The 47170-nt window shown below is 64.0% G+C and carries 44 protein-coding genes and 3 pseudogenes; 27 read left to right on the top strand and 20 right to left on the bottom strand.

Annotated features, from left to right (window positions below; genetic code table 11):
* Positions 1–268 precede the first annotated feature (268 nt).
* On the bottom strand, positions 269–1180 hold the full coding sequence (locus QJT78_RS27175; RefSeq protein ID WP_157790148.1) for a 3-hydroxybutyryl-CoA dehydrogenase: 912 nt from the start codon (positions 1178–1180) through the stop codon (positions 269–271).
* Between the two features lie 233 nt (positions 1181–1413).
* Here QJT78_RS27175 and pstS point away from each other — a divergent pair, with 233 nt between their 5' ends.
* From pstS to QJT78_RS27195, 4 genes are all read left to right on the top strand, one after another.
* Positions 1414–2466, top strand: a complete 1053-nt coding sequence (gene pstS / locus QJT78_RS27180) for a phosphate ABC transporter substrate-binding protein PstS (RefSeq protein ID WP_028152199.1) — start codon at positions 1414–1416, stop codon at positions 2464–2466.
* A gap of 269 nt (positions 2467–2735) precedes the next feature.
* Positions 2736–3815, top strand: a complete 1080-nt coding sequence (locus QJT78_RS27185; RefSeq protein ID WP_028152198.1) for an FAD-dependent oxidoreductase — start codon at positions 2736–2738, stop codon at positions 3813–3815.
* Between the two features lie 120 nt (positions 3816–3935).
* Positions 3936–4079: a hypothetical protein gene (locus tag QJT78_RS27190; protein ID WP_155257983.1), complete on the top strand. Its 144-nt coding sequence runs from the start codon at positions 3936–3938 to the stop codon at positions 4077–4079.
* Complete coding sequence (locus tag QJT78_RS27195; RefSeq protein ID WP_028152197.1) at positions 4076–4774, top strand: ABC transporter permease; 699 nt, start codon at positions 4076–4078, stop codon at positions 4772–4774. Before QJT78_RS27190 ends, QJT78_RS27195 begins: the two co-directional genes overlap by 4 nt.
* On the opposite strand, the gene QJT78_RS27200 is transcribed toward QJT78_RS27195, so the two are convergent.
* Together QJT78_RS27200 and QJT78_RS27205 are read right to left on the bottom strand one after the other, a co-directional pair.
* Complete coding sequence (locus QJT78_RS27200) at positions 4748–5557, bottom strand: substrate-binding domain-containing protein (protein ID WP_038944224.1); 810 nt, start codon at positions 5555–5557, stop codon at positions 4748–4750. The genes QJT78_RS27195 and QJT78_RS27200 overlap by 27 nt on opposite strands.
* 200 nt (positions 5558–5757) lie before the next feature.
* Positions 5758–6165, bottom strand: coding sequence for a hypothetical protein (locus QJT78_RS27205; protein ID WP_155257982.1), 408 nt, complete (start codon positions 6163–6165; stop codon positions 5758–5760).
* A 104-nt stretch (positions 6166–6269) separates the two neighbouring features.
* Here QJT78_RS27205 and QJT78_RS27210 point away from each other — a divergent pair, with 104 nt between their 5' ends.
* Positions 6270–7661: a hypothetical protein gene (locus QJT78_RS27210; protein ID WP_038944222.1), complete on the top strand. Its 1392-nt coding sequence runs from the start codon at positions 6270–6272 to the stop codon at positions 7659–7661.
* Positions 7662–7724: 63 nt separating this feature from the next.
* Complete coding sequence (locus QJT78_RS27215; protein WP_193375968.1) at positions 7725–8003, top strand: Plug domain-containing protein; 279 nt, start codon at positions 7725–7727, stop codon at positions 8001–8003.
* A 19-nt stretch (positions 8004–8022) separates the two neighbouring features.
* Here the strand turns inward: QJT78_RS27215 and QJT78_RS27220 are convergent, their stop codons facing one another.
* Positions 8023–9339, bottom strand: coding sequence for an alpha/beta hydrolase-fold protein (locus QJT78_RS27220; RefSeq protein WP_028152192.1), 1317 nt, complete (start codon positions 9337–9339; stop codon positions 8023–8025).
* On the opposite strand from QJT78_RS27220, the gene QJT78_RS27225 reads away from it, so the two are divergent.
* From QJT78_RS27225 to QJT78_RS27245, 5 genes and pseudogenes are all read left to right on the top strand, one after another.
* The gene (locus QJT78_RS27225) at positions 9332–9535 is read left to right on the top strand and encodes a hypothetical protein (RefSeq protein ID WP_155257981.1); all 204 of its coding nucleotides are present in this window, start codon (positions 9332–9334) and stop codon (positions 9533–9535) included. The two genes, QJT78_RS27220 and QJT78_RS27225, sit on opposite strands and share 8 nt — an antisense overlap.
* Positions 9536–9607: 72 nt before the next feature.
* The gene (gene blaBJP / locus QJT78_RS27230; RefSeq protein ID WP_038944221.1) at positions 9608–10492 is read left to right on the top strand and encodes a BJP family subclass B3 metallo-beta-lactamase; all 885 of its coding nucleotides are present in this window, start codon (positions 9608–9610) and stop codon (positions 10490–10492) included.
* A 335-nt stretch (positions 10493–10827) separates the two neighbouring features.
* Positions 10828–12836, top strand: a pseudogene (locus QJT78_RS27235) (EAL domain-containing protein).
* A gap of 24 nt (positions 12837–12860) precedes the next feature.
* A complete protein-coding gene (locus QJT78_RS27240; protein ID WP_028152190.1) occupies positions 12861–13478 on the top strand; it encodes a hypothetical protein in 618 nt (205 codons plus the stop codon).
* 15 nt (positions 13479–13493) lie between these two features.
* Positions 13494–14015, top strand: coding sequence for a hypothetical protein (locus QJT78_RS27245; protein ID WP_028152189.1), 522 nt, complete (start codon positions 13494–13496; stop codon positions 14013–14015).
* A gap of 27 nt (positions 14016–14042) precedes the next feature.
* Here QJT78_RS27245 and QJT78_RS27250 read toward each other — a convergent pair whose 3' ends face one another.
* Genes QJT78_RS27250 through QJT78_RS27285 form a run of 8 tightly spaced genes read right to left on the bottom strand, consistent with a single transcriptional unit; the run spans position 14043 to position 22402 of the window.
* Positions 14043–14762 (bottom strand): ABC transporter ATP-binding protein, encoded by a 720-nt coding sequence (locus QJT78_RS27250; protein WP_049807820.1) that lies wholly within the window; start codon positions 14760–14762, stop codon positions 14043–14045.
* Complete coding sequence (locus QJT78_RS27255) at positions 14755–15510, bottom strand: ABC transporter ATP-binding protein (protein WP_038944220.1); 756 nt, start codon at positions 15508–15510, stop codon at positions 14755–14757. Before QJT78_RS27255 ends, QJT78_RS27250 begins: the two co-directional genes overlap by 8 nt.
* Positions 15507–16505, bottom strand: a complete 999-nt coding sequence (locus QJT78_RS27260; RefSeq protein WP_028152186.1) for a branched-chain amino acid ABC transporter permease — start codon at positions 16503–16505, stop codon at positions 15507–15509. Before QJT78_RS27260 ends, QJT78_RS27255 begins: the two co-directional genes overlap by 4 nt.
* Positions 16502–17377 carry a branched-chain amino acid ABC transporter permease gene (locus QJT78_RS27265; protein ID WP_028152185.1) on the bottom strand — a complete coding sequence of 292 codons (876 nt, stop codon included), beginning with the start codon at positions 17375–17377 and terminating at the stop codon, positions 16502–16504. Before QJT78_RS27265 ends, QJT78_RS27260 begins: the two co-directional genes overlap by 4 nt.
* A 10-nt stretch (positions 17378–17387) precedes the next feature.
* Positions 17388–18629: an ABC transporter substrate-binding protein gene (locus QJT78_RS27270; protein ID WP_028152184.1), complete on the bottom strand. Its 1242-nt coding sequence runs from the start codon at positions 18627–18629 to the stop codon at positions 17388–17390.
* Between the two features lie 22 nt (positions 18630–18651).
* Positions 18652–21027, bottom strand: coding sequence for a xanthine dehydrogenase family protein molybdopterin-binding subunit (locus QJT78_RS27275; protein ID WP_038944219.1), 2376 nt, complete (start codon positions 21025–21027; stop codon positions 18652–18654).
* The gene (locus QJT78_RS27280; RefSeq protein ID WP_028152182.1) at positions 21024–21548 is read right to left on the bottom strand and encodes a (2Fe-2S)-binding protein; all 525 of its coding nucleotides are present in this window, start codon (positions 21546–21548) and stop codon (positions 21024–21026) included. Before QJT78_RS27280 ends, QJT78_RS27275 begins: the two co-directional genes overlap by 4 nt.
* Positions 21545–22402, bottom strand: coding sequence for a xanthine dehydrogenase family protein subunit M (locus QJT78_RS27285; protein WP_028152181.1), 858 nt, complete (start codon positions 22400–22402; stop codon positions 21545–21547). Before QJT78_RS27285 ends, QJT78_RS27280 begins: the two co-directional genes overlap by 4 nt.
* Before the next feature lie 257 nt (positions 22403–22659).
* Here QJT78_RS27285 and QJT78_RS27290 point away from each other — a divergent pair, with 257 nt between their 5' ends.
* Positions 22660–23280 (top strand): TetR/AcrR family transcriptional regulator, encoded by a 621-nt coding sequence (locus QJT78_RS27290; protein WP_028152180.1) that lies wholly within the window; start codon positions 22660–22662, stop codon positions 23278–23280.
* On the opposite strand, the gene hutU is transcribed toward QJT78_RS27290, so the two are convergent.
* The 3 genes from hutU to hutI are packed head-to-tail and all read right to left on the bottom strand — an operon-like array spanning position 23281 to position 27735.
* Positions 23281–24951, bottom strand: a complete 1671-nt coding sequence (gene hutU / locus QJT78_RS27295; RefSeq protein WP_038944218.1) for a urocanate hydratase — start codon at positions 24949–24951, stop codon at positions 23281–23283.
* 13 nt (positions 24952–24964) lie between these two features.
* Positions 24965–26524 carry a histidine ammonia-lyase gene (hutH, locus tag QJT78_RS27300; RefSeq protein WP_038944217.1) on the bottom strand — a complete coding sequence of 520 codons (1560 nt, stop codon included), beginning with the start codon at positions 26522–26524 and terminating at the stop codon, positions 24965–24967.
* Positions 26521–27735, bottom strand: coding sequence for an imidazolonepropionase (hutI, locus tag QJT78_RS27305; protein WP_038952739.1), 1215 nt, complete (start codon positions 27733–27735; stop codon positions 26521–26523). The genes hutH and hutI overlap by 4 nt, the downstream gene beginning before the upstream one ends.
* Positions 27736–27817: 82 nt before the next feature.
* Between hutI and QJT78_RS27310 the strand changes: the two genes are divergently transcribed.
* The 8 genes from QJT78_RS27310 to QJT78_RS27345 all read left to right on the top strand — a co-directional run bounded on the left by QJT78_RS27310 (position 27818) and on the right by QJT78_RS27345 (position 36408).
* Positions 27818–29176 carry a formimidoylglutamate deiminase gene (locus QJT78_RS27310; protein WP_038944215.1) on the top strand — a complete coding sequence of 453 codons (1359 nt, stop codon included), beginning with the start codon at positions 27818–27820 and terminating at the stop codon, positions 29174–29176.
* Positions 29173–29901 (top strand): histidine utilization repressor, encoded by a 729-nt coding sequence (hutC, locus tag QJT78_RS27315; RefSeq protein ID WP_028152175.1) that lies wholly within the window; start codon positions 29173–29175, stop codon positions 29899–29901. Before QJT78_RS27310 ends, hutC begins: the two co-directional genes overlap by 4 nt.
* A 106-nt stretch (positions 29902–30007) precedes the next feature.
* On the top strand, positions 30008–30952 hold the full coding sequence (locus tag QJT78_RS27320; protein WP_028152174.1) for an ABC transporter substrate-binding protein: 945 nt from the start codon (positions 30008–30010) through the stop codon (positions 30950–30952).
* 72 nt (positions 30953–31024) lie between these two features.
* On the top strand, positions 31025–31798 hold the full coding sequence (locus tag QJT78_RS27325; protein WP_028152173.1) for an ABC transporter permease: 774 nt from the start codon (positions 31025–31027) through the stop codon (positions 31796–31798).
* Positions 31795–32580 (top strand): ABC transporter ATP-binding protein, encoded by a 786-nt coding sequence (locus QJT78_RS27330; protein WP_028152172.1) that lies wholly within the window; start codon positions 31795–31797, stop codon positions 32578–32580. Before QJT78_RS27325 ends, QJT78_RS27330 begins: the two co-directional genes overlap by 4 nt.
* Positions 32573–33805 (top strand): Zn-dependent hydrolase, encoded by a 1233-nt coding sequence (locus tag QJT78_RS27335; RefSeq protein WP_028152171.1) that lies wholly within the window; start codon positions 32573–32575, stop codon positions 33803–33805. The genes QJT78_RS27330 and QJT78_RS27335 overlap by 8 nt, the downstream gene beginning before the upstream one ends.
* A 690-nt stretch (positions 33806–34495) precedes the next feature.
* Positions 34496–35902, top strand: coding sequence for a site-specific integrase (locus QJT78_RS27340; protein ID WP_049810262.1), 1407 nt, complete (start codon positions 34496–34498; stop codon positions 35900–35902).
* Positions 35903–36033: 131 nt separating this feature from the next.
* Positions 36034–36408 carry a nuclear transport factor 2 family protein gene (locus QJT78_RS27345; protein ID WP_038944053.1) on the top strand — a complete coding sequence of 125 codons (375 nt, stop codon included), beginning with the start codon at positions 36034–36036 and terminating at the stop codon, positions 36406–36408.
* Between the two features lie 114 nt (positions 36409–36522).
* Here QJT78_RS27345 and QJT78_RS27350 read toward each other — a convergent pair whose 3' ends face one another.
* Entirely contained in the window at positions 36523–36744 is a 222-nt protein-coding gene (locus QJT78_RS27350; RefSeq protein WP_028154207.1) for a hypothetical protein, read from the bottom strand.
* A 629-nt stretch (positions 36745–37373) separates the two neighbouring features.
* Here QJT78_RS27350 and QJT78_RS27355 point away from each other — a divergent pair.
* The 3 genes and pseudogenes from QJT78_RS27355 (at position 37374) to QJT78_RS27365 (ending at position 39751) form a co-directional block, all read left to right on the top strand.
* On the top strand, positions 37374–39062 hold the full coding sequence (locus QJT78_RS27355) for a transporter (RefSeq protein WP_028154208.1): 1689 nt from the start codon (positions 37374–37376) through the stop codon (positions 39060–39062).
* Between the two features lie 115 nt (positions 39063–39177).
* Positions 39178–39502: pseudogene (locus tag QJT78_RS27360) on the top strand (dienelactone hydrolase); the annotation flags it as partial.
* A 30-nt stretch (positions 39503–39532) separates the two neighbouring features.
* Positions 39533–39751, top strand: a complete 219-nt coding sequence (locus QJT78_RS27365) for a hypothetical protein (RefSeq protein ID WP_193375960.1) — start codon at positions 39533–39535, stop codon at positions 39749–39751.
* An 82-nt stretch (positions 39752–39833) separates the two neighbouring features.
* Here the strand turns inward: QJT78_RS27365 and QJT78_RS27370 are convergent, their stop codons facing one another.
* Positions 39834–40985 carry an AI-2E family transporter gene (locus QJT78_RS27370; protein ID WP_080586688.1) on the bottom strand — a complete coding sequence of 384 codons (1152 nt, stop codon included), beginning with the start codon at positions 40983–40985 and terminating at the stop codon, positions 39834–39836.
* A gap of 340 nt (positions 40986–41325) precedes the next feature.
* Here QJT78_RS27370 and QJT78_RS53200 point away from each other — a divergent pair, with 340 nt between their 5' ends.
* Positions 41326–41742 carry a GNAT family N-acetyltransferase gene (locus QJT78_RS53200; RefSeq protein ID WP_063711499.1) on the top strand — a complete coding sequence of 139 codons (417 nt, stop codon included), beginning with the start codon at positions 41326–41328 and terminating at the stop codon, positions 41740–41742.
* Positions 41743–42142: 400 nt separating this feature from the next.
* On the opposite strand, the gene QJT78_RS27380 is transcribed toward QJT78_RS53200, so the two are convergent.
* Positions 42143–42832: a hypothetical protein gene (locus QJT78_RS27380; RefSeq protein WP_240537660.1), complete on the bottom strand. Its 690-nt coding sequence runs from the start codon at positions 42830–42832 to the stop codon at positions 42143–42145.
* Between the two features lie 97 nt (positions 42833–42929).
* Entirely contained in the window at positions 42930–43121 is a 192-nt protein-coding gene (locus QJT78_RS27385; protein ID WP_080586686.1) for a hypothetical protein, read from the bottom strand.
* A gap of 155 nt (positions 43122–43276) precedes the next feature.
* On the opposite strand from QJT78_RS27385, the pseudogene QJT78_RS27390 reads away from it, so the two are divergent.
* The 3 genes and pseudogenes from QJT78_RS27390 to QJT78_RS27400 form a co-directional block, all read left to right on the top strand.
* Positions 43277–43562: pseudogene (locus tag QJT78_RS27390) on the top strand (outer membrane beta-barrel protein); the annotation flags it as partial.
* Between the two features lie 1387 nt (positions 43563–44949).
* On the top strand, positions 44950–45429 hold the full coding sequence (locus QJT78_RS27395) for a PH domain-containing protein (protein ID WP_038944057.1): 480 nt from the start codon (positions 44950–44952) through the stop codon (positions 45427–45429).
* A gap of 367 nt (positions 45430–45796) precedes the next feature.
* On the top strand, positions 45797–46066 hold the full coding sequence (locus QJT78_RS27400; protein WP_080586689.1) for a DUF3551 domain-containing protein: 270 nt from the start codon (positions 45797–45799) through the stop codon (positions 46064–46066).
* A 274-nt stretch (positions 46067–46340) separates the two neighbouring features.
* Here the strand turns inward: QJT78_RS27400 and QJT78_RS27405 are convergent.
* On the bottom strand, positions 46341–47170 hold an 830-nt coding region (locus QJT78_RS27405), incomplete at its 5' end, for an IS256 family transposase (RefSeq protein WP_281460366.1).

Here is a 47170-nt window from a genome sequence, read left to right on the forward strand (position 1 = left end):
GGGGCACCTCTCTCACCCACGGCCTGCAACGACCTGGGGGTTTGCGGGCTCCCGTCCGTCACCGCAACGTCTACAATAGCTGACCTGCGGCGCTTCGACTTACAAGGGGTTCTCTCCACGCACTCATCAATCATTTGAGTTTGCGGAACCAACCCCTCATCCGGCGCTTCGCGCCACCTTCTCCCACAAGGGGAGAAGGAAGAACGCGTCCGCATTCATCTTTGCGCAAATCGCTGCGCCCGTCTTTGTCGCAGCGCAAATAGCGGGGTCAGGCGCCGTAAGTATAAAAACCCTGCCCGGTCTTGCGGCCGAGATGGCCGGCATCGACCATTTCCCTGAGCAAGGGGGCCGGACGGTATTTGGGGTCGTTGAAGCCCTTATAGAAGACCTCCATCACCGAGAGCATGGTGTCGAGCCCGACGAGATCGGCGAGCGCCAGCGGCCCGATCGGATGGTTGCAGCCGAGCTTCATGCCGGCATCGATCTCCTCGGCGGTTGCGATCCCTTCCTGGAGCGCAAAGATCGCCTCGTTGATCATCGGGCATAGGATGCGATTGACGGCGAAGCCGGGGCTGTTCTTGGCCGTGATCGCCACCTTGCCGACCCGCTTGGCGAAATCCAGCGCCTTGGCGTGGGTGTCGTCGGAGGTCTGTAGGCCGCGGATGAGTTCCAACAGCGCCATCACCGGCACCGGGTTGAAGAAGTGCATGCCGATGAAGCGATCGGGACGATCGGTTGCGGCGGCAAGCTTCGTGATCGAGATCGAGGAGGTGTTGGTCGCGAGCAGCGTGCGCGGCGACAGCGTGGCGCAGAGGTCCTTCAGGATCTTGACCTTGAGCTCCTCGTTCTCGGTCGCGGCCTCGATGACGAGGTCGCAATCGGCGAGCTTCGCGCGGTCGGTGGTGCCGGTGATGCGCTTGAGAGCCGCCTCGCGATCGGCCGCCGACATCTTCTCCTTCTTGACTAGGCGCTCGAGGCTGCCGCCGACGGTCGACAGCCCGCGGTTCACCGCCGCATCGGAGATGTCGACCATCACGACCGAGAGCCCGGCCGCGGCACAGATCTGCGCGATGCCGTTCCCCATGGTCCCTGCCCCGATGATGCCAACCGTGTTGATCATTGCCTCGTATCCTTCATCCTTGCGGGCGTGCCAGACGGCTCGGCCCCATTGTTCCTGCATCAGGGTCTAGCACCGCCGCCGGGCGGGTGCGACCTGATCCTGCCCCCTCCTTAAAGCATCCCGGGCGGGAATAAAGCCGCTCTTCCGCCGCGGAGAGGTGCGATTTGATGCTCCGGCGGGCTGATTTCTGCGCATTTTGCCCGGCCGCTGCAGGGGGTGCCGAGCACCGGGCCAGGACGTCTTTGTGACACAGGCCACATCTGCTGCGTGCCCGGCCTGCTAGCCTCGGCCGCATGATGAAGCACCTCACTCTCCCCGTCCTCTTCACCGCTCTGCTCGTCGCCACGCAAAGCCTGGCGGCCGAGACCAAGGGAGCCGGCTCAACCTTCGTTTCGCCCGTGATGGCGAAATGGATCGACGCATACAAGGCGAAGACCGGCAACACCGTCAGCTATCAAGCGGTCGGCTCCAGCATCGGCGTCGGCCTGATCAAGAAAGAGGCCGTCGACTTCGGCGCAAGCGACATGCCGCTCGATCCCAAGGAGCTGGACAGGCTCGGCATGATGCAATTCCCGATCGTGATCGGAGGCGTCGTGCCGGTCGTCAATATCGATGGAGTCAAACCCGGCCAGATCCGCTTCACCGGCCAGATGCTCGCCGACATCTATCTCGGCAAGCTGAAATCATGGAACGATCCGGCCATTCGCGCGATCAACCCCGACATCAGGCTGCCGAGCACTGCGATCACGGTGGTTCATCGCACCGACGGATCCGGCACGACGTTCAACTGGTCGAACTACCTCTCGAAGGTCAGCCCGCAGTGGAAGACGAGCGTGGGCGAAGGCACCTCGGTCGAGTGGCCACTTGGTCTCGGCGGCAAGGGCAATGACGGCGTCGCCTCGCTCGTCGGCCTCGTGCCCGGTTCGATCGGCTATCTCGAATACACTTACGCGCTGCAACGGCTAGATAGAATCTCATTTGGCGTCGTGCAGAACAGCGCCGGCAATTTCGTCGTCCCCGACGCCGCATCGTTCCAGGCCGCGGCCTCGAGCGCGGACTGGAAGGCGGAGAAGGATTTCCACCTCGTGCTCACCAACGCGCCTGGCGAAGACGCCTACCCGATCACGGCGACGACCTTCGTGCTGATGCCGAAGGCGCCGAAATCTCCGGAACGATCGACGGCCGCCATCGACTTCGTTCGCTGGTCGCTGGAGAACGGTAAGTCGCAGGCGGAAACGCTTAACTACGTTCCGTTGCCGGCCGCCCTGGTCGACCAAATCGAACGCTACTGGCAGCTGAGCCTTGGCGACCCCACCATTTCGGCATCGGCTGCGGTCAAGCGCTGAGGCTCGAAGCAAGTCTGGTCAGCGATCAATCGCCGGCAGGCCATTACCCGCTGGAACTTTGCGCGCGTCGAGCACGTTGAGCTGGCACCGGGCCTGAACTCGGGCCGGTTGGAGGCCTTGCGATCTTTTCCGACGATGAAGACATCGATCACGGTGACCTCAGGAGCTCGGTAACCCCCTGGGTCACGGGCGGCGGACCAGATGTTCGACCCGTCATCGGAAGCTTCGCATGCGACGTCCTAGTTATCGGTGCGGGGATCACCGGCGCCATGGTCGCCGAAAGCTTCACCCGTCGCGGGCACGAGGTCGTCGTCATCGACCGGGAAACTCCCGGACACGGCAGTACCGGCGCCAGCACCGCGATGTTGCTCTGGGAAATCGATCGACCGTTGTCCGAACTTACCCAGGCCTACGGATTCGAACGTGCGGCGCGTTGCTACACGGCGAGCCTCCGCGCCGTCCAGGGCTTGTTGTCGTTGACGCGCCACTATCGCATCCCATGCCACATCAGAGATCGGCTTTCACTCTACCTTGCAGTTGAGGACAGCGGAAAATCCCTGAGAGAGGAGTCTGATCTGAGAGCGCGCGCTGACTTGCCCGGCGTATTTCTCGATCACGCGGCCCTGCTCCGCCGGTTTGAGCTTGCCCGCGCGGGTGCGATTCTGTCGCCGGTTGCCGCAGATGCCGATCCCGTCGAGCTCACTCACGGACTTCTGAAGATTTCCATCGGACGCGGGGCCCTTGTCCGGCAAGCCAACGCGACGGCTTTCGAAAGCGCCGGCGCCAAGGTCGTCGTTGGCCTCGACGGCGGCCACGAGATCGAGGCGAACCGCGTGGTGTTGTGTACGGGTTACGTGATGCCCAGCATCGTGCGTCCGACCATCCAGCGCCCGGCCTCGAGCTGGGCCATTGCCACAGAGCCTCAGCCCCAGAATCTGTGGCCCGAAGACGCGCTGATCTGGGAAGCGAGCCATGACTACCACTATGCCCGCAGCACGTCGGACGGCCGGATCATCTTCGGCGGTGAGGATGATGATTCCGCGATAGAACCGCAGGCGCGTCAGGCACTCACCCCTGCCAAGCGGGAACGCCTAAGGCAGAAGCTTGGGGCGCTTTGGCCTCGATCATCCCACAGGATCGACTATTGCTGGTCGGGGGCGTTCGACACGACGCAGGACGGATTGCCGCTCATCGGCGCGGTGCCCGGCCAGAAGAACATGCTCGCCGCCTACGGTTACGGCGGCAACGGCATTACGTTCAGTTATCTTGCGGCTGAACTGCTCGCGACGTTTTGCTCCGGAGGCAATTCTCCGCTACTCGACGACTTCGCGATCGATCGCACCGCCTGAGCAGACCGACCATCAAAGCGTTCCATTGACATCTCGGGGGCACGCCGCCACCGATCGATCCGGAAAAGCCGCTTGACAGGCCGCTAGCCTGCATAACGCCGCACCGACGTTCTTTTTTCGATGAATCGCGTTTTCAAATCGCTCCTGCCCGGTATTCTGTCGTTGAACAAGACTCGCAGGGACCAGTACGTGAAGCAATTGCGCGGCCTCGACATCGACGAACTCAAGGCATTCTGCCCGACGCCGAAGCGTCCGGCCGGATGAACGACTTCGCGCGATCCATCGGCGCCGCGTTCACACTGATCGGCGAGGCCGACGCCGAGCTGCTCGGCATCGTCGCGCTGTCGGTGCGTGTCAGCCTGACCGCCAGCGTCGTCGCGCTGCTGATCGGCGCGCCCTTCGGGGCGCTGCTCGCGATCACCCGATTCCGCGGGCGACAGGTCGTCATCGTATTGACCAATGCACTGCTCGGCCTGCCGCCGGTCGTGGTCGGGCTTGCGCTCTATCTTCTGCTGTCGCGGTCCGGCCCGCTTGGGGCAGCCGGACTGTTGTTCACGCCGACCGCCATGGTGATCGCGCAGACCCTGCTCGCGACCCCGATCGTGGTTGCGCTGGTGCACCGGCCGGCGAGCCTGCTTTGGGCCGAGTATGGCGACCTCGCGCGGATCGACGGACTATCGACGCTGCGCAGTATCGGCTTGCTGTTCGCGCTCGGCCGGACGTCGCTGCTGACGGCCTTTCTCGCGGCTTTCGGACGCGCGATCGCCGAGGTCGGCGCCATCATCATCGTCGGTGGCAACATCCGCGGCTTCACGCGCACGATGACGACGGCGATCGCACTGGAGACGAGCAAGGGCGACCTGCCGCTGGCGCTCGGGCTCGGACTGATCCTGCTCGCACTCAGCGTGGCGGTGTCGACCGTCGCCTTCCTGCTAGTGGGACGCGTTGGGGAAAAATAGCTGCTCGCCGCCGACCTTGTAGCCGGCGATCGCGTCCTGCCCCTTCGGCGAGACCAGCCAGTCGATGAAGGCCTGTCCCGCCTTCGCCTTCACGTTCGCATGCGTCGCCGGATTCACCAGCATGACGCCATACTGGTTGAACAGCCGCTTGTCGCCCTCGGTCAGGACGGCAAGCTCGCCGCGGTTCTTGAACGACAGCCAGGTGCCGCGGTCCGACAGGAGATAGGCGTTCGACGACGACGCCATGTTCAGCGCCGGACCCATACCCTGCCCGATCTCGCGATACCAGCTGTCCTTGCCTGCGCCGATATCGACGCCCGCCTCCTTCCACAATCTCAGCTCGGCCGCATGCGTGCCGGACTTATCGCCGCGCGAGATGAATGGCGCCTTCGCCGCCGCGATCTTGCGCAGCGCATCCGTGACGTCCTTGCCGCCGGCGATCTTTGCGGGATCGCTCTTCGGACCGACAATGATGAAGTCATTGTACATGACATCGAAGCGCTTCACGCCCTGCCCCTCGGACATGAACTTGTCCTCGGCCGGCCTGTCATGCACGAACACCACCTCTGCATCGCCGCGCCGCCCGATGTCGAGCGCCTGGCCGGTGCCGACGGCAACGACCTTCACCTCGATGCCCTCCGCCTTCGAGAACAACGGCAGCAGGTAACCGAACAGGCCCGACTGTTCCGTCGACGTCGTCGAGGCCACGGTGATGGTGCGATCCTGCGCGAATGCGCATGTCGACCAGACCAGAACCGCTGCGATGGCGGCAAGCTTTCTCATTGCGTTGTCCTCACTCCCCAGACGTTGGAACTTAGGCGGGAAGGGTGACGCAGGGAAGTCCGACGTTCGGCGCAGGATCAGCGGCCGGGTATGTCTTGCGGATCACGTCTTTTCTCCTTCGCTGTCGAAGGAAGCGTATCGGGGATCGGCGCGGCAACTCCGTGGGCGCGGTCACATTGGCCACCTGCCGCGCCGCAGCTTCAGGACGACCGCAGCTTGTCGATGATGGCCGTCACCTCCTTCAGCTGGGCTTTGGCCGTGGCCAGCAGATCGAGCAGATCGCGCGCCGACTGGGCTGATCCACCAGCGGCGGCCTGATCGATCACACTCAAGCCGTCGGTGAGACGCGAGATGATTTGCACGAGTTCATCGCGGCGCGCCTCGAGGTCCGCAAGCGTTGCGTCAAAGCGCTCGTCGAGCCGGGCGCCTTGCAACGAGCGGATCGGAACGATCCTGTCGTCGGGAGGATCGGACATGCGCGTGCTTTGCGTTGCTGTCCCGCCCATCCTAGGCGCGACCGCTCGCAACCCGGCGGTGGTGCATTGTCGCATCCGACACGGCAGTCGCGTTGCCCTTTCCCGCGCGGCGGACGCACGGATGTTCTGCAATTGGTCCCACCTACATTGACATCGATGTGACGGCCGGGGCAGTTTTTTACATTGCTGGCGAATCAGCGATTGCCTCACGCCGAGTACCTCTTGGACAACTCCCTGTGCTTTCGAGACTGATATCGTTGCTGCGCCGCATTCCCGCGGTGAAATGGGCGTTCACCCGGCTTAGGCCCTTGCCTCACGGCGGCAGCATCGATGTCGCGCCGATCGCGGCAAGCGATTCGCCGGCAATCGTTGTTGACATCGCGGAAGCTGTTCCGGCTCCCGACAGCATCAGCACCAACTCGCTGCCCGGTGACACCGAGATCGCCGTTGCTGGTCCGGTCGCCGAAGATGGCGCCGCTATCTCCGTCATCCCGGAGAACCCGTCCGCAGCGCCAACTGATATCAGCGTCGCCGATGATTCATCCTTGCAAGCGCCGACAGAGGTCGAGGCGGTCGTCGTCGAAGAGGTTTCGGTCTCGTCAGTCGAGGTGGAGAGCGAGGCCGTCGATGCTCATGAGCTCGTCACCAACGATCCGCCCGCGGAGCCTGAGACCAGCGTCGCACCCGTCGTCGTAGAAGAGACACCGGTCCCGGTTGTCGAGATCGAGAGCGACCCGGTCGGTGCACCCGAGCTCGTCGGCAGCGACCCGTCTGCGGAACTCCCGGTGAACGCTGAACCCGTCATCGTTGAAGAGGTCCGGCTGTCGCCTGTGGAGGCCGAGAGCCAGCAGGCCGACGTTTCCGAGCCCGTCATCGGCAGCGATCCATCTCCCGAACTCTCGACCGAGGTGGAGCTTGTCGTCGTCGAGGAGGCGCTGGTCTCCTCTATCGACATCGAGATCGCTCCGGTTGATGCCCCCGTTCTCGCCGTTAGCGACAATACCTCCCCTGACGTCGCTGATGTGGAGTCGGCTGTCGTGGAGGACCCGTGCGTCCCGCTTGCGGACAGCGACGTCTCGGCGAGGGAGGTTTCCGAGAGCAGCATCGACAGCGTTGCCATCCCTGTCGTCGCAATGGAGATCGAGCCGGTCCCGGCCAACGATCCCGCCCCGATCGCAGCGATCGCCGCGGAGGTTCCCTCCGCCGACACAGCGAGCGTCGTCACGCATGTCGCGCCGGAGCCGATCCTCGAGTCTCCCGCTCCGGTGATCCCCAGCGCGCCGAAGACGCGCGCAAAGGTCGTGGAACCCGTCGACCGCGCCACGTTGATCCGGCAGCGCTGGACGGAGACCGGGATCAGGATGTGGAATCCGCGGCTTCACGGCGCCGGCGAGGCCACGCTGAACATCCAGGGCCGCGTCGAGCTGCTACCGCCCGCGCCCGGCGAGACCATGCCACGTTACGACAAGCTCGAATTCAGGATGCTGGGCGGGCAGATCGTCTGCGAGGGCGTCGTCGTCGAGGCGCCCGCGTCGGCGGGGCAGCGCAGCTTTACCCGGCTCGCCGAGCCGCGTAACCCCGACCGGCCCCGCGAACCGCTACGGGAACGCCAGGCCGCTCTCGCCTGACCCTTGTCCTCTGCGACCATGCCCGCCATATGCTAGGCTGACGCCCTGGACATGGGAGGCCGCATGCCAGCAAGATCATTGCGCCTGGTCGTGATCGCCGCCCTCTGCATCTCGCAAGGGGCCTTTGCGGCGTCCGGCAAACGCCCGCACCGTGCGCCCGCCACCGATCCGGCCGCGCCCTACAAGGCCGACCGGCTCTCCACCTCGCGCGGCCAGACGATCCTCAACACGCCCGGCCAGACCACCGTGCTGACACGTCAGATCCTTGACGACATGAACGCGACGACCCTCCGGGATGCCATGCGCTCGACCGCCGGCGTGACGATTGGGATTGGCCGCTAGATTTCGCGCGGCTTCGCGTTCAGGGGATCGGATAGCCCTTCCAGACCCACTCCAGCGCCGACGGCAGCGTTTGCGCGATCGTCGGCCGGTCGACATGCTTGGCGTTGCGCACGAACAGGAACTGGTAGTGGTAGCCCTTCTCCGCCAGCACCTTCGCCATCAGCGCGTTCGACAGGGTCCAGTCGTGCATGCCGTCGGGAATGGTGGGGTTCGGATAGAACAGATCCTGATCGCCGCCGAAGAACCAGAAGCGGATCGGCTTCGCCGGCGCGGCGACGATCAGCGGCACGCCGGGCGGCTCGGCCGGCGTGAGCACGCCGGCCTTGGAGATGAGGTTGGGACCGGCCGGCCCCGTCCATGCGCTGTGATATTCCCAGGCGCCGCCACGCAGCGACGGATCGTGCGGCCATTGCTGGTTGACCATTGTCGGTGAGAAGGCCAGCACGCGGTGATAGAGATCGGGATAGAACCACGCCATGGTGAAGGCCGCAGCCCCGCTCGAGCTCAGCCCCATGGTCGCGCGCCCGTCCGGATTTCCGGTCAGCTTGACGTCGGCATTCTTTTCGACCAGCGGCAGCACCTCGCGCTCGACGAATTGCGCATACGCGCCTGACACCGCGTCATATTCGCGGCCGCGCTGGCTGCCCTGCGCGTCCTGGCCGCCATTGCCGATCTGGATCGCGATCATCGGCGGCACGCGGCGCTGCGCGATCAGATTATCGAGCGTCGTGGCGAGATCCTTGTAGGCGTTGGAGCCGCCGTCGCCGACCACGATGAACGGCGCCTCGGTGCCGCGGACATATTGCGCCGGCACGTAGACGTCGATCGTGCGCGACCAGATTCCAGGATGGCTGGTGGTGACGATCATGTGCGACTTGTCATCCGGTGCGGTGACGGTCGTCATGATCGAGGAATTGGTGCAGCCGGCGACGTCGTCGCGGATCAGGCCGGGATTGTAGATCGTGCTCTCCTTCGACGTCAGCGTGAAGGATTTTGTCGTGCCGCGTGGTACGCCTTCCTTCGCAATCGTCTCCGGCGCGGGATTGTGGGTGGGCCCGATGATGAAATTGCCCTCGGCGCCGAGCGGCGGCAGCGTTCCGTCGGGTAGCTCGGTCGCGCGCGGATAGTTGGGGTTCGAGGGATCGCGCGTCGGCGGCGCCGTCTTGAAATCGAGGCCCGCCGTGTCGATGAAGAACGGTGCCGCCTTGTCGGTGGTGTTGGCCCCGGGCGGCACCGCCATGTTCTGGGTGACGCAGGCCGGCTGCGACAGTGCAATTGAAGTGAAGGAGACGAGGGAAATCAGCGTCCCCGCGAGGACGGAGAATAAATTGGTCATTTCAGCTCCCAGTGCCGACAAGTCTTTGGCTCGCCTTGACGCAAAGTATGGCGGGCCGACTGCGCGCGGTCAAACAGCAAGCGGCCGCATTCCAGCGATAGCCGCCATGCTCAAACCGAACGGCGACCGCTATTCCGTGCATGCCATGAGTTTTTCCGAATACGAGGCCGTTGCTGCCGCAGCTCACACGACGTAGCTTGCGCGCCGGCCATGCCGCGCAAAAGGCGCGCACGGTCAAAACGAACAAGAACACTTCGGGAGGCAACCTATGAAGAAGCTCGCGGCCACGCTATGTGCGCTGGCGTTCCTCGCAACCGGCGCACAGGCGCAAACCATCAAGGATTTCCTGGCAGCGGTCATGCAGAAATGGACGGCGCCATTCGATCCGTTCCAGCTCATCCGCAACATCTATTATGTCGGAACCGACGGCATTGCCGTTTATGTTATCAAGACATCGCAGGGCCTGATCCTGATGGACACCGCGATGCCCCAGTCGACCGGCATGATCGAGGACAACATCGCGAAGCTCGGCCTCAAGGTCGCCGACATCAAGATCATCCTCAACACGCATGCGCATCTCGACCACACCGGCGGCTTCGCCGAGATCAAGAAGGAGACCGGCGCACAGCTCGTTGCCGGTGAGCGCGACAAGGCGCTGCTCGAAGGCGGCTACTATCCAGGCGACGAGAAGAACGAGGACCTCGCCTTCCCCGCGGTGAAGGTCGACCGCACGGTGAAGGAAGGCGACAAGGTCACGCTCGGCGACACCACGCTGACGGCACATGCAACGCCCGGCCACTCGCCGGGCTGCACGAGCTGGGAGATGACCGTCAAGGACGGTGGCCAGGACCGCGAGGTGCTGTTCTTCTGCAGCGGCACGGTGGCGCTGAACCGGCTGGTCGGGCAGCCGACCTATGCCGGTATCGTTGATGATTACCGCGCGACCTTCGCCAAGGCCAAGGCGATGAAGATCGACGTGCTGCTCGGACCGCATCCGGAAGTCTATGGCATGCAGGCCAAGCGTGCGGAGATGAAGGACGGCGCACCGAACCCGTTCATCAAGCCGGGCGAGCTCGCAACCTACGCAACCAGCCTGTCGGAGGATTTCGACAAGCAACTCGCCAAGCAGACGGCGGCATTGGAGAAGAAATAACGGCCGTTTGCCCTCGCTTCACCTCTCCTCCCGCGGGGAGAGGTGAAGCGCGCGCGTCGGTTGACCGCGCGGCCATGCGCCGTCGCCGACGTGAAAAGCCAAGATCTCGCATGGTTAGCTGATCGTAGCTGCGGCTGGCTGCGGGCGAGGCGTGCCTGAAACACGCGCCTCGGCCGCCGGTATCCTTAACACGGTCTCACCAATACACGCGGCCGGAAAATCCCGTGGCCGCGCGCAACCTGCGCTGGTTTTTCGTGCAGTTCCACCTAACGCGACCTTTACCCCCGCCGTGCAAGATCGCCGCCGTTTTGAAGGGATCCGGGGCGCGTATTGCAATGCCTGTCGCCAATTTGAAGTCTCAGCTCGCCGCCGCGATGCGGCTGTTTCGCGTGCCGGCCGACAACCCGGACCTGACGCGCGCGCAGTTCGACGCCTTCTCCAAGCAGATCCCGCTGCTCTATTTCATCCTGATGAGCAACACGATCGCGGTCGCCTATACCTATGTCAACGTGGCGCCGGACTGGCTGACGATGATCGTGCCGAGCGTGCTCACCGTGTTCGCGGCGCTGCGGACCTTCTGGTGGCTGCGCCAGCGGCACCTTGTGCGCAGCGATGCCGATATCCTGCGCAATCTGCGCGCCACCAACTGGATGACATTGCCGATCGGCGCCGGCTTCACGGCCTGGTCCTTCGCGCTATACCCCTATGGCGACGCCTTCGCCAAGAGCCAGGTCGCCTTCTACATGGCGGTGACCGTAATCGGCTGCATCTTCTCGCTGATGCATCTGCGTTCCGCGGCGCTGATCGTGACGCTCGTCGTCGACGCTCCCATGTGCTGTTCTTCTGGGCGACCGGCGAACCGACGCTGAAGGCGATCGCGGTCAACAACCTTCTCGTCTCCGGCGCGATGGTGACGGTGCTGTTCATCTACTACCGCGACTTCGCCGATCTCGTCTCGAGCCGCAAATCGCTGCTGGCGCAGCAGGCGGCAACGCAAGCGCTCTCGGACGAGAACTTCCGCCTCGCCAATCTCGATTCTCTCACCGAGCTGCCGAACCGCCGCCGCTTCTTCGCCGAGCTGTCGAGCGCCTTCACCGACGCCGAGCGCAGGCGCGTTCGCGTCGCGGTGGGGATCATCGACCTCGACGGCTTCAAGCCGATCAACGACAATTACGGCCACTCGGTCGGCGATCGCGTCCTGATCGAAGCCGGGCGCCGCATCCGCGAAGTTTGCGAGGGCTTCGGCCCGCAGCGGGTGGAATTTGCCCGGCTCGGCGGCGACGAGTTCGGCCTCGTGGTGTGCGGCGATCCCGAAGATGACGATTTGATGCGGCTCGGCCAGCGCATCGGCGAACAGGTCAAGCTGCCCTATCAGCTCGACACCGCCCATACCGGGCTGTCCTGCTCGATCGGCTTCGCGCTGTTCCCAAGCTCGGCGACCAGCGCCGAAGCGCTCTATGAATGCGCCGATTACTCGCTCTATCACGCCAAGCGCCATCTGCGCGGCCGCACCGTGATCTTCTCGAGCGAGCTCGAGGCCGAGATCCGCAGCCGCGGCGTCATCGAGAACCTGCTCCGTACCGCCGATTTCAGCACCGAGATGGACCTGGTGTTCCAGCCGATCGTGGACGCGATGAGCGAGCACACCGCCGGCTTCGAAGTCCTGGCGCGCTGGCGCAGCTCCCGCCTCGGCCTGGTCTCACCGGCCGACTTCATTCCGGCCGCAGAGCGCATCGGCCTGATCCGGCCGCTGACGCAAGCGCTGCTGGTCCGCGCGCTCGCGACGGCAAGGACCTGGCCCGACCACATCCGCCTGTCGTTCAACCTCTCAGCTCACGACGTCTGCGCAGCCGAGGGCATTTTGCCGCTGATCTCGATCATCGAGAAAAGCGGGTTGCCGCCGCACCGGATCGATTTCGAGATCACCGAGACCGCCGTCACCTTCGACTTCGTGCGCGCGCAGCAATCGATCGCGACGCTGAAGGCCATGGGCTGCGGCATTTCACTGGATGATTTCGGTACCGGTTATTCCTCGCTGAGCCACGTGCATCGGCTGCCGCTCGACAAGATCAAGGTCGACCGCAGCTTCGTCGCCGACATCAACGAGAATCCGGTGAGTCACAAGATCATCAAGTCTCTCGCCGGCCTGTGCGACGACATGGAGATCGCCTGCGTCGCCGAGGGCGTCGAAACCCGCGCCCAGCTCGACAGCCTGCGCCGCCTGGAATGCGACTTCATCCAGGGCTACTACTTCGCAAAGCCGATGTCGGGCGATGCGATCGGCGATCATCTCGCAAAGGAACGCCAGCGTCTCGGCGAAGCCGGCGCCAAGATCGTGGCCTGAGAGGCCAGATTTCTCCGCCCGCGCGTGAGCGGCAACGAGATCGTCGAGATCGCCCCCGCCAAGGGGTTTGTCGGCACCAGCGCCGGCATCATGCTGCGCGCGCCGCAGACCCAGATCGAGGTCAATCACAACAGCGTGCAGCGCGACCTCACGCCGGGCGCCGACAATTCGGACGGCAACTGGTTCGCGCTCACCACCGCAGAGGTCAATCCGAAGGTGCCGTTCGGACAGGCCGGCGACAAGGTCGCGATCCGGCTCGGCGACGGGCGGATCCTCGCGCTTGGCGCCGACTATGCGTTCGTCAGGGCAAGCCTTGCCGCCAACGACACCGAGGGCGCGCGCGCCGGCATCATCGGCAATATGCTGGCAGCGCGCGGGCCAGCACCCGCCGTTCTGATCGTGGCCGGCCAGGAATGCCTGTTCAACGACAACCGGGTGGAATCCGGCAGCAGAAGCGTCGCCGTTTCGCTGGAGAGCGCGGTCGCCATCATCAGCACGAACCGGGTGCGTGGCGGCGAAAGCTCGATCCGCCTCACCGGCGCGCGGGCAGTGACCGTGATTGGCAACATCACCACCAGCAACATCATCATCCCCGGCGGCATTGCCAACACGCCGTGGGCACCACTCAACGTGATCGGCTAGTCCGCGGAGATTTCGATGCGCACCTTCATCGTTGGAGACGAGACAAAACTCAAGGCTGTCAGCGAGAAGCTGCTGCATGCCAATCTGAGCCAGGTTCGCAGCGAGGCCGCGCTGAAAGCCTTGCAGGAGGCCAATCCGCATGCCGATCTGAACAGGCTCGCGCGCGGCACCGTGCTGTTCGTGCCGGATACGCCGGGCTTCAAGGTCAGCACCACAAGCTCCGCCACCGAGGGTCCGCTCACAGCCTTGCACGAACTCCTGGATGAGGCGCTCGGCCTCGCGCTCGAGGAGACCGCGGCCGGCAGCAACGCGCGGCTCGCCGATCAGGAGCAGACCGTCAAGGCCTTCGACGACGGCGCGGTGAAGAAAGCGATCGGCGACCCCAATGTGGGCGGCCAGATCCGCGAAAGCGTCAATGCCGTCAGGAAAGGCTTCGAGGCCGATCGCGAGCTTGCCGCGCGCGCGGAAAAGAACATCACGGAGGTCGGCAAGGCCGCGATCGCAAAGCTCAACGAGCTCGGCAAGCTGCTTGGATGACCTGCTGGCGTACGGCCTCCGGAGCCGTCACACCGCGCAGTAACGCTCCTGGATGTCCTTGTCCGCCAGCAATGCCGCGGCGCTGCTTTGATGCACGACCTCGCCCTGGTCGATGATCACCGCGCGGTCAGCCAGCCGCAGGGCCCATTCGACGTTCTGCTCGACCAGCAGCAGTGTCTTGCCCTCGTCGCGCAGCCGGCGGAACAGCACGCCCATCTCCTCGACCAGGACGGGCATGATGCCTTCCGAGGGCTCGTCGAGCAGGATCATCTTGGGCTTTGCGATCAGCGCGCGGGCGATCGCGAGCATCTGTTGCTCGCCCCCCGAAAGCGTGACGCCCTCCTGATCGAGGCGTTCCTTCAGGCGCGGAAAGGTTTCGGCGATCTCGTCGATCGCGCCGCGCTCCTCGATCTTGCTTCCGGCCGCGACCAGACCGAGCCGCAAGTTCTCGCGCACGGAGAGACCGGGAACGATGCGGCGCTCCTCCGGCACATAGGCCAAACCGAGATGGAAGCGCTGATGAGCGCGGAGCGGCAGAAGGTCCCTACCCGCAAAGCGCACGCGGCCGGTCGCCTTCGGCATCAGACCCATCATCGCCCGCAGCGTCGTGGTCTTGCCGGCGCCGTTGCGGCCGACGAGAGCAACCACCTCGCCCTCCTTCACGTGCAGCGAGATACCGTGCAGGATATGGCTTGCGCTATACCAGGCGTGGAGATCATCGATTTCGAGCAGCGCGGTCTCAGCCATAGCCTTCACTCTGTCCGAGGTAAACCCGCCGGACTTCCGGGTTGCTCCTGATCTCGTCGGGCGCGCCGTCCGCCAGCAGACGGCCGTGATGCAGCACCACGACACGCTTGGACAGGCCGAGCACCATCTTCATCTTGTGCTCGACCAGCAGCACCGTGCGCCTCTCCGCGAGCCGTTCGAGCAGCGCGACCATGTCCTTGGTCTCTTCCGGCCCCATGCCGGCGGTGGGCTCGTCGAGCAGGAGCAGCTCGGGCTCGGAGACCAGCGCGATCGCGATCTCCAGCGCGCGCTGCTGGCCGTGCGCGAGGAATTTTGCCAACTCAGCGCGCTTGCCAAGCAGTCCGACCGCCTCGAGCGCCGCATCGGCGCGCGCGTTCAGCTCCGTCAGCCGGGCGCGATTGCGCCAGATGTCGTAGCTCACGGTCAGCGCCTGCGCCGCCACGCGCACATTCTCGTGCACGGACAAGTCCGGAAAGATGTTCGTGATCTGGTAGGAGCGCGAGATGCCCTGATGCACGAAGCGGTGCTGCGGCAGGCCGTTCAGCTCGCGTCCCCTGAAGTGCAGCGTGCCCGACGTCGGGGGCAGCGCGCCGGAGAGGATGTTGAAGAAGGTGCTCTTGCCGGCACCGTTCGGTCCGATGATCGAGGTGAGCTGTCCCGCCGCAAAGGACACGGTAATATCTTCGAGCGCGACGAAGCCGCCGAAACGCTTGCCGATCCCCTCGACGCGAAGCAGTTCGCCGCTCATGGCCGCGCCTTTCCGACGCCGAGCGTGTCGAGCAGCGTTCCCCAGATCCCCTTGGGCAGGAACAGCACGAACAGCACGAAGATCGCGCCGACAAAAATCTGCCAATGCGGCGTCCAAAGCGAGATGACATCCTCCAGGATCAGGAAGCTCGCAGCCCCGACGAAGGGCCCGAAGAAGCTGCGCGCGCCGCCGAGCAGCACCATCATCACGATCATGCCCGATGTCTGGTAGTGCAAAAGGTCGAGCGGTACGATCGACAGGTGCAGTGCCAGCATGCAGCCGCCAAGCGAGGAGATCGCACCCGACAGCATGAACACGATCAGCTTGCTGCGCTCGACGTCATAGCCGCACGCCCGCGCCCGCTGCTCGTTTTCGCGGATGGCCTCGATGACGGCGCCGAACGGCGAGTTCAGGATCCGCGACTGGAACCACATAGCGAGCGCCGCGAAGGCCATCAGCACGTAATATTTGTTGACGGGGTCGAGGAAATTGACGGGCAAGCCGAACAGGCTAATGCGGTCGACGGTGAAGCCGCGCAGGCCGTTCTCGCCGCCGGTGAAGGACGAGGCCTGCAGCGCGACATAATAGACGAGCTGGGCTAGCGCCAGCGTCACCATGGAAAAATAGATGCCGCGGGTGCGCGTCGAGACGATGCCGATTGCGGCGGCAAGGCCGGTGCTTAGGAGGACGGCGATCGGCACCGCGGCGAACCAGGGCACGCCGTAGCGGCCGATCGCAATACCGGTGAAGTAGGCGCCCGCGCCGAAGAACGCCGCCTGCCCGAACGACAGCAGACCGGTGTAACCGAACAGCAGATTGTAGCCCATCACCACGACGCCGTAGATCAGGACGTTGACGGCCAGCGCCTGCGACGGCAGCAGCCATGGCAGCACGGCCAGCACCGCGATGGAGAGCAGGACGCGCTGCTCGAGAAGCCAACTAAGCCCGCTGGACGAGGGCTTGGCGACCGCTTCGCCGCTCGATGGTGACGTCACGCGGTCCTCCCTCTCACGCCGAACAGGCCTTGCGGGCGGATCAGCAGCACAATCGCCATCAGCGCAAACATGACGATGGTCGCCATTTCAGGTGCGAACAGCGCCACCAGGCTGATGGAGATGCCGACCATGAGGCCGGCGACGACCGCGCCGACGATCGAGCCGAGCCCGCCGATCACGGTCACGACGAAGGCCTCCGCCAGCACCAGCGAACCCATCTCCGGGTTGACGCTGCGCATGGGACCCGCGAGCACACCGCCCAGCGCGGCAAGTCCGACGCCGAGGCCGAAGATCGCAAGCCAGACCCGGCCGATATCGACGCCGAGCACCTGCATGATGGTGGGATCGCGGGCGCCCGCGCGCACAATGAGGCCGATGCGGGTCTTCTCCAGCGTCAGCCAGAGCACCAGCAGCACCACCGCCACCAGCGCTATGACGAACAGGCGGTAGCGCGGGAAGAAGCCGATGCCGAGATCGAGCACGCCGACGAGTTGCGGCGGGGTCGGAAACGGAATGCCGTCGCTGCCAAACACGATGCGCACGCCCTCGACCAGGATGTAGCTGAGGCCGAAGGTGAGCAGCAGCGGATCGTCGATCGAGCGTCCATAGAGCCTGCGGATCAGGACGAGCTCGATCAGCATGCCGAAGGCGCCGATCAAGATGGGAGCGAGCAGCAATCCCCACCAGAAGCTGCCGGTGAGCGATGCCAGATACAGCCCCGCATAGGCCCCGATCATGAACAGCGCGCCATGGGCGAAATTGACCACCCCGAGCATGCCGAACACGATGGTCAGTCCAAGCGCAGTGATCACCAGGACCGCCCCAAGGGCGATCCCGGAAAGAAGCTGCATGATGATCAGCGACAGGTCCATCTGCTATGGCTTAGGTCGCGTGGCCGAGCTCGCTGCAGCTGCGCAGCATATCGTCGGAGCCGGTGTCGTTGGCGAGAATGGCGAACAAATCGTTGTCGTTCGCCATCGCGGACTTCTTCTTGGACTCCAGCACCAGCACCGACTGCACCGACTGGTGGTCGCATTTGCGGTAGTGCTGCGGGCCCTTGGTCAGATCATATTGCAGCTTCTCGAGGGCATCGATGACCTTGTCGGTGTCGGTGCCTCCGGCGGCCTGCATGGCCGCCAGCAGCGAACCGACGCCGGAATAGCCGTAGGCGCCGTAGTCGGTCGGGATCGCACCACCATTGGCAGCCTTGAACGCCGCGTTGAAAGCGGCCGCCGATTTGCTCTGCGGCTCCAGGCCCCAATAGTAATTGGCGCCGCCGACCACGCCCTCGAACACGTCAGGGCCGACCGCGAGCCGCTGGTTGTGCAGGATGACGGGGACCACGATCTTCATCTGCTGCTTCACGCCGAAATCGACCGCCTGCTTGATCGCATTGGCCTGGTCGCGGCCGAAATTGGAGATGCAGAGCACGTCCGGCCGCATCGACATAAGGCGCGGCATGAAGGTGGAATAGTCGGCCGCTCCGAATGGATGCAGGATCTCGCCGACATTGTCCGCGCCGATCGCTGCCTGCGCGCGCTTGAAGCCACGCAGCATCTCATGGCCATACGCATAGTCGGCCACGAGATGGGCGACCTTCATGCCCTTCTTCAGGGTCTGCCGCGCGACGGCAGCGGTCGTCATGTGCGGGTTCAGCGCCTCATGGAAGGTGTATTTGCTGAAATCCTTGGCCTCGTTGATCGTGTCGGACTGACTGATCGAGACGTAGATCACGCCGCGGGCGCGGGTGACCTCGTTGACGGCGAGCTGCACCGCGCTGGAAAGCGCGCCCACCACGGCGTGGACCTTGTCCTTCTCGATCAGCTCCAGCGTCCGGGTCGCGGCCTCGCCGGCATTGAGCTTGTCGTCACGCACCAAGAGCTCGACCTTGCGGCCGCCGATGCCGCCCTTGTCGTTGACGAGCTTGACGGCAAGCTCGGCGCATTTGACCTGGTCGCGCGCCTCAGCGGCGAACGGGCCGGTGAGCGGCGTCGGGAAGCCAATGCGAATCGTCTCGTCCGCGGCGCGGCCGAGCCGCGGCATGGCGAACAGCGCGGCGCCGGCGGAGAGGCCAGCGAGCGCAGTGCGGCGGGATATTGTCGAGGTCGAACCGGATTTGGGCATGATTTCCTCCAACTGACTTTTTTTAGAAGCGTTTCAGGGCTTTCAGGACTTTTATGGGCGTGATCGGGATCGAATTGATCGTCGCGCCGAACCGCGTGAGCGCGTCGTTGACGGCGTTGAGCACACAGGCGGAGGCCGCCGCCGTGCCGGCCTCGCCAACCCCCTTGGCGCCGAGCACGGTGTCGGCGGTCGGCGTCTCGACATGGCCGATGACGATGTCGGGCATCTCCATCGGCATCGGAACGAGGTAGTCGGCGAGCGAGCCGTTCATGAGCTGACCTGTCTCGCTGTAGCGACATTCCTCGAACAGCGCCGCGCCGAGGCCCTGGACGATGCCGCCGCGAAGCTGCTCGTCCACCAGCATCGGATTGATGACGCGGCCGCAATCCTCGACGATGAAGTGTTTCAGCACCTTGACGAAGCCGGTCTCGACATCGACCTCCAGCGAACAGCCCTGGATGCCGTTGGTGAAGGCGAACGGATAGCCCTGTGGCGCGAAATGATGGCTGACGGTAAGCTGCGCCTGCGTGCCCGGTGGCAGCGTATCGGAGCGGAAATAGGCGATCCGCGCGATCTCGGAGATTGGCAACCGCTGGTTCCGGGTCACGGCGTCGACGACCTCGCCATCGATGATGTCGAGTGCCGACGGCTGCTCCTGGAGGATCAGCGCGGCAATCTCCAGAATATTGCGCTTGAGCACACGCGTGGCCTGCAGCGCGGTCTCGCCGCCGATGCCGGCGCCACGGCAGGCCCACGTCGCGCCGCCATGCGGCGTCACCTCGGTATCTCCGGTGATGACCTTGACGTGCTCCTGCGCAAGGCCGAGCTGATCGGCCACGATCTGGCTGATGATCGCCTCGGTGCCCTGCCCCTGCTCGGTGACCGAGATCAGGCAGCGGACCTCGCCCGACGGCGTCAGGCTCAAAATCGCGCCGTCCTGCGAGGAAATTCGCGCACCGCCGACACCATAAAAAGCCGGGCTGGGATTCGTGATCTCGACGAAGGCCGCAATGCCGATGCCGCGATAGATGCCGCGCTTGCGCAAGTCGGCCTGCTCGGCGCGCAACGCCTCATAACCCATCATCTCGTGCAGGCGCTTCAGGCAGGCCTGGTGTGACAGCGCCTCGAAGCGATAGCCGGTCGGCGAGGTCTGCGGATAGGCATCGTCAGCAATAACGTTCTGCGCGCGGATGGCGAAGGGATCGAGGCCGACCTTGGCCGCGGCCATGTCGACCAGCCGCTCGGTGACGGCGCAGGCAATGGGATGGCCGACGGCGCGATACTGGCTGGTCTGCACCTTGTTCTGGAAGATCACCTCCAGTATGGCGCGATAGTTCTTGAAACGATAGGGCGCGCCGATCAGACGGATCACCTGATTGCCCTCGACCACGCTGGTGCGCGGATAAGTCGAGAACGCTCCGATCGCGGTCAGATCGAGGACATCGATCGCCAGGATCTCGCCGTTGGCATCGAGCGCCATGCGGGCGCGGACCCGATGATCGCGGGCGTGGATGTCGGAGACGAAGGACTCGATCCGGTCGGCGACGTATTTGACGGGACGGCCGAGCAGAATCGAGAGGCCGACCACCGCCATGTCCTCGTGATAGACATGCAGCTTCATCCCGAAAGAGCCGCCGATGTCGGTCGCGATCACGCGAACGCGGGCCTCGGGGATGCCGTAGTGGCGCGAATAGAGATCCTGGAACTGGTAGGGCGTCTGCGTCGCGTGATGCACGGTGAGTGCGCCGGCGGCGGGATCGTAGTCCGCAACGATGGCGCGCGGCTCCAGCGTCACCGCGGTGTGGCGGCCGAAGGAGAACTCTTCTTCCACCACGTGCGCGGCATGCGCAAAGGCGTCGTCAACGGCGCCATTGTCGAGCTGGGCCCGGAAACAGGTGTTATTGACACTGCCGGGATTGATCAGCGGGCCACCAACCTCTCGTGCACTGTCGATATCGACGACGACGGGGAGGTCCTCGTAATCGATCTCGATCAGCTCCAGCGCATCTTCCGCAATCGCCCGGCTCTCGGCGACGACGGCCACCACAGCCTGCCCGGCCCAGACCACGCGGTCGAGCGGCAATGGCAATTGCGGAGTCGACGTCATGCCCTTGAAGTGATCGAGCGTGCCGGTCCAGGGCGTGCAGATCTTTGCGAGATCCTCGCCGGTGGCAACGAGATGCACGCCTTCGAGCGCGCGCGCTTGCTCGGTATTGATGGCGACGATCTTCGCGTGCGCATGCGGACTGCGCAGGAACGCAGCGTGGAGCATGCGCGGCAGGCGGAGGTCGCTGACATAGCGTCCGCGGCCGGCGAGCAGCCGCTTGGCGTTCGGGCGCGGCACGGAGCGGCCGATATAGGAATTCGGGCGGTCGAGCGAGGTCAGCGGCGCGCTCATGTCGCGCCTCCGCTTTCTTTGCGCGCTTTGGCCACCGCGTCGATGGCGTCTACGATCGCCTCATAGCCGGTGCAGCGGCAGTAGTTGCCCGACAGCGCGTCGCGGATTTCGTCGCGGCTGGGCAGCGCGATCTGCGAGAGCAACTCGTGCGCATTGACCAACATGCCCGGCGTGCAGAAGCCACATTGCAGCGCGTTGCGGCGATGGAATTCGGCCTGGAGATCGGCGATCACGCCGCTCTCGGTAAGACCTTCGATGGTATTGATCTTGGCGCCATCGGCCTGCACTGCAAAGATCAGGCATGAGTGCACAGCGCGGCCGTCGAGCTGCACCAGGCAGGCGCCGCAGGCCCCCATCTCGCAGCCCGCATGCGTGCCGGTCAGTTCGAGCGCGTTGCGCAGGCAATCGACCAGCGTCTCGCGCGGCGCCACCTCGCAGGCGACCTTGCGGCCATTGACGACGAAGCGGACCCGCACGGTCTCGTCCGCGTCGTCCAAAAGGGTTTCGTCAAAACCGCTCATGCACCCTCACCCAGACGTCCGAGCAGGCGGCCGAGCAGCACGCGGGCGAGATGCAGCCGCATCGCCGGCGGCACCTCGCCGTCGGGCGGCGCGAGATCGCCTTCGAGCGCGGCTTGGGCGGCCTTGATGCGTTCTGCATCGAGGCTTGAGCCGATGAGGGTCGCCTCAGCCCCCTTCACGCGCGTCGGCGTATTGCCGACGGAGAAGAAGGAGATGCGGATATCGTCGATGCGATCGCCGGTGCAGGTCGACATGATGCCACAGCCGACCAGCGCGTAATCCCCGCGCCGGCGCGCCAGCTCGTCGAATGCAAAGCGCTGATCGGCCTTGAACAGCGGAACGTAGATCGCGGTGATCAGCTCGCCGGGCTGCAATGCGGTCTCGAACAGCTCGACGAAGAAGTCGTCGGCTTTCACACGCCGGCTGCCCGAAGGGCCGGCGATCTCGATCTCGGCATCGAGCGCCAGGGTCATCGCCGGAAATTCGGAGGCAGGATCGGCGAGCGCGACGCTGCCGCCGAACGTGCCGCGGTTGCGGATCGCGGGATGGGCGACGAAGGGGGCGGCCGCGTGCAGCAACGGCGCGAACTCGGCGATCAGCGGCTCGCTAAGCATCTCGCAATGGCGCGTCAGCGCGCCGATGCGCAAGTGACCGCCTTCGCGCCTGACGCCGCGCAGCTCTTCGATGTGGGTGATGTCGATCAGCAACCGCGGCGCTTGTAGCCGCAGCGATAACGCCGGCACGAGGCTCTGGCCACCGGCAATGAAGCGCGCGTCATCGCCGGCGCGGGCATGAGCATCCAGCGCCTGGTCGATCGTCGCAGCACGAAAATAGCTGAAAGCCCTCGCCTTCACCGCCGTTTCCTCGAGATCCGTCGGCTCATCAGCCGGGATGCCAGATTTGTAACCATCTGGTCTCAAAATCCTGACACGCCGCCAAAGACCGGTCAACAGGAAATGACCATTTGGTCACAAATGCACCTTTAGGCTAAGAAGGCAGCCTGAGATTGCTAAACAGCGACGAAATGGCCCGAAAAGCGCAGAAACCAGCGAAGCGACCGGTCCGGAAGCGGACGGACACAGGCAGCAAGTCCGCGCCAAAGCGCCGCAACATGCGTGCGGCCGACCGCGAGCGTGCGATCGTGGACGAGGCGATCCGCTTCTTCGCCGAGCATGGCTTCGAGGGCCAGACCCGCGAACTCGCCAAACGCATGGGCATCACGCATTCGGCGATCTATCGCCACTTCCCGAGCAAGGAGGCGCTGATCGAGCGGGTCTACCAGGAGGTCTATCTCAGCCGCTGGTCGCCCGACTGGGGGCCGATGATCCGCGACCGAACCTTGCCGCTCGAGGCGCGGCTGACGCGCTTCTATCTCGATTATGTCGAGCGCGTGTTCGAGTACAATTGGGTGCGAATCTTCGTCTTCTCCGGCATGAAGTCGTTCGGCATCACCGGCCGTTATCTCGACATTGTCCGCCGCGAGATCATCGAGCCCGCCGCGGCCGAGCTGCGCCACGATCTGAAGCTGCCCGATGCAAAAGCCCGTCCGCTCAGCGAACGCGAGACCGAGCTGTTCTGGGGCCTGCACGGCCGCATCTTCTATCTCGCCATCCGCAAGTTCATCTACGAGACGCCGATCCCGCCCGATCTCGACGCGATCGTCCACGACGCCGTCCAGACCTTCATGGACGGCGCGAAGATGACGATGCCGAAGCTGCTGGTGAGCGGCTAGTTACTTCGCAAGGCTCGGCAGATCGAGCCCCTTGTCGCGGGCGCAGTCAATCGCGGTCTCATAGCCCGCGTCTGCATGGCGCATCACCCCGCTGGCGGGATCATTCCAGAGCACGCGCTCGATCCGCTTGGCCGCTTCCGGCGTGCCGTCGGCCACGATCACCATGCCGGCGTGCTGGGAATAGCCGATGCCGACGCCGCCGCCGTGATGCAGCGAGACCCAGGTCGCGCCGCTGGCGCAGTTGAGCAGCGCGTTGAGCAGCGGCCAGTCGGACACCGCATCCGATCCGTCCTTCATCGCCTCGGTCTCGCGGTTGGGGCTTGCCACCGAGCCGCTGTCGAGATGATCGCGGCCGATCACGATCGGCGCCTTCAATTCGCCACGTGCCACCATCTCGTTGAAGGCAAGACCCAGGCGATCTCGGTCGCCGAGGCCGACCCAGCAGATCCGCGCCGGCAGGCCCTGGAACTTGATGCGTTCCCTGGCCATGTCGAGCCAGTTGTGCAGATGCTTGTCGTCGGGCATCAGCTCCTTGACCTTGGCGTCGGTCTTGAAGATGTCCTCGGGATCGCCTGAGAGCGCAGCCCAGCGGAACGGCCCGACGCCTCGGCAGAACAAGGGACGGATATAGGCGGGAACGAAGCCCGGGAAATCGAAGGCGTTCTTCAGGCCCATGTCCTGCGCCATCTGGCGAATGTTGTTGCCGTAGTCGAGCGTCGGAATGCCTTGCGCATGGAAATCCAGCATGGCCTGCACGTGCTCGACCATCGACGTCTTTGAGGCGCGCTCCACCGCCTTCGGATCGGAGGCGCGCTTGGTTTCCCAATCGGCGAGCGTCCAGCCCTTTGGCAAGTAGCCGTTGATCGGATCATGCGCGCTGGTCTGGTCGGTGACGATATCGGGCTTGACGCCGCGGCGCACCAGCTCGGGGAAAATCTCCGCGGCATTGCCGAGCAGGCCCACCGATACCGCCTTCTTAGTCTTTGCGGCTTCTTCCATGATCGCCAGCGCCTCGTCGAGCGTCGCGGCCTGCCGATCGAGATAGCCGGTGCGCAGTCGCATCTCGATGCGGCTCGGCTGGCATTCGACCGCGAGCATCGAGGCGCCCGCCATGGTCGCGGCCAGCGGTTGCGCACCGCCCATGCCGCCGAGACCGGCGGTGAGAATCCAGCTTCCCGCGAGGCTGCCGCCATAGTGACGCCGGCCGACCTCGACGAAGGTCTCGTAGGTGCCCTGCACGATGCCCTGGCTGCCGATATAGATCCAGGAGCCCGCCGTCATCTGGCCGTACATCATCAGGCCCTTGCGATCGAGCTCGTTGAAATGGTCGAGCGTCGCCCAATGCGGCACGATGTTGGAGTTCGCGATCAGGACACGCGGAGCGTCGGCATGGGTGCGGAACACGCCGACCGGCTTGCCGGACTGGACCAGCAGCGTCTCGTCATTCTCGAGCTTGCGCAAGGCCGCCGTGATGCGATCAAAGCTCTCCCAGTCGCGCGCGGCGCGGCCGATGCCGCCATAGACGACGAGCTCGCTCGGACGCTCCGCGACATCGCGGTCGAGATTGTTCATCAGCATGCGCAGGGGCGCTTCCGTCAGCCAGCTCTTGGCGCTGATGTCGTTGCCGCGGGGGGCGCGGATGGTGCGTTCATTGTCCAGTCGGCGGTTCATGCGGAGCACCTCTTTAGTCAGGTCTCGGGAACGGATTGGTTGGAAGCGCCGCGATCGCCACGGCCGGTAGCGCATCGGCTCCGATCAGCGCAGCCGCCTTGGCGAGATCGCCGGCCATGTAGCGATCGGCGGCGAGCGCGGGCACATGCTCGCGAAGCGCAGCGATGACGGCTGCGAGTGGCGCGCTGGTCGCGTGCGGCGCGCGCAGCGTGATGCCTTGTGCGGCGACCAGGAGCTCGATGCCGAGGATGGCGGCGAGATTGTCGGCCATATCCGAGAGGCGACGCGCGGCGTGCGCGGCCATCGAGACATGATCTTCCTGGTTGGCGCTGGTCGGTGTCGAGTCGATCGAGCAGGCCGCCGCGCGCTGCTTGTTCTCGGCGTAGAGCGCGGCGGCCGTGACCTCGGCGATCATGAAGCCGGAATTGATGCCGGGATCGGGCGTCAGGAACGGCGGCAGACCGAAATTGAGTGCGGGGTCAACCAGCGTCGCAATGCGCCGCTCGCTGATCGCGCCGATTTCCGACAGCGCCAGCGCGATCGTATCGGCGGCAAAGGCGACCGGCTCGGCGTGGAAATTGCCGCCCGAGACGATCTCGCCGGTCTCGACCAGGACGAGCGGATTGTCGGTGACGGCATTGGCTTCGACGATCAGCGTGCGCGCGGCCTGCGTGATCAGGTCGAGCGCAGCGCCCGCGACTTGCGGCTGGCACCGCAGGCAATAGGGATCCTGCACGCGCTCGTCACCTTCGAGATGCGACAACCTGATATCGCTGCCGTCGAGCAATGCGGTCAACGTCGCGGCGGCAGCCATCTGTCCGGCGTGACCGCGCAACACCTGAATCTCGGGGCGGAACGGCGCCGTCGAGGCCATTGCCGCATCGACCGACAGCGCGCCGGTGACGAGCGCGGCGCGAGCCAGGCGAAACGCGCGCAGCACGCCGGAGATAGCGTAGGCCGTCGAGAATTGCGTCCCGTTGATCAGGGCAAGCCCCTCCTTGGGACCGAGCGTCAGCGGCGCGAGACCGGCGACGGCGAGTGCCTCACGGCCGGAGACAGTCTTGCCATCGACGATCGCCTGTCCCTCGCCGATCATCACCGCCGTCATGTGCGCGAGCGGCGCAAGATCGCCGGAGGCGCCGACCGAGCCCTGCTGCGGCACCAGCGGATAGACGTCCTGCGCCAGCATGGCCAGCAACTGCTCGATCACCTCGCGGCGCACGCCGGAGGCACCACGCCCAAGCGAAACGATCTTCAGCGCCATCATCAGCCGTACGATCGGCTCCGGCGTGGTCGGGCCGACGCCGCAGCAATGCGAGACGATGAGATTGCGCTGGAGCAGCGCGGTCTGGTCGGGCGGAATGCGCTTCGAGGCCAGTTTTCCAAACCCGGTATTGATGCCATAGACCGGCGCGGCGGCGTGCGCTGCCTTTGCAACGATCTCCGCGGCTGCCTCGACGCGCGGCCAGAATGACGGATCGAGTACAACAGGAGCGCCCGCGAGCACGCGCGCGAGATCGTCGAGGCTGACCGTTCCCGGCTTGACGACGATCGCTGCGCCCTGCTCCGTCACTGTCCCCTCCACACCCGGCGATGCAGCGGATTGAAGCCGATGCGGTAGACGAGTTCGGCGGGCCGCTCGATGTCCCAGATCGCGAGATCGCACCACTTCTCAGCTTCCAGCGTGCCGGTTTCATCGAGCACGCCGAGCGCCCGCGCGCCTTCACGGGTGACACCAGCGAGGCATTCGGCCACCGTCATCCGGAACAGCGTCGCGCCTTTGTTCATCGTGAGCAGGAGCGATGTCAGCGGCGAGCTGCCGGGATTGCAGTCGGTCGCGAGCGCCATGTGGACGCCGTGCCTGCGGAACGCTTCGATCGGCGGCTTCTGCGTCTCGCGGATGAAATAGAAGGCGCCGGGCAGCAGCACGGCGACAGTTCCGGCCTTCGCCATTGCGGCGGCGCCGGCCTCGTCGGTGTGCTCGAGATGATCGGCGGAGAGCGCCGAGAATTTTGCGGCGAGCGCAGCGCCGCCGAGGTTCGACAGCTGGTCCGCATGGAGCTTGACCGGCAGCCCAAGCCCCCTCGCCGTCTCGAACACCCGCGCGGTCTGCTCGGCCGAGAACGCGATACCTTCCATGAAGGCATCGACGGCATCGGCAAGACCGGCCTTTGCGACAGCCGGCAGCATCTCATGACACACGAGATCGATGTAGCGATCCTTGTCACCGCCGGCCTCCACAGGCAGCGCATGCGCCCCGAGAAAGGAGGTGCGGATCGCAACCGGCCGCTGACGGCCGAGGATGCGCGCCGCTGAGAGCTGCCGCATCTCGGTCTCGACATCGAGGCCGTAACCGGACTTGATCTCGATGGTGGTGACGCCCTCGCCAATCAGCGTATCGAGCCGCGGCAGCGCGCTTGCAATGAGCTCGGCCTCGCTCGCTTTGCGCGTCGCGGCGACTGTCGAGACAATGCCGCCACCGGCGCGCGCGATCTCCTCGTAGCTTGCGCCTTTTAGGCGCAGCTCGAATTCGTGCGCGCGGTTGCCGCCATAGACGAGATGGGTGTGGCAATCGACGAGGCCGGGCGTGATCCAGCGCCCCTCGCAATCGATCCGCTTGATCGCGTCGGCGTCAACAGGAAAATCCGCCGCTGCGCCCGCATAGACGATATGGCCACCGCGCGCGGCGATCACGCCATGCTCGATCTCGCCGAGATCTGGACGGTCGGCCCGCATCGTGGCGAGCCGGGCATTGTGCCAGATCCGGTCGAAGCGCTCTGCCATGCAATGGTCCCTTCGTGGGATGCTTGACTTATATGTCTAGACATATAATCGTGGGGCGGTTCTGTCCAGCCGGCGTGTAATCATGACCCGACTGCATTTCGCCTCCGCGCTCCTGCCTTCGGGCTGGGCCAATGACGTGCAGATGGTGATCACCGCCGGCGCGATCGCCGAGGTGACGCCCGGCGTGGCGCCGGCCGCCGGCGACGAGCGTCATGGAATTGCGCTTCCGGGGTTGGCGAGCCTGCACAGCCACGCATTCCAGCGCGGCATGGCGGGGCTGGCCGAGCTGCGCGGCGAGAGCACCGATACGTTCTGGACGTGGCGCGACACGATGTATCGCTTCGCGCTGGCGATGACGCCGGACGATGTCGCCGCCGTTGCGACGCTGTTGTATGTCGAGATGCTCGAACAGGGCTTCACTCGCGTCGGCGAATTCCACTACCTCCACCACGATCGCGACGGCTCTCCTTATGCCGACCTCGCGGAGATGGCTGCCCGCATTGCACAGGCCGCCGAAGGTTCCGGCATTGCGCTGACGCTGCTGCCGAGTTTTTATGCGCATGGCTCCTTCGGCGGCGCCGCACCGCATGCCGGACAACGCCGCTTCATCTGCTCGGTCGATCAGTTCGCCGCGCTGATGGCAGCATCGCGCAAGGCGATCAGCAGATTGCCGGGCGCCAATATCGGCATCGCGCCGCACAGCCTGCGCGCGGTGACGCCGGACGAACTCGCGGCGATCATTCCGCTCGCCGATGGTGGACCGGTGCACGTTCATGCCGCCGAGCAGGTGAAAGAGGTCGAGGATTGCCTGGCCTGGTCGGGACGACGGCCGGTGCAATGGCTGCTGGAGAACGCGCCAGTCGATCAACGCTGGTGCCTCATCCACGCGACCCATACGACGGATGCGGAAGTCACCGCGTTCGCGAAGATCGGTGCGGTGGCGGGTCTCTGCCCCATCACCGAGGCCAGTCTCGGCGACGGCATCTTTCCGGCGCGCGAATTCGTCGATGCCGGCGGCGCGTTCGGTGTGGGCACCGACTCCAACGTGCTGGTCGGCGCAGCCGACGAGCTGCGTCAGCTCGAATATGGCCAGCGTCTGAAGCATCGCGAGCGCAACGTGCTCTCCGGCGGCGCAGGCCGCTCGACGGGACGAACGCTGTTCGATCATGCGCTCGCCGGCGGCGCGCGCGCGCTGGCACAAGCGACGGTTGGCCTCGGGCCCGGCGCACGCGCCGACATCGTCACGCTCGACACCGCACATCCGTCGCTCGCGGGACGTTTGCGCGACGCCGCCATCGACGGTTGGATTTTTGCCGGAGGGACCGGCGCGATCGATTGCGTCTGGGCTGGCGGCCACAAGGTCGTCGAAGGCGGACGACACAGACTGCGACAGACCGCGCGCGAGCGCTTCAACGCAGCGGTGCGGAGGCTCGTCGCATGAGCCTGGCCACCGATGGCGCTGACCAGCCGACGCTCTACAAGCGCATCCGCGCCGATATCGAGAAGCGCATCCTGACCGGCGAATGGCCGCCCGGGCATCGCATCCCGTTCGAGCACGAATTGGTCGCACGTTACGGCTGCTCGCGCATGACGGTGAACAAGGCGCTGTCGGAGCTCGCGCAAGCAGACCTGATCGAACGGCGGCGGCGCGCCGGCTCCTTCGTACGCCGGCCGCAGCATCAGTCGGCGGTGCTGAAGATCGCAGATATTCGCGCCGAGATCACCGCGCTTGGCCGCGGCTACGGCTACGAGCTGATCGGGCGCAAGCTGCGCGCGGCGACCGCTGCCGACCGCGAGCGTCTTGGCGTCAAGAAGGCCGGAAAGGTGGTTGCGATCACCTGCCGGCACAGCGCCGACAAGGTGCCGTTTGCCGTCGAGGACCGACTGATCGATCTGTCCTCCGTACCGGATGCCGCGACCGCGGATTTCTCGCGCGAGCCGCCCGGCTCGTGGCTGCTTCATCATGTCCCATGGACGGAAGCCGAGCATACGATCAGCGCCATCGTTGCGGACGATCGCACGGCGGAGGCGCTCGACATCGCCGTCGGCGCGCCCTGCCTCGTGATCGACCGCTATACTTGGCGCAGCGCGCGCACCATCACCGCGGTGCGCCTGCTCTATCCCGGTGACTCTCACCGCCTTGTCGCCCGATTCAAGGGAGGCTGAGAGAACGATGTCGGCACAAATCGTGCAACGCTTCGGGCAACGGTCCATATGGGCCGGCAATGATCAACAGGACGTCAAACCATCGATCGGCAAGAGGACGACAATCATGCGTAGTTCAAAGGTATTTGCGACAATCATTGCACTTGCGGCCTCCACTCCCGTGCTCGCCGACGACGTCAAGGTCGGCGTCGGCATCTCCGGATGGACCGGCTTCGCGCCGCTGACGCTCGCCAAGGAGGCCGGTATCTTCAAGAAGAACGGCCTCGACGTGACGATCAAGAAGATCCCGCAGAAGGACCGCCACCTCGCGATCGCCTCCGGCGACGTCCAGTGCGCTGCCACAACGGTCGAGACCTGGATCTCCTGGAACGCCAACGGCGTTGCCACCAAGCAGATCTTCCAGCTCGACAAGAGCTATGGCGCCGACGGCATGGCCGTGCGCAACGATCTCGCATCGATCAAGGACCTCAAGGGCAAGACCGTCGCGGCTTCCGCGCCCGGCACCTCGCCCTATTTCGCGCTGGCCTGGATGCTGAAGAAGAACGGGCTCTCGGTGAAGGATGTCACCGTCGTGAACCTCGAGCCCGCGGCCGCCGCGCAGGCCTTCGTCTCCGGCCAGAACGATGCCGCGATGACCTACGAGCCGTATCTGTCGACGGTTCGCGCCGCGCCCGACAAGGGCAAGATCATCGCGACCACGCTCGACTACCCGATGGTCATGGACACCTTTGGCTGCACGCCGAAGTTCCTTACCGAGAACCCGAAGGCTGCCAAGGCGCTCGCCGACAGCTATTTCGAGGCGCTCGACATGATCGGCAAGGATCAGGCCAAGGCCTATGAGATCATGGGTGCCGATGTGAAGCAGACCGGCGAGGCGTTCGGCAACTCGGCGAAATATCTGCGCTGGCAGGACAAGGCCGCGAACCAGAAGTTCTTCGCCGGCGATTTCCTGACCTTCAACAAGGACGCGGCCGACCTCCTGCTCGAGATCGGCATCATCAAGGCCGCGCCGAAGGTCGAGGACCTCTTCGACGCGAGCTACATCAAGTAACTCTTTCAACAGCGACCGGCCTCGTCTCGCGGCGGGGCCGGCAAACTCGTTCACCGCCCGGATAGATCGTTGATGCGCCCCCTGGATCCCGTGACATCGAAGCAGCGCGTGGCTTACGGCCTCGCGTTCTTCGTGCTGTTCGTCGCCCTCTGGTCGTGGGCAACGCTCGGCGGCCATGTGTCGAAGACCTTTCTTGCCAACCCGCTGACCATGATGCAGGAAGGCTATGACCTGCTTGCCAAGCAGGGCTTTATCTACGACATCGGCATGACGATCTGGCGCGTCGTTGGCGGCTTTGCGCTCGCTGCGATCATCGCGGTTCCGCTCGGCGTGCTGATGGGTGCCTACAAGCCGGTTGAAGCGTTCCTCGAACCGTTCGTCTCCTTTGCTCGCTATTTGCCTGCCTCGGCTTTTATCCCGCTGCTGATCCTGTGGGCCGGCATCGGCGAATTGCAGAAGCTGCTCGTCATCTTCATCGGCTCGGTGTTCCAGATCATCCTGATGATCGCCGTAACCGTGGGCACCACGCGGCGCGATCTGGTCGAGGCGGCCTATACGCTGGGGGCCAGCGACCGCGGCATCATCCGCCGCGTGCTGCTGCCCTCCTCCGCACCCGAGATCGCGGAAATCCTGCGGCTGGTGCTGGGCTGGGCCTGGACCTACGTCATCGTCGCCGAGCTGATCGGCTCGTCCTCGGGCATCGGCCACATGATCACCGACAGCCAGGCGCTGCTCAACACCGGCCAGATCATCTTCGGCATCATCGTGATCGGGCTGATCGGTCTCCTCTCGGACTTCATGTTCAAGGCGTTCAACGCCTGGCTGTTCCCGTGGAGGCTCGCATGACCAGGCTGAAGATCGAACAGGTCTCGCGAACTTTTCCCGCACGCCACGGCAACGCGCCGACCAGGGCGCTGGAGCCGACCGATCTCACCATCGGCAACAACGATTTCGTCACCATCCTCGGCCCCTCCGGCTGCGGCAAGTCCACGCTTCTTCGCATCGTCGCCGGTCTCGATAGGCCGACCAGCGGGCGCGTCACGCTCGACGGGCGCGAGGTGACCGGCCCCGGAGCCGATCGCGGCATGGTGTTCCAATCCTACACGCTGTTTCCCTGGCTGAGCGTGCGCGAGAACATCGCCTTCGGCCTGCGCGAGCGCGGCGTGCCCGAGGCGGAGCGCAACAAGATCGCCGATGCCTTGATCCGCCAGGTCGGGCTGTCCGGCTTCGAGAACCACTGGCCGAAGCAGCTCTCCGGCGGCATGCAGCAGCGCACCGCGATCGCTCGCGCGCTCGCCAACGATCCCAAGATCCTGCTGCTCGACGAGCCCTTCGGCGCGCTCGATAACCAGACCCGCGCCTTGATGCAGGAAATGCTGCTCGGAATCTGGGAGCGCGACCAGAAGACCGTGCTGTTCGTCACCCACGACATCGAGGAAGCCATCTTCCTCGGCAGCCGCGTCATCGTGATGAGCGCGCGCCCCGGCCGTATCAAGGCCGAGATCAATGTGGACCTGCCGCATCCGCGCTCCTACAAGATCAAGACCACGCCCGAATTCGTCCAGTTGAAGGAACGGCTGGTCGAGGAGATTCGCACCGAGGCGCTGAAGGTTGCCGAACATGCCTGACACCAAGCCGCGTGCCGATGGGCAACGCGTTCTCGCCGATCTCAATGCGCTCCGCGCCATCGGCGCCTACAAGACGGGCGTGCACAAGCCGACCTTCTCCGAGCCGCACAAGCAGTCGCTGGACTGGCTGGTGCAGAAGCTGCCCGACGCCGGCCTTACCGCCGCGATCGACGGCATCGGCAATGTGTTCGGCACCAGCACGAAGCCGGGGCCGAAGCTGCTGGCGGGATCGCATCTGGAAAGCCAGAACTACGCCGGCTGGCTCGATGGCCCGCTCGGCGTCATCTACGCGCTCGAAGCGGCCCGCGCGCTCAATGCCGATCCCACCGTGAAGGGCGCGGTCGAGGTCGCCGCGTGGTGCGACGAGGAAGGCCATTTCGGCAGCTTCCTCGGCTCGCGCTCCTACGTCGGGCAAGTGACAGAAGCCGAAATCGACGCCGCACGTGACCGCACCAACGGGCGGCCCATGCGCGATGCGCTCGCCGACATGGGTCTCACCGGACGCGCCCGCGTTGCCGTCGAACCGAAGCGACACGTTGGATATCTGGAGGCGCATATCGAGCAGGGCGACACGCTCGAGAGCGACAAGCTCGCGATCGGCGTCGTCACCTCCATCGTCGGCATCTGGCAGTATCGCATCAGTTTCACCGGCGAGCAGAATCACGCCGGCACCACCCGCATGGCCGTGCGCAAGGATGCGGGCCTCGCGCTGGCGAACTTCTGCGTGGCGATCGACGAACGTTTCCCGGCCGCATGCGGTCCCCGCACGGTGTGGACCACCGGCCGCATCACGCTCGATCCGGGCGCGCCGAGCATCATTCCCGGCGGCGCCGAGATGCTGTTCCAGATCCGCGACGACAATCCGGCGGTCATCGCGCGGCTGGAGGAGCTGCTGCGCACCATGGCGGATGAGGCCAATGCGAAGGGCCCTTGCACCGTCACCGTGGAGAAGATTCGCACCGGCGCGCCCGCGATGATGAACGCCGGCTTCCAGGACGCCATCGAAGCCGCGAGCAAGGCCCTGGCTGGCGGACGATCCATTCGCATGCCCAGCGGCGCCGGCCACGACGCGCAGATGCTCGCGACCGTCATGCCCGCAGCGATGCTGTTCGTGCCGTCGATCGGCGGCATCAGCCATCACTGGACCGAAAACACCGCCGATGCCGACATCGTCACCGGCGCGCAGGTCTTCGTCGACGCCTGCCGGCGGCTCCTGAGTGGTTAGAACGACGTGCCGCCGCCGCATCTGAACTCCTGGACGATGTCGTACCTGCTCTTCGTGATCGGCACGGCATAGTCGAAGCGCAGCGCTCAACCACACCCGCCTCTGGCATGCTGGATCGTCCGCCTTCGCGGGCGATGACAGCGAGTGCTGCAGACACACCATCGCCTTCTCGCGGCGCATGTCGCCCGAGCTTTGCCTGGTCACTCCACCCTCGAAGCCAAGAGGGCGCAGGGAAGGCCGGGTGCTGACCTCGCACCCGCGGTCCGCTGCGCGAAAGGTAGCGCAAGGAAACCGCACAGCAGCATACAGGTGGTGCCAATCACTCGGCCTTCCCTGCGCGATGGTTGGACGGCTTATGCCGTGCTCTCCCGGGAGCCGAGTTCCCTTTGGCCTCCCTCGTCCTTGCGAAAGTCACCAGCACCGCGCCGGTTGACGCGACTGCCGCATCCGCAAGCACTTGACCGTAGCAACGACGGCCAGGACCACACGTCTATACTTTGGCATTCGGTGAAACACGCCGAAACTAACAAAACCCTTTAAAATTAGGCTTTTTCAACTAGCCTGATGCGGGCTGTTTCAGCGGGCTTCACCAAAATAAGGGCCCGGCCCTAAGCCTTTCAGCGTCCGCACGACAAACTGAAAGCCCCAATGCCGAGCCCTTTGGTCTCAAGCCTTAGGAGCCGAAACCACATGGATAGTAGCATTGCCCCCTCCCCCGCCGGCAAGCGGGGCCGCAACAGCAGCGTCATTCTGACCGACCGCATGTGCGAGAAACGCGTTGCCAAACGGACCAAGCTCTACGACCGTAAGTGCCCTGGTCTGTACGTAAGCATCACCACGACCGGGGTGGCAACCTTCTCGTTCAAGTTCACCGACCGGGAGACCGGCAAGCAACGCACCGGCTGGCTTGGCGTCTACAATGCTGAGACCTTCACCGTCGAGGACACCCGTAGCAAGGTCTACGGCCTCAGGGCCAGGGGTGGCGAGGCGCTTGCCGAGACCTTCCGCGACCAGAAAGCTGCGAAGGCGAAGCGCGGCAAGACCGTCGCCGAGATCATCGACGAGCGCATCGCGTGGATGAAGACGTTGGTCAAGAAGCCCGATGGCGAGATGCGCCCCCGGCTCGAAAGCTGGCAAAACACCGCGAGCCACCTCGACCGCCTCATCCGTCCACGCCTCGGCAAGAAGCTGGCCATGGAGGTCACCAAGCACGACATCGCCACACTCTCGAACGACATCGTCGCAGGCAAGTTCGGCAAGCCCTCGGTCAGCAACGCGCGCCATATGCGCAAGGCGGCCTCGGGCCTGTTCACCTGGGCGGCGGAGGCAGGCCGCGACTATGTGACCGCCAGCCCCTGCGTCAACCTGCCAAAACTCGATCCCGAACATCCCCGCACCCGGGTCCTCTCCGAAGACGAGATCAAGACGTTCTGGCACGGACTGGACCGCAACGACCTTCCCTACGACCGCCGGACCCGGCTCGCACTCAAGTTCGAACTGGTCACCATGCTGCGCTCGCGGGAACTGCTCGGCGCGCATCGGGATGAGCTGTTTGACCTCGACGGCGAGCATCCGCGCTTCGACGTGCCGCTCAAGCGGGTCAAGAAGCGGCGGGTGATCCAGCAGCCGTTATCCGATCTGGCGGTCGAGATCATCAAGGAGGCGCTCGCCTCGGATGGTCAGCAGTTTGTCTTCGAGAGCCCCATGTACAAGGGCCAGCCGATCCACCGGAAAGCGATGGCCGACGCCCTGCGCGGCACCAAGCACGAGACGAACAAGGACAAAACCAAAACCGCTGGCCTCTGCGAGCTGCTCGGTCTCAAGCCGTTCACGCCCCATGACCTGCGCCGGACGGCAGCGACCCTGGCCGGCGACCTCGGCTTCGACGACGCATGGATTGCGAAGTGCCTCGACCACGCCGCGAGCAAGAAGGCCGAGCAGATCGTGCCGACGGTCACCGGCAAAGTGTACAATCACTCCAAGCGGATGAAGGAAAAGCGCGCGGTGCTGGACGGCGTCGCGGCCGAGCTGCGGCGGATCGTCGGCGGGCGGACATCGAGAAAGGACGCCAATATCGGGCTTCACGTTGCGGCCTGATCTATCGCCCCGCCTGAGCTTCGATCAGGCGGGCTTCAATAAGTAGTTCTGCGGGAGTGCGTTCAAGCAGCATTCATCACAGTCCATCTAAGTCCCGCGCCGGGAGCGGCGCGGCTGATGATGGAACCTCCATGCCTATTTCGAGGGATGACTTTGACCCCGTTGCCACAGTTGTAGACTGGCTCGACGCCTGCCGGCGTGGAGACGTCAACGCGCTGCTCGATCTGTATGATGAGCGAGCGGTGCTTGAATGCGCCTGCGAAGGCGTCAGCCTGACTGGGCGAGAAGCAATCGCTGCCTACTGGTCACCTAAGCTCGAAACGAAGCGAGTACTCTCATTTTCGCTGGACGACGTGAGCCTGACGGGCCACGGCGTTCAAATCGACTATCAAAATTACGAAGGCAAGCCGGCTCGCGTTTATTTTCGGTTCGGTGTCTCAAACAAGATCATCTACACAAGCTGCGCACCCATGGCTCGGGCGGCCGCCCGAAGCTCCGTCAACTGAGATAACGGTCCGCGCGGCCGCAGAGTTGCGGCGATTGTAGCTCTATCGAGCAGCCCAGCCGGCACGTCCCTAGCCGGCGGCACACATCAGCCCTTCGGCAGACACTCCGCTGCTTCACTTCACCTTCGCTGCTTCATCGAGACACTTGTAACCTGAGCCGCCGCGCGCCATGCACTGGTCGAAGTGTTTTGTCTGCCGCGCTGCCGTTGGTCCAGCAGGCTGCAGCTTTCCGTTCTTATCGACGCATTCGTACAGCAAGCCGGGTGTGCACAGCGAGCAGGGCATGCACGACTGCTGGGCTTGCACCGCGCCCACTCCGACCAGCAGCAGCATCATCACAAAACAGCTTTGCTATCACATCAAAGGGGGCCGAATCGATTCGCGCGGAGTCAAGACGCTGTGAATAGGTCGAATAACTGCGGGGTGTTTCCCCCGGACTCCGCGTGGCGCGCGAATCTCTTGTAGGGTGAGTAGGTCAGGCGAACTTGATTCGTCTGATGTCCGAGGCAGCTGGCGGCCGACCGGCGTGCGACGAAACGGTTCACGTCATGGCCGCCCGGCTGACGATGCGGTCGGATGCCCTTCCTTTGGATCAGACGGTTGCCCCGCGTTGCCCTCTCCGAGCACGCTGTCGAGCGATCGGACGGCGCGTTCATAAACGGGCCTCGTTGAGGTCGGCTTCGCGGCCAGGCAGCAGGGTTAAGGGAGCGATCACAGCGATACCAAGCTCCGTCCATGCAGACCAAGCCGGTAGACCCAAAGCAGAACTCGACTGGTACCCGATCGTCGCGGTGCGCCGACGAAGCAGTGACGATGTCCATCGTGCTCATGTCCGAGACGTCGACTGTCCCGAATCCTGCACGGCTCAAAAGGCGAAGGCGTGCCGTCGGCGAGGATTGATCTAGATCAAGCGTCGCCGGGTTTCACGATTCAGATTCGGCGCAAATGGCTGGAGGGCATGCGCCATGGATACCGTCAGGTGGATGATCTCCACCGCTCCGGAAATCTTCCTGCTGCTTTCCATCGCCATCGGCACGGTGCTGGGCCGAGCCAAGATTCGTGGTTTCTCAATCGGAACGACAGCCTGCATACTGGTGGTGGCCGTTCTTATCGGTCAGCTCGGAACCTTTACATTCCCGTCGCTGCTGCGCGTGCTTCTGTTCAGCCTGTTCGTGTTCACGATCGGCTACCGGTCCGGCCCCGAATTCTTCGCCTCCTTGAGCATCCGCACCCTGGCGCAGGTCGCCATGGCGCTCGTGCTCGGCGGCACGGGTCTCATCCTCGTTTTGATATTTGCATTCGCGTTCAAGCTCGATCCGGGCACGGCCTCGGGACTTGCCGCCGGTGGGCTGACGCAATCTTCCATCATCGGCACGGCGTCCGGAGCGCTCGCGCAAGTCGGCTTGTCCGGTGATGCTTTGAAGCAGCAAGAAGCAAACATCGCAGCTGGATACGCCGTCACCTATGTCCTCGGCTATATTCTCACGCTCCTTTACGTGCCGTTTGTCGCACCGAAACTGATGCGGATCGATTTGAAGGCGGAGGCGGCGAAGCTGGAGGCGGAGCTTGCCGGCGGCAACCCGCCACAGAGTGAAAATCTGCACTATCGCAAATTCCAGGCGCGCGCCTACCGGGTATCGGCCGCCGCGGGACGCACGGTCAAGGACGTCGAAGAGGAAATCGGCAGCCGCACTGTCGTCGAGCGAATCGTGCGGCAGGGAGCCGATATCGAGCCGCGCCTCGACAGCATCCTCGAACCCGGCGACGACATCGTCGTCGCCGGGCGAACCGCTGCCCTCGTCGCGGCAAAGTCGGTCATCGGCAAGGAAATCGATGCCGACGAAATCCTGAAGGCAATTCCGGGCAATGTGATCGACGTCCTCGTCGACAGCCGCCATCTCCATGGCCGATCGATCAAGGAGATCGCTGAACGCGTCGGCAACGACGCACGCGGCGTCTATCTCCGCACGCTGACCCGGATGGGCCGCGAGGTCCCGTTGGGCCCGGACACCCGCGTCTATGTCGGGGACGTCATGACGCTGGTCGGCAGCACTCGCAACATCGAGCGTGCCGCCACGAAGGTCGGGCAGATCCTGCGCTCCGGCGACCGCGCCGACATCGCCTTTCTCGCAACCGGCATCGCCGCGGGCCTCCTCGCGGGTCTCGTCAGCCTCAGGGTCGGCGGCATCCCGCTGACCTTGGGCGGCGGCGGCGGCGCGCTGATCGCTGGCCTCGTCTGCGGCTGGATGCGGTCGCGCCGGCCGACCATCGGAGCGTTACCACGCGCGGCACAGCAGACACTGAGCGATCTCGGGCTCGGTGGCTTCATCGCAGCCATCGGGCTCGGCAACGGAGCCGCGGCCTGGGCTGCGATACAGGCGCACGGGGCGTTGCTGGTGGGCATGGGCCTGGTCGTCACGCTGGTGCCGCTGATCGTCGCGACACTGTTTGCGCGCTATGTGTTGCACATGAATCCGGTCATCACCTGCGGGGCGCTGGCCGGCGCCATGACCGTCGATGCTGCGGTGACCGGAGCCTGCGAAGTCGCCGAGAGTCAGACCCCAGTACTCGGCGTCGCAGTGCCCTACGCCATCGGCAACGTCGTCCTGACTGTGCTCGGCCCGATCATCGTGGCGCTCACTTATACCGGCTGACGGAGGCGACGATGCGTACGCAGTTGGCCGCAATCTTCCGACCGCTCTTGACGGCTTTGGTTCTCCTTGCCGCCTTCGGCTTGCCGGCCCTCGCCGAAGACAATGTCCGTCTCCAGCGATCATCACCTTTGCAGCAGGTCGCGGCGGTCGCGTCGACGGCAAGCCCAACAACAACTGCGCGCCGGACAGACTGGTCGAAGCGACCGCGGATTTCGGCCGTACCTCGCGGGTGCCATGCTGTGGTTCTATATCGAGAACGACACGTTCTTTGGCCCGGCGTTGTTGAAGCGCATGCATGAGGCTTTCACTGCGGCCGGCGGCAGGGCCGATATCATCTGATGCCGCCCTTCGGCAATGAGGGGCATTTCTTCGTCGGCTCGACCGACACAATTCCGATGTGGTCACCGCTCGTCGAAAAATCCCTCAACGCGCATAAATAGTTACGGAGGGTGGCGCCTGGAGACGCAACCATGATCAACGCCCCTTCAACGCCATGGCCCGGGCACGCTCGCACCTTCCTGTTGATTTTGTTCGCAGCGGCCATTGCCGGACCAGCTTCGGTCCAGAACGCCGCGGCGCAAAAGCAGGCCTCTGAGGCGAAGCCCGCCGAGATCGCCCCTCGCGGGCAGCGCGAAGCCAAAGACATCACCTTCGGAGACTGGCAGAAGCTCTATGTTGATCACTGTTGATCACGCTGATGACGGTGCCGAGGAACTGGACTGCCATCGCGTGCTCCCATGGCGGACTCGGCCATGCTCCTGGTTTCGTCGGTCAGCGATTGTTATCCGGCGAAGGGGATGATGAGACGCCTTGATGCAGATCAAGAGAGCGCGGCGGCCCATAGCCAACATCTCCCCGCTGCGGAGCGCGTTCGGTACGGATCCAGGCAACCGTCAGCTCCCAAGCCACCGACAGAATGATCGGTCCGATGAAGAGGCCGATGATGCCGTGGACGAGGGTTCCCCCGATCACCCCGATCAGGATGACGAGCGCGGGTGTGGTCAGGCCTCGCCCCATGACGAGCGGCTTTAGGATGTTGTCGAGCACAGATACGATCGCGAGAAACACCGTCAGCAGAAGCGCGATCGGGAATTCCTTGTCAGTCCAGATCCAGATAATGACCGGCAGGATGACGATCGTTCCGCCGATCTGCACGATCGACAGCAATAGCACCACGAACGCCAGTAGTCCCGCGCTGGCGATACCGGCCAGCTTGAACCCAATGCCGGCGAGCAAGGATTGGACGATCGCGACGCCGATCACACCCTGCGCGACCGCACGGATGGTGGTACCCGCGAGGTCCAGAAAGTGCTCGCTCTGGTCGGGCACGATCTGTGACAGAAAGTCACGACCCGCGGCCACGAGTTGCGGGCCATATGGAAACACGACGCCAGCCACGACCACGGACAGCAGGAACTTCACGGTCCCCACACCGGCATTGCCGGCAAATCCGAGCAAGGTCGTCGCGAAGGGCTTGAGATACGGCACCACTTCGCGCAGAAGCGAACGCAGATTGGTCGAGGCCTGATCCCAGAGATCGAAGAGCCGAGGCCCGACGAGTGGCCAATCCTTGATCGATTGAGGTGGCGACGGAACCAACACCTCGCCGGCGGTCATTTGGCCGGCAAGATCCCTGATCCCGTCGACTGCGCCCATGCCGAGCCACGTCGCGGGCCCAATGACAACGGCGAGACTGATAAGGGTTAGGATCGCTGCCGCAAGTTCCGGCCGGTCGCCGAGGATTTTGGCAAGGCGCTGAAACACCGGATTAAGCGCGACGGCGAGCACGACACTCCAGGCCAGGATTGGCACGAACGGACGGATCAGGAGCAGTGTCCAGACGATCAGGACCGCGAGCAACCCCAGCCGGATCACAAGCTGGATGACCTCGTCTCCGAAGATGATCTGGCGGAGTGTTCTCACGGACGCGCCTTCAGCCTTGGCCACGCATGTTGCGGGTGAGTGAGCTAGTTCCCCCTCTCGCGCGGAGGTCTTGATCCAGATCAAGCGACCACGACCGGCCGGGAGGCCCTTGGGCGGGATCGGGCAAGTGCGTCGCCCGGCCTCTCGACACCGGAGTCCGCATGTCGGTCACCAGTGCACGAGAGCACTTGCGCGACGACAGTCCGGTCGAAGTTCGCGCGCTTCGGCCGGAGGACGAGGCCGACATGCTCGCCGCACTAGACCAAGCGAGCCCGCAGTCGTTGCAGCGCCGATTTTTTGCGATGAAGCGCCATTTCTCCGACAAGGAGCGCGCCTCTTCATGGACGTCGATTTTAAGAATCAAATCGCCTTGGTTGCGCGCGCGGAGGAAGCAGGCCGGAAGGCTGTGGTTGGCGGCCGCCGATATATTGTCTCCGAGCCCGGCCGGGCCGAGATGGCTTTCATGGTGGTCGATGCATGGCAGGGGCGCGGCGTTGGCTCGATGCTAATGCGGCACCTCGTCGACATCGCGAGGGAAACGGGACTGAAGGAATTGACGGCGGAAGTCCTGCCCGAGAACACATCAATGTTGAAGGTCTTCGGCAGGTTCGGGTTCAGGTCGGCTGCGCGGCGAGATCCACAGACAGTCCTGGTAGCATGCTTTCCATGGGATTTTGCCCTCCCCCGAGGCCGCACCAAGTTTCCGTTGCAGGGACGCGCGCGCAACCGATCACTCCGCAAGCGCGCGATAAACTGACGCGTGGCCTATCTTGAGGGCCTTTGCAATGGCAGACGGGCCAGCGCCGCTGGCCTTCATTTGCCACTGTGTTCGCCGTATTGGTTGGCGGCTGGATGTTCCGCTACGAGCCAATCGGGCAAGGCTTCGAACACAGAAACCGCTTCACGGGCGCGACCAGTAGAGTTTCCTTGGAATGCTGGACAGATAAAGATTAGGCCGCCACTTGGACATTGCTCCTCCGCGGCCGCCTCAGTTGGCGGCCTTTTCGGTTAGGCGAGACTGGCCGAGCAGTGCGGCCCCGTGTGTATGCCGCCATCGCAATACACGTTACGCGACGCGCTCATCCCGTCCGGCTCGTTGATACGCCATCACGCAAGCTCGGATGGCACCTCGAGTTTGGCCCGCCATTTCCCGGGGTCTACCGGTCGGCAACCAATTGCACCGTTTGACGTCCACCGTTTAGCGCTCTGAGTTTGTTTATGTATTCTTCAGGCTTCAACAAATGGAATGGAGCCTTCAAACCCATAAAACTCGCTATGCGACCGATGAAATTGGTGCAGTTGGTTGTTCCCGCGTTCCACACCGGCGAGGTCGCCTGAAGACGTTTGATGTAAGCAAATACCTTTTTGGCGTCAGCCTCATTCAAGTAGACTCGATAGCTGGCTGTCAAATATTGCTCATCGAGGTCGCCGTAGCTCGCGCCCGTTTCAGAAGGCACAAACATGAGATGTCCCAATACGTACGGCAGTGTGTCGCCTGCTGGATGCAGGCCGGCAACTTCGACCGCCCTTTGGCTCGTCTTGCCGTACCAGACAAATGCGTGTCCGTAGGATGCAGCAGTGCGGGCACGAAAATCAACGTAGTAGGGTCCTTTAACTGAAGATACCCGGGCCGGCTTTGCATCCGACGTGGCTGGCGGGCTGCCTGGCGCAGCTGCGGCCGTTTTCGTAGCGGAGTTGATTGAGGTCTTGGGGGAAGTGTCCGGTCGCTGCTGAAGATCAGCACGCGCCGCGAGTTGCTGTGCACTAGCGCTTCCCACGGAAGCCGCAAAGATTGCGACTCCGACAATAAATCGCAGATCGCGGTATTCCCAGATCACCCTTGCCACGTTCAACCCTTCTTGGGCCCAACACAGCCCAAGCTAAACATTACTGGAGGTGAACGCCTCCGGCCCCGACGGGCCGAAGGCGCTTCAATCTTCGGGATTAGCCCTTGGTGACTAACGGAGCTGGCGCCGGAGCCTTGCCGATCGGGTATTTGCCGACTGGAGTTTTGCCGACGGGATATTTACCAACCGGCGCGGTCTGGACGACGGGCTGCGGACGAGGCAGATCCGCGGCAACTGCCGCTCCCACCAAAGCCAAAGACGCAGCACCCGCAATTACGAATTTCAGCATCAATCTCCCCTGAAGTTGCCCACTCCCCCTTACCGAATCTGACCCTAGCCGGACGCTCTACCCACACAACAAATAGATGCCGGTGCGGACAGTCGCGCGATCCCTTTTTTGGCGAATGTTGCAGAAGGGGCACGCTTTCTTTCAGCATATTGATCTACGTGAAGGGCGGCGCCGCCGTGACGCGCAAATCGATTCGATATATTCAACAACATCACCGGGGTCGGCCTGGCATCGGCAGGCCACACACGCTGGGGCGGCGCCCTCGGTGTCGGCTGGGAGTACGGCTTCACGCCCAACTGGTCGCTCGGTATCGAATACGACCATCTCTGGATGGGGCGTGATAATGCCAGCTTCGCAGGCGTGGTTACTCCCGGAGGGTTCATCCTCACCGGCAGCGGGGTCAGCCAAGATGTTGACATGGTCACGCTTCGGTTGAATTAACGCTTCGGTGGATACGGCGCACCGGTCGCGGCCAGATACTGATCTCACCCACCTTCGCAAACCAAAGCCCAGGCTCGCCGGGGCTTTTTTGTAGTTATGAATTTTCTGGCCTTTGCTACCTTGCGGTGGCCGCGTGCCGTTCTCTTCCAGTCTACCCCTGTGAACGGACATAGTCAGACCGCCCCGGCATGTCTCACACGGTTTCTTGGAGTGTTCTTGCCACGCAACTCCGCGGATAAGAGAAAGCAGGCCGAAGCCGCTATGGTCTGGAGTTGGCCCCGACCGTTCACGACTAAGCCAGTGGCTGGAAAACTGGTGCGGCTTGCCGGTGTCCGGTAGCCCGGCGCTGGCGGCGCGCTGTAGGGCCTTCTAATGGCCTCACCTTGACGCCTGTTCTGTGTCGTCGTGGCGACGGATGCCTAGCACAGCGAAATGACGCGACGTGCCAACTCTACGAACCCACAGACCAAGAAAAAGGACGTGGTCTGGCTCGCGCTCAACAGTCGCGCGCCATCCGCTTCAACGAACACCTGACCGGCGGCGGCCCGACGATCTTCAAGCACTTCTGCCAGATGGGGCTGGAAGGGATCGTGTCGAAGCGGACGGCGGACTATCGAAGACGTGGCTCAAGTCGAAGAACTCAGCGAGCGAGGCGGTGCGCCGGGAGCGCGTGGAGGATGGCGTTAGTCTCGGCGCACCCCGGCCTTCATAATTCTGCCCAAATGGAAAACCCGACGAAGGCGAGTACAGCCACGCTGAGAACGATAATCGCCCCCACTTCGATAATGGAAAGCCGTCTTGCCATGCGCCAATTTTTTCGGCAGTCGAGCGACAGCGTTGATCTGGATCATGTGCGGCGACCATCACACCCAGCAGCCGCTCCATCAGCGGCTTCGGGCAACCTTGATTGCAGAATGCCGCTAGTGACAGTTTCGGGTCGTCTCAGCCTTCGTGGTTGCACCGCTTAAGCCATCGGCGCGCTAGCAAGTCATTCCGGTCGCACATCTGCGGACGGCTCGACGGGTATGGCGGACGGTGGTTCTTGCGACGCACACACCGTTAACTCGTGTCCTACCCGCGCCGCAGGCAGCAGCGACTTCAGTGATCATGCCGTTGGGCGGAGGAGTAATCGGCGCAGGTGTCATGGCTTGCGCCGATACTGCGACCGATAAGGCGAAGCCGGCAATAGCAATCAACCTGATCATTCTGCACCTCCCTTAACCGTCCAAACATCCCGACCTCTCACGGCAGGGGATGGGTCCGGCTCTCGTGTGAAAGCATGCGAGCTTCCGGCGCTGGCCGTTGGAAGGCTTGAGATAGATCAAGGTCTTTCTCCGTTTAAAATGGCGCATATTACCGCGGTGATAGGTAAACTCCGGGTAGGCGTATGGGGCGCTATATCGACGAAATCCTACAGCCTGGCGAAAGGGTGCTGTATTCGACCAACGAACACTGGGTGTACTTTCTGCCTGCAATCGGGGCGTGGATCGCGGCGGTCGCATTTCTGGTGCTGTGGCGCTTGGTCGCCGTCGACGCGCTGACGTTGGTTTACTTGGTATTGGCGGCGGTCGCTGGGCTTGCGGCCTTGTACTGGACGGCGACGGCTTGGTTCCACCGCTGGACCACCGAGTCCGACGTTACCAACATGCGGGTCGTCCACAAGGCCGGTTTCATTAAGAGGCGGACCTTTGAGATGCGCCTCGACAAGGTTGAGAGCGTCGATGTCAATCAAAGCGTTCTTGGCCGCCTTTTGAACTATGGCGACCTCACCATTCAGGGCGTCGGCGAGGGTACGCAAACCATTTCCACCGTTAGTTCGCCTCTCGCGTTTCGCAGCGCCATCACGACAAGACCGGTTGGCACGTAAATCGCGGCACGGTTTGACAGCCGCCGCCCCAACAACGCCCCCGGAGCCCCCCCCGCGCTGGCGATTTTGCGGCGGCGCTCGCGGGGGATCCGGTGGCGCTGCGGCTCTGGCTTGACCGGATTACCCTGCCCCAAAGATCAACTCGTGGCGTTCGCGCTGCCGCCCATCAATCATCGTCAGCTTTCCGCGCGGAAACCCATCTTCGCCCCTCATTTGGCGAGCAAGCCCGAGGTGGCGCCCGTTGCAGCGTTGAACCACCACAGCCGTAGCCCCAGCCACTCGCGCGAATGTGAATTGATCTTAAGCAATGGGCTTTGTCTGGCTTCGATACGCTGATGCGATGGAGTCGATCCGTAAGGAAATTCTGATGCGCATTCCAACTTTGGCGATTTGGGCAACGATCTCGGTTTTGGCGGCCGCGCCAACTCAGGCCCAAACATATGGCGGGAATGCTCCGATCTGCCTACAACGTTGGTACTGGGGCGGAGGCGAAACTTTCTACTGCGGCTATAGCTCGATGGCGCAGTGCCACGCCAATGCATCGGGCCTCTCCGCTATGTGCGTTACCAATCCATATTTTGCAAACGCACAAGTGCCACGGGAACCAGCCTATCGGCAGCCTCGTCGCGCCTACTAGATCGGACAGGGGCGCGACGACTCGGGTTGAGATGGCTGACGCCTCTGGAGAGCCCGCCCCTCGATCCGATCTCGCACGAGCCGTATACGCTGGCGCTGAAGCGAAAATCCGCTGATTGGAGGCCTGCGGCGCTGTAGGTGCATCGATCTGCGACAACCAAACGACTGAACGGGTATGAAATCCGGACAATTCTTGATCTTCAGTGTGACCGCGGCCGTAAAGAGGCCAAACGGACCCAGCGGAGCTATGGCTGATTTTGGGTGACGCGGCCTGATCAGGCGGCGTGGCTTTCAGTGTTCGGAATGACTTCGATTCCGTCGATGAACTTTACACCGGCGATGACTTTCGGCAACTGGTTCGTGCTCTTCAATCGCCGCCAGGTCTTCGATGCGGCGTCGATGAGCTTGAACACCATCAGCTTCGCAGTTTGTTGCGACAGCGATCCCTTGGTCCGCACCGTTCGGTGGCGCACCGTGGCGAAGACGCTCTCGATCGGGTTCGAGCTGCGTAGGTGGATCCAGTGCTCAGCAGGGAAGTCGAAGAAGGCGAGCAGCGCATGGCGATCCTTGATCAGGCACTCCACCGCACGTCCGTATTTGACGTGGTATTTCTCGACGAAGACGTCGATCGCGGTTTCAGCTTCGGCCCGGTGTGGGGCCAGATAGATGTTCCGCAGGTCGTTCTTCATGGGGCCCTGCACGGATTTGGCGACCTTGTCGAGTACGTTGCTCACTTTATGGCACCAGCATCGTTGGTGCCGCGTGCCGGGAAAGGCCTCGTCCAGTGCCTTCCAGAAGCCGAGGGCGCCGTCGCCGATGGCGAGTTGCGGGGCAATCCGTAACCCGCGTTGCCGCAGGTCGATCAGGAGTTCGCGCCAGCTCTGCGCGCTCTCGCGCACGCCGACCTGGAAGCCGATCAGCTCCTTCTTGCCTTCCGGCGTGGTGCCAATCAGCACCAGCATGCATTCGCTGTGATCTTCCATGCGGGCCTGCAGGTACACGCCATCGGCCCAGATGTAGACATAGCGACGCGCCGACAGATCGCGTCTCTGCCAGCGTTCGTACTCGACCTGCCAATCGGCCTTCAGGCCGGCGATCACCGAAG

Source organism: Bradyrhizobium sp. Mp27 (assembly GCF_029953005.1).
Lineage (GTDB): Bacteria > Pseudomonadota > Alphaproteobacteria > Rhizobiales > Xanthobacteraceae > Bradyrhizobium > Bradyrhizobium barranii.

What these genes read in the sequence shown, in the direction of transcription:
- QJT78_RS27175 (WP_157790148.1), bottom strand. Translation starts at nt 1,180, where the DNA reads ATGCAGGAACAATGGGGCCGAGCCGTCTGGCACGCCCGCAAGGATGAA.
- pstS (WP_028152199.1), top strand. Translation starts at nt 1,414, where the DNA reads ATGATGAAGCACCTCACTCTCCCCGTCCTCTTCACCGCTCTGCTCGTC.
- QJT78_RS27185 (WP_028152198.1), top strand. Translation starts at nt 2,736, where the DNA reads ATGGTCGCCGAAAGCTTCACCCGTCGCGGGCACGAGGTCGTCGTCATC.
- QJT78_RS27190 (WP_155257983.1), top strand. Translation starts at nt 3,936, where the DNA reads ATGAATCGCGTTTTCAAATCGCTCCTGCCCGGTATTCTGTCGTTGAAC.
- QJT78_RS27195 (WP_028152197.1), top strand. Translation starts at nt 4,076, where the DNA reads ATGAACGACTTCGCGCGATCCATCGGCGCCGCGTTCACACTGATCGGC.
- QJT78_RS27200 (WP_038944224.1), bottom strand. Translation starts at nt 5,557, where the DNA reads ATGAGAAAGCTTGCCGCCATCGCAGCGGTTCTGGTCTGGTCGACATGC.
- QJT78_RS27215 (WP_193375968.1), top strand. Translation starts at nt 7,725, where the DNA reads ATGCCAGCAAGATCATTGCGCCTGGTCGTGATCGCCGCCCTCTGCATC.
- QJT78_RS27220 (WP_028152192.1), bottom strand. Translation starts at nt 9,339, where the DNA reads ATGACCAATTTATTCTCCGTCCTCGCGGGGACGCTGATTTCCCTCGTC.
- blaBJP (WP_038944221.1), top strand. Translation starts at nt 9,608, where the DNA reads ATGAAGAAGCTCGCGGCCACGCTATGTGCGCTGGCGTTCCTCGCAACC.
- QJT78_RS27245 (WP_028152189.1), top strand. Translation starts at nt 13,494, where the DNA reads ATGCGCACCTTCATCGTTGGAGACGAGACAAAACTCAAGGCTGTCAGC.
- QJT78_RS27250 (WP_049807820.1), bottom strand. Translation starts at nt 14,762, where the DNA reads ATGGCTGAGACCGCGCTGCTCGAAATCGATGATCTCCACGCCTGGTAT.
- QJT78_RS27255 (WP_038944220.1), bottom strand. Translation starts at nt 15,510, where the DNA reads ATGAGCGGCGAACTGCTTCGCGTCGAGGGGATCGGCAAGCGTTTCGGC.
- QJT78_RS27265 (WP_028152185.1), bottom strand. Translation starts at nt 17,377, where the DNA reads ATGGACCTGTCGCTGATCATCATGCAGCTTCTTTCCGGGATCGCCCTT.
- QJT78_RS27270 (WP_028152184.1), bottom strand. Translation starts at nt 18,629, where the DNA reads ATGCCCAAATCCGGTTCGACCTCGACAATATCCCGCCGCACTGCGCTC.
- QJT78_RS27275 (WP_038944219.1), bottom strand. Translation starts at nt 21,027, where the DNA reads ATGAGCGCGCCGCTGACCTCGCTCGACCGCCCGAATTCCTATATCGGC.
- QJT78_RS27280 (WP_028152182.1), bottom strand. Translation starts at nt 21,548, where the DNA reads ATGAGCGGTTTTGACGAAACCCTTTTGGACGACGCGGACGAGACCGTG.
- QJT78_RS27290 (WP_028152180.1), top strand. Translation starts at nt 22,660, where the DNA reads ATGCGTGCGGCCGACCGCGAGCGTGCGATCGTGGACGAGGCGATCCGC.
- hutU (WP_038944218.1), bottom strand. Translation starts at nt 24,951, where the DNA reads ATGAACCGCCGACTGGACAATGAACGCACCATCCGCGCCCCCCGCGGC.
- hutI (WP_038952739.1), bottom strand. Translation starts at nt 27,735, where the DNA reads ATGGCAGAGCGCTTCGACCGGATCTGGCACAATGCCCGGCTCGCCACG.
- QJT78_RS27310 (WP_038944215.1), top strand. Translation starts at nt 27,818, where the DNA reads ATGACCCGACTGCATTTCGCCTCCGCGCTCCTGCCTTCGGGCTGGGCC.
- hutC (WP_028152175.1), top strand. Translation starts at nt 29,173, where the DNA reads ATGAGCCTGGCCACCGATGGCGCTGACCAGCCGACGCTCTACAAGCGC.
- QJT78_RS27320 (WP_028152174.1), top strand. Translation starts at nt 30,008, where the DNA reads ATGCGTAGTTCAAAGGTATTTGCGACAATCATTGCACTTGCGGCCTCC.
- QJT78_RS27325 (WP_028152173.1), top strand. Translation starts at nt 31,025, where the DNA reads ATGCGCCCCCTGGATCCCGTGACATCGAAGCAGCGCGTGGCTTACGGC.
- QJT78_RS27330 (WP_028152172.1), top strand. Translation starts at nt 31,795, where the DNA reads ATGACCAGGCTGAAGATCGAACAGGTCTCGCGAACTTTTCCCGCACGC.
- QJT78_RS27335 (WP_028152171.1), top strand. Translation starts at nt 32,573, where the DNA reads ATGCCTGACACCAAGCCGCGTGCCGATGGGCAACGCGTTCTCGCCGAT.
- QJT78_RS27340 (WP_049810262.1), top strand. Translation starts at nt 34,496, where the DNA reads ATGGATAGTAGCATTGCCCCCTCCCCCGCCGGCAAGCGGGGCCGCAAC.
- QJT78_RS27345 (WP_038944053.1), top strand. Translation starts at nt 36,034, where the DNA reads ATGCCTATTTCGAGGGATGACTTTGACCCCGTTGCCACAGTTGTAGAC.
- QJT78_RS27350 (WP_028154207.1), bottom strand. Translation starts at nt 36,744, where the DNA reads ATGATGCTGCTGCTGGTCGGAGTGGGCGCGGTGCAAGCCCAGCAGTCG.
- QJT78_RS27355 (WP_028154208.1), top strand. Translation starts at nt 37,374, where the DNA reads ATGGATACCGTCAGGTGGATGATCTCCACCGCTCCGGAAATCTTCCTG.
- QJT78_RS27365 (WP_193375960.1), top strand. Translation starts at nt 39,533, where the DNA reads ATGATCAACGCCCCTTCAACGCCATGGCCCGGGCACGCTCGCACCTTC.
- QJT78_RS53200 (WP_063711499.1), top strand. Translation starts at nt 41,326, where the DNA reads ATGGACGTCGATTTTAAGAATCAAATCGCCTTGGTTGCGCGCGCGGAG.
- QJT78_RS27385 (WP_080586686.1), bottom strand. Translation starts at nt 43,121, where the DNA reads ATGCTGAAATTCGTAATTGCGGGTGCTGCGTCTTTGGCTTTGGTGGGA.
- QJT78_RS27395 (WP_038944057.1), top strand. Translation starts at nt 44,950, where the DNA reads ATGGGGCGCTATATCGACGAAATCCTACAGCCTGGCGAAAGGGTGCTG.
- QJT78_RS27400 (WP_080586689.1), top strand. Translation starts at nt 45,797, where the DNA reads ATGCGCATTCCAACTTTGGCGATTTGGGCAACGATCTCGGTTTTGGCG.